Source organism: Bifidobacterium panos (genome assembly GCF_012932445.1).
GTDB classification, from domain to species: domain Bacteria; phylum Actinomycetota; class Actinomycetes; order Actinomycetales; family Bifidobacteriaceae; genus Bifidobacterium; species Bifidobacterium panos.
Genome location: NZ_JAAIIJ010000026.1, coordinates 1 through 57671 on the forward strand (window position 1 = coordinate 1; position 57671 = coordinate 57671).

Consider the following 57671-nt stretch of genomic DNA (forward strand, 5'->3'; position numbering starts at 1 on the left):
CCATCCAACCCGCCGAACACCAACACAATTCCCCCCAGAAAACCCCGGAATTACAGGGCAGCCCGCTCCACCCAAAACGCAACGCCCACAACAAACCAAGGGGGAAATCATTCCCCCGACCCAACGAATCAACCGAAATAACAAGGGACCAGCTTAGGGCTCCCGCGGGCGGGAGCTGTCAGCCGTCAGGCTGACTGAGGGTGGTCGAACAGACACGTGCCTGGTGAAACCACCCCCAGTCGCGCATCCGCGCGACAGCCCCCGACGTCTTGTGCGACGCTCGCGACGCTATCGCTGCTCGCTGCTGCGAAGAGCCCACTGGGCTCTTCGCCCAGCGGGGGCCCGCCAAGGCGGAACACCGGTTAAGGCCAAAATGACTTAGGCGGATGTTGCCGTGTGAGACGTAAGACTTGGCCTACCGGCCCGGAGGGTGTCGAACACGGCAACATCCGCCGCCAAACACCGGAATCGCAAACAACACGCAAACCTAACGGAACAGCGAAACGCACACTAAAAACAAAATGGCGGGACGCACACTGAGAACGGGAAAACGGGCACTGTAATCCGAGACAAACTGAGAACAGGAACGATGGACGCTGCGACTCAAGCACGCAGGGAACGACTTGCTGTGTCGGCGGAATGACACGGAAGACACGGGATGGACTATTAACGCAAAATGACGCACCTTTTGAAGGCAAAACGAAGAATCTCACCGAGCTCTTCGCTGAATAGATAAAGGTTATAAATAGGGCTTAAAGGCGCGCTCGAGCAGGGGCACATGGCACATCAGCATCGTGCCGTAACCCAAAACAACCAGCAGAAACAGCCCTTGCGGGAAATAGAACCAGCATGCCACCAGCAACCCAATCCACACCGCGTCAATCGCCACCATGCCCAGCGTGAGCACGATATTGCCCACCCCGAATACGAACGCATTGACCAGCGTGCGCCCCACGGAGTTCTCGAATCTGGCCTGCAGCGCGAACACCCATTCAAAGCCGATGAGCCACACGATGCTCAACCCGAACTTCGGCACCAGCAGCGGCGTGATCTGCAACGCCACCCAAGACCATGTTAGCCCCGCGCCGACCACCCCGAACACCGCCCACAGCGCTGTCGCCTTGGCGAAATTGGCGCGGAACGCCTTGAAATAATTGGCTGTCACGCCTCCGCCCTCGCCCTGCACCACGCGGCGCGAGGCGTCACAGCCAGCCGCGAGCGCCGCGCCGATGGTCACCACCGGAATCGAAGTGAGCACCATGAGAATGTTGATCCACACCGCGTCGGTGAGGTTGCGCAGCTCCTGCATGAACCTGGAGTCCGGCGAAAGAAATCTCATTCAGCGCTCCATTCATCCCGCATCGCTTTCGGCCCCGCCTCGGCCCTCTTATAGCCACTATATAGCCACAAGGGTAGGCTGATGTTGCTGACGGGGCATGTTATCGTTGTCATGGTTGTTTCATGGTGTGTTCGGAACGCTGTATTTTGCAATAAATGAATTGCATGATACCGTTGTCATTAATAATGCAGACAATACAATATGCGTCAAATCAAGAAAGGACACCCGATGACAGCCAATAACCTCAACGACGACTGGTGGAAGCAGGCCGTCGTCTATCAGATCTATCCGCGCAGCTTCAAGGATGTCAACGGCGACGGCCTGGGCGACATCGCCGGCGTCACCGAAAAGATGGACTACATCGCGAGCCTCGGCGTGGACGCCATCTGGCTCAGCCCCTTCTACCCTTCCGACCTTGCGGACGGCGGTTACGACGTCATCGACTACCGCAACGTCGACCCGCGCTTGGGCACCATGGCCGATTTCGACGCGATGGCCCAAGCCGCGCACGCCGCCGGCATCAAGGTCATCGTCGACATCGTGCCGAACCACACCTCCGACAAGCACGTCTTCTTCCAGGAGGCCCTCGCCTCCGCCCCCGGCTCGCCCGCCCGCGAGCGCTACATCTTCCGCGAGGGGCGCGGGGAACATGGCGAACTGCCGCCGAACGACTGGCAATCGTTCTTCGGCGGGCCGGCCTGGCATCGCGTCGAGGACGGCCAGTGGTATCTGCACCTGTTCGACAAGGCGCAGCCCGATCTCAACTGGGAGCACCCCGACGTGCACGAGGAGTTCAAGAAGACCCTGCGCTTCTGGTCCGACCACGGCACCGACGGCTTCCGCATCGACGTGGCGCACGGCCTGGCCAAGGATCTCGAATCCGAGCCGCTGGAAGTGCTGGGGGAGAAGTATTCCGTGCTCGACGGCCTGTGCCATGATTTCACGCACCCGCTGTTCGACCGCCGCGAAGTGCACGACATCTACCGCGAATGGCGTCAGGTGTTCAACGAGTACGCCCCGCCCCGCTTCGCCGTGGCCGAGGCGTGGGTGGTGCCGGAGCACCAGCACCTGTACGCCTCGGTGGACGAGCTCGGCCAGTCGTTCAACTTCGATTTCGCCGAGGCCAACTGGTTCGCCGACGAGTTCCGCGTGGCCATCGAGGGAGGCCTCAAAGCCGCGGCGGAAACCGGCGGCTCCACCACCACATGGGTGATGAACAACCATGACGTGCCGCGCAGCCCCTCGCGTTACGGCCTGCCGCAGATCAAAACCCCGGTGTATCACCAGTTGGTGCACGACTGGTTGGTGCATAATGGCCGCGCCTACCCCGAGAACCGCGAGCTCGGCACCCGTCGCGCCCGCGCCGCCGCGTTGATGGAACTCGGCCTGCCCGGCTCCGCTTACATCTACCAGGGCGAGGAACTGGGGCTGTTCGAGGTGGCTGATATTCCGTGGGAGCGTTTGGAGGACCCGACCTCGCTGCACACCAAGTGGGACACGACGGACAAGGGCCGCGACGGTTGCCGCGTGCCGTTGCCGTGGAGCAGCGCGGACGCGCCGGCTGCCGCTGACTGGAGTGCCGATGGCCGCTTCGGTTCGGGTGCCTCGTTCGGCTTCTCGCCGGCCACGCGCGCCGATGGCTCTGCTGCGGCCGACCCGCACCTGCCACAGCCGTTGTGGTTTAAGGAGTATTGCGTCGATGTGGAGGAGGGCGATTCGCGCTCGATGCTGAACCTCTATCGTGCGGCGCTTGCGATTCGCCAGGCGGACTTGGTTGCCACCGGCGATACGTCCGCCAAGCTGCTCGATATGGGCGAAGAGGTGGTGGCTTATAGCCGTCCGGCCACAAATGGGCGCACGTTCGCCTCGGTGACTAATTTCGGTGCCGAGCCGGTTGAGTTGCCGCACGGCGAAGTGGTGCTCGCTTCGGCCGAGCTCGTTGAGGGTAAACTTCCCGCCGATGTCACTGCTTGGGTGATGGGTTAGTTTTTATTTACGTGCATAAGCAAAGACCCGGTTCTCGTGTTTTATGAGAGCCGGGTCTTTGGTTTTCGCTAGACGAAGAGCTCTGTTGGGCTCTTCGTAGCAGCGAGCAGATAGCGTCGCATAAGACGTCGGGAGCTGTCAGTTGAGTGCGGATGGCTGGGGCTCGTTACGCATGGACGGAAAAGTCTTCGGCCCGTTGTTTGACCGCCTCAGCCTTTCACCGCCCCGCCTCCGGCCCTGCAATTAAGGAGCGCACTTCCGTGCGCGCTCAATGTTACCTTCGCTCGGCTATCGCCTCGCTCAGGCGGGAGCTAAAGGCAGCCCACCGGGCTGCCTTTGTCAAGGGCTTCAGCCCTTGACCGCCCCCGCCATTACCCCCTTCACAATGTACTTTTGGCAGACTAGGTAGAAGATGATGATCGGGATGATCGCCAGCACCAGGCAGGCCATCATCGCACCCATGTCCACCGAACCGTAGCCGCCCTTCAGGTACTGCACAGCCACCGAAATGGTCTTGTACTTGCCCAAATCGAGCGTCAGGTACGGCAGCAGGTAGTCGTTCCAAATCCACATGGCCTCAAGAATCGCCACCGACACAATGGACGGCTTCATAATCGGCACCACAATCTGGAAGAAGATGCGCGGCACCGACGCGCCGTCGATCATCGCGGACTCCTCAAGCTCCTGCGGAATGCCCTTGATCACGCCGGTGAAGATGAACACCGCCAGGCCGGCGCCGAAGCCGAGGTAGATGATGCACAGGCCCCACGGGGTGTTGAGCTTCAACATGTCGGCCAGCTTGGACAGCGTGAACATCACCATCTGGAACGGCACGATCATATTGAACAGGAACAGCGTGTACAGCAGCTTCGCCGCCCAGTTGTTGGCGCGCACAATCCACCACGCGCACATCGAGGTGCACAGCAGGATCAGCAACACGGAACCGACGGTGATGAGCAGCGTCCAGCCGAAGCTGGCGAAGAAGTGCGTGGTTTCGATGCCGCGCGTGTAGTTCTCCAGCCCGACGAACGCCTTGCCGGTCGGCAGCGAGAACGCATTCTTGGAGATATAGGCCTTCTGCTTGAAGGAGTTGATCAGCACCAGCACGATGGGGAACACCCAGGCCAGCGACACCACGGAAAACAGCACCGTCCACAGGGCGGGATGCTTGGTCTTATTCTCGTTCATCAGGCCGCCACCTCCTTGCTTGTCGTAAGTTTGTTCTGAATCAGCGCGATCACCGCCACCAGGATGAAGAACAGCACGGCCTTCGCCTGGCCGACGCCTTCCCAGCCCATGCGCCCGTAGAACGTGCGGGTGATGTTCATCGCCAAGCCTTCGGACATGTTGCTCGGCGCGCCGTTGGTCAGGGCGAGATTCTGGTCATACAGCTTGAAGCCGTTGGTGACAGTCAGGAAGGAACACACGGTGATGGAGGGCATCATCAGCGGGATGATGACGCGGAACATCGTCTGCGTGCCGTTGGCGCCGTCCACCTGCGCGGCTTCGAGCACGTCGGTGGGCAGGGATTGCATGCCGGCGATGTAGATGATCATCATGTAGCCGATCTGCTGCCAGCACACGAGAATGACCAAGCCCCAGAAGCCGTAGGTCGCCGAATAGGTCAGCGCCTTGCCCCAGTGGGCGAGGATGCCGTTGAGCAGCAGCAGCCAGATGTAGCCCAGGATGATGCCGCCGATGAGGTTCGGCATGAAGAACACCGAACGGAACAGATTCGAGCCTTTGATCGCCTTGGTGAGCATATAGGCGATGAAGAACGCCACCACGTTGATGACGATGGTCGTCACGATGGTGAAGGCTGTCGAGAAGCCCAGCGCGTGCAGGAACTCCGGGTCCTTGAGCGCTTTGCCGTAGTTCTTCAAGCCCACCCATTCGCCGTCGGTGACGGTGGTGAACTCGCAGAAACTTAAGTAGACGCCCATGATGAAGGGCACCACGAATCCAATGATGAACGCGGCAAACGTGGGCAGGGCGAACAGCGCCCACCACTTGCGTATTGCCTTTCCAGCCATGCTAACCATGAAGCATCACTTCCTCCTCCTTGAGCCCGCCACACTACTTTGTGCGTATCGCGGATATCGGTTCACAATCAATGAGCCAAACACCATCTGCCGGTGGACGCGCACGCCGCGTGGCAGAACTTATCTGTCATGATATCCGTCGTTCGCTGTTATGTCAAACGTTGTCATTTATGTGGTTCACATTCGCCTCACTGGGGAAGATGGCGGCAAACTTGCAGTGTTGGAAAATAAGGGTTTCTCAGTTATCATGCTACTTTTTGCGTCTTTTGCAAACGTTTGTATTCCAATCGTTATCATTGGATATATCGCATTGAAACAGCGTGTAAGCTGGAATGAGTTTCCCAAAACCCGCACGCAACAACAGAAAGTGGCGCATGAGCAGCAGTATCCAAGACGTGGCCGAGGAGGCGGGCGTCTCGATCTCCACAGTCTCCCGTTCCTTCACCCGCCCGAACCTCGTGTCGGCCAAAACCCGCGAGCGCGTGCTTGCCGTGGCCGACAAGCTCAATTTCTCGCTGTCGCGCTCCGCAGTGGCGCTGAAGTCCGGCCGCTCGTTGCGCATCGCGGTGCTGATGAGCGGGCATATCAGCCTGTGGTTCACCGCCTCCGTCATCGAGGGGCTCAACGAGGTGTTCCATGCCGAGGGCTACGACATCTCGATTTTCCAGATTTCCAGCATCGAGGAGCGCCAGGAGTTTTTCGACACCCTGCCCGTGCGCCGCAACGCCGATGCCGTGATCGTCGTCTCCTTCGACATCGATGCCAAGGAGAGCGCCCAGCTCGCCTCCGTCGGCGTGCCAATCATCGGCATCAACGCCGTCAAGCCCGAACAGCGCGGATTCGCCGCGGCGGTCAACATCGACGACACCCAAGGTTCCAGGCTCGCCGCGCGGCATCTGACAGTCCTCGGCCACCGCAATATCGCCTATATCAGCACCGATCGCGGCGTTTCGCTGTCGTTCTCGGTGAAGAACCGCTTTGATGTGTTCTGCGATTGCTGCCGCAAAGAGGGCATCGAGCCGCAGGTGGTGGTGTGCAAGGTCGACGGCAATGGGCATTACCAAATCGGCGATGTGATCACCCAGTTGATGAGCTTGCATGAGATGCCGACCGCCATCGCCTGTCAGGAAGACGGCATCGCGCTGCCGTTGCTGTTCCAGCTGGAGCGCAATGGGTTCTGTGTGCCCGGCGATGTGTCGGTCATCGGATACGACGACAGCACCTACACCCACGATATCGGCCTGACCACGATCCGTCAGGATCCGGTTGAAATGGCGCGCGAGGCCGCGCACATGACGCTCGATCTCATTGAGGAACGCGAACTGGAAACGGCATTCCGCAATGTCGCCGCGCAACTGATCGTGCGTTCCAGCACCGCCCGCGTGCGGCGCTAACGGGCGCGGCTCGCGGCATATCGCGTCTGAAAGAGCGGCCGCGGCCCACATCAAACTTGCGATAAACCCAAAAAGGCGGCGACCGGAACGAATCCCGATCGCCGCCTTACTTTCTTTACTTATCTTGCTTCTTGCTCTAGCGCCTATGCGCTCAGTCTATGCGCTCAGTGCGAAGCCTCGTACTCCGTGGCCCAGTTGTCCACGAACGCGGACTTCACGGCATCCCAGCTGCCGGTGCCCTGAGCGTACTCAAGCAGGGCGTTGCCGAGCTTGTTCTTCCACTCTTCGGACGGCATCATGGTGAAGTTCCACGTCACCTGGGTCTTGCCGGAGGTCTGATCCTCGGTGGCGGCCTGGGTCAGCGGGTTGTCGGACTTGATGTCGGAGAAGGTCTTGAACGGGGTGGTGAAGCCCATCTCCGTGCTCAGCGCGTTCTTGCCGGCGTCGGAGGTGATGACCCACTTCAGGAATTCCTCGGTGGCCTTCTTGTCGGCGTCGGAGGCCTTGTCGTTGATGCACCAGTAGTTCTCGGAGCCGGTGGCCAAGCCCTGGTTCTCCTCGCCCTTGACACCGATGTAGATCGGCATCATACCCACGGAATCGGCACTCATGCCGGCCTTCTGCAGGTCGCTCCACGCCCAGGTGCCGTTCTGATAGAAGACGGCCTCGCCAAGCGCGAATTCGGAGTTGGCGTCATCGCCGGTCTTCGAGCTCAGCTGGGTGGGCTCGGTGGTGGAGTCCTTCAGGTACAGGTCGAAGATCTGCTTGTATTGCGCCAGATATGTGCCCTTGATCTTGGCCGGCTGCTCGGTGACCTTGTCGATTGTGAACTCGTAGAAGAGCGGCAGGTTCGCCAAGTGGGTCTTAAAGCGCCAGTCGGAGCTGGAGTCAAAGCCGGCGGAGGTGAACGCGCCCTTGACGCCAAGCTCGTCCTTGTGCTGCTGGATGCCGTCAGCGACGGCCTTGAGCTTGTCGAAGGAGTTGATTTCATCCACGGACTTCACGGCCGCGTCGTCAAGCGCAAAGTATTTGTTGAGGATGTCCTTGTTGTAGATCAGGCCGTAGGTTTCCATCACATACGGCACGCCGACGACCTTATCGCCGTCCGTCAGCGCCACGTCCTTGTTCACGAGCTGATTGTAGACTTCGGTATCCTTCATGTCGGCGGTGTAGCGCTTCCAGTTCTGATATCCCACCGGGCCGTTGACCTGGAACAGCGTGGGGGCCTCGGTCTTGGCGATCTCGGACTTCAGCGTCTGCTCATAGGTGCCGGAGGCGGCGGTCTGCACCTTGACCTCCACGCCGGTTTCCTCGGTGTACTTCTTGGCCAGCGCAGTCCACTGATCGGCCGCTTCCGGCTTGAAGTTCAGGTAATAAACCTTGCCCTTGGCGTCAGACGAGCTGCCGCAGCCAGCCAGCGCGCCCACGGACATGGCGGCAATCGCAACCAGGCTGAGGGCCTTTTTCACTGAACGATTCATCATCGAACCTTCCTTCCTTGTTTCTTCCCCTGAGCACTCATCTCAAGGAGGCGTCGACTTTGGCGCCGCCGAAATTTCTCGACAGTGACCATCATGACACATTTTGCCCATTATTGCAAACGATGGCAGTATCAGTGTTGCAGAATCGACACATTACTGCTTCTCATTGCCTGTTTTTCTTGTGTTTCCAACGTTTGTTGAGCCTTTTAGCAGTGCAAGCGTTGTCATTATTGGGGTTCTTTCGAGGCGCAAAAAGGCAAGCAAGGCTCTGCCTTGGAAGTCGATTATGTTCTCTTCACAAGGGAAACTAGCGCGCACATGCGCGACTTAAGGGCCGGCACAGCGCCAAGCCCTTGGCAACTCGAAGCGTTTCAGCAGTCAGCAGTTCCAGCGTTCGATCACCTGATCGCCTTTGTATTGGCCGAGCACGGAATAATGCGCCGTGTCCAAGCGAAGCAGACGCGCGAACCGCGGCTCGACACCGAGCCATTGCGACGTCAGGATGCGCAGAATGTGCGCATGCGCCACGAACAGAACGTTGTGCCCTTCGTCCAAGAGAGGAATTGCCGCCGCAATGGCAGCCCTGGCGCGCGCCGCCGCCTCTTCGACGGTTTCGCCGGCGCCGGCGTGCACAGGCACCTGTTCGCCGCCGGGCAACGCTTCCACCCAGTCGGCTTGCATCCGCTGCGGCAAAGCCTGCGGGCCGTCGCGCCACACGTCCCACTCAAAGCCGCAGGCCTGACGCACCTGCTGGCGGGTGCGCCCCTCAGCCGCGCCATAATCCCATTCCGCGATGTCGTCCAGCGTGGCGACCTGCTCGAAACCGGCCAGCGTGGCGGTCTGCTGCGCGCGTTTCAGCGGGCTGGCGAACACGCAACCGGGTTCAAATCCCTGGGGGAACGCCGCCTGCAATCGTTCGCCGGCATCGCGAGCCTGTTGCTCGCCCACGGCCGTCAGCGGGATATTCGTGCGGCCCGTGTGCTGGCCGGATTCGCTCCAAGCCGTCTGCCCGTGGCGCAACAGCACCAGAAGTCCTGCATTCTCGACGGCGCCCTTGCCGTCGCGCTTGTTTTCGCTCATGGTCTTAACATTACCCCGTCTTCCCCCTTCCCCACCACTGGGGTTTCATATTTCTCTTCTCATCCCCATTCCGTCCCCCTGACCTCATCACAATGCCCTATTGTTTCAGCTCGTGCCGTCTTGCCTTTGCCCTCAGGGCGGAACCAACGCTAGACTGGTGGCTATGAGTGACGAAATGCACAACACCGATTCCGGCTCCGATTCCGCCTCCGGCGCGGACAAGGCCATCGAGAGTCTGCAGCGCATCGACGGCAAAGTCGATGAGCTGCGCAGTCAAATGATGAGCGACCCCGACTCCTTGGGCGACAAGCTGCTCAAGATGGCGATTCCCGCCGTCACCGGCTTGGTGGCTGGCCATCTGTTCCAAATGGTGTGGGACAAGGGCACCAATCGCTTGGATGCTGAGGAAGAAGCGCAGCAAGGCCTGTTGATGAGCATCGCGTTCGCCGCGGCTTCGGCGGCGTTCGGCGCGGTCGTGTCCACACTGTCCGGCCGCGGTTCGCAAGCGCTGGTCGACCGTCGTCACCGCAAGCGTTCCTGAAATCATCGCAAACATGCGCGGCATGTGCGAGAATACTCGCATGACTAATAGCACTATTGAAACCCTGCTCAACCGTCGTTCCATTCGCGCCTTCGTGGAGGAACCGATCAGCGACGACATCCGCAACGTGTTGGAAGATGCCGCGCAACATGCCGCGTCCAGCCAATACCTCAACGATTGGTCGGCCATCCGCGTGCAGGATCCGGCGCTCAAGCAGCTTATGGCCGAATTCGGCAACCAGGCATATATCGCCACCGCGCCGTTGCTGTATGTGTTCGTGGTCGACGAGCATCGCAACGCGCTGATCGCCGCCGGCAAGGGCGTGCCGACCGACCCCGAACACTATGGACTGAGCGGCAGCTACCGTTTCACGCAAGCGCACAACGACGCCGTGCTTGCTCTGCACGCCATGGAGACCGCCGCCGAGTCGCTGGGGCTTGGCTGCGTGATTCTCGGTTCGCTGCTTAACAACGTGTCGGGTCTTGTCGAGGCGCTGCATCTGCCGCAATACACCTATCCCGTGCTGGGGTTGGCCATCGGCAAGCCCGCCCAGGAGCCGGCGGTCAAGCCGCGCATGCCCCGCACCTTGCAGTTCTTCGACAACACCTATCCCAGCGACGAGCAGTCCGAAGCCGCGATCCAGGCGGATCTCGCGTCGTTCGACGCCACCGTGCACGAGTATTACGATTTGCGCAACACCGACCGACCCGTGGATGCATTCAGTGAGCAAATCGCCAAGCTCGCCGCCCAAGAGATGGGCGACAATCACAAGATGCAGCCCTTGGCGCACGGCCAGGGCTTCCGTTTGGAGAAGTAAGACTTTCCGACCTTCCGCGGGGGCACAGCACAGTGTGTTGTGCCCCCGCGGCAATATCGTCACAAGACGCCAGAGGCGGCACAGTGCAGTCGTGGCGACAGGGCGGCCGGCCCGCAAAACTGCCCAGACTCCGCCCTCGCGCTCCCTCCGGTCGTTTCTCGCCTGGAACCCCGCTCAGCGCCGCCTCGGCTTGTAGCCTTTCTTGCGGCTGTGTGGTTTGAGTTGCTGGTTCAGCGGCGCATATCGATAGCTGGACTTTGGATCGCGATGCGTCAGATGCCAGGTGCCGCAATACTCGCATCGATACACCCACAGCTCGGCACCGCGCTCGGCCCAGCTCTGTTCCACGGCCCTCTGCGCCTGTGCCTTATCGTGATACATGATTTTGTCCGTTTCGGCGCAGCGCTTAGGGGTGAAGTAATGCATACCCCCAGTCTATCGGCTGAACCAATAACTCCGTTGCTATCCGCCACCGTACGTTCGTGCACGAACCAATCCGGAAGCGAAATGACAATAAACGAAAACCCCGGGAGCTTAGCTCAACCGGGGTTTCCAACGTATAAGCGGCAACTCGCTACTCTCCCACACCCTATCGAGTGCAGTACCATCGCCGTATAAGGCCTTAGCTTCCGGGTTCGGAATGGGACCGGGCGTTTCACCTTAGCTATGGTCGCCGCAAATCTTTAATTATCAACTGGGTGGAACCCAGTTGGCATGTGGCAACTTGGGAACCGGATAATGGACGCTTAGTCGTTTTGTGCACTCCGATGCTCATTGCTATCGGGTGATTTGCAGAAGATGCTTGTGCGATTCCAACTCCGAAGAGTTGAAAATGTATGATTGCCTTTTCTCCGTTAGTACCGGTCAGCTCCACCCCTCGCAGGGCTTCCACATCCGGCCTATCAACCACGTGTTCTACATGGGGAGTTCAGAGGCTCAAGGCCTCACGGAATCCTAATCTTGGAGCAGGCTTCCCGCTTAGATGCTTTCAGCGGTTATCCCTTCCGAACGTAGCTAACCAGCCGTGCCACTGGCGTGACAACTGGCATACCAGAGGTTCGTCCACCCAGGTCCTCTCGTACTATGGGCAGGTCTCCTCAAGATTCCAACGAGCGCAGAGGATAGAGACCAAACTGTCTCACGACGTTCTGAACCCAGCTCGCGTGCCGCTTTAATCGGCGAACAGCCGAACCCTTGGGACCTGCTCCAGCCCCAGGATGCGACGAGCCGACATCGAGGTGCCAAACCATCCCGTCGATATGGACTCTTGGGAATGATCAGCCTGTTATCCCCGGGGTACCTTTTATCCGTTGAGCGATGCCGCGTCCGTACACCGGCACCGGATCACTAGTTCCGACTTTCGTCCCTGCTCGACCCGTCAGTCTCACAGTCAAGCTCCCTTGTGCACTTACACTCAACACCCGATTGCCAACCGGGCTGAGGGAACCTTTGAGCGCCTCCGTTACTCTTTGGGAGGCAACCGCCCCAGTTAAACTACCCGCCAGGCACTGTCCCTGAACAGGATGACTGTTCGAGGTTAGACATCCAATGCGAACAGAGCGGTATTTCAATGATGGCTCCACACGAGCTAGCGCCCATGCTTCAAAGCCTCCCGCCTATGCTACACAATCCACACCGAATGCCAATACCAAGGTATAGTAAAGGTCCCGGGGTCTTTTCGTCCTTCTGCGCTTAACGAGCATCTTTACTCGTACTGCAATTTCGCCGAGCTCCTGGTCGAGACAGTGGGGAAGTCGTTACGCCATTCGTGCAGGTCGGAACTTACCCGACAAGGAATTTCGCTACCTTAGGATGGTTATAGTTACCACCGCCGTTTACCGGGGCTTAAATTCACCGCTTCGGCCGAAGCCTGACGGATCCTCTTAACCTTCCGGCACCGGGCAGGCGTCAGTGCATATACAGCGACTTTCGTCTTCGCATGCACCTGTGTTTTTGGTAAACAGTCGCTACCCCCTAGTTTGTGCCACCCCCTTCCGCTGCCGACCGCGAGGGTCTTGACGGACAGGGGTCTCCCTTAAACCGAAGGAACGGGAGTAATTTGCCGAGTTCCTTGACCAGGATTCGCTCGATCGCTTTGGTATTCTCTACCTGACCACCAGTGTCGGTTTAGGGTACGGGCGGCTAGCAGCCTAACACCGAAGCTTTTCTTGACGGCTAGGATCACCGGATTCGGCCAAAACGGCCCCATCATCACACCTCGGACATTGCCATGCGGATTTGCCTACATGACGCCCTGCGTGCTTAACTACGGAAAACCACCTCCGCAGCCGGCTACCTTTCCGTGTCACTCCTGTGCTGTCCTACTACAAGGATCGGTCCCAACGGCTATTCGCATCCCCCTCCCGAAGGAGAAGTAAGCCAATAGACGGAGGTTAGTACTCCAAGCCTCGGATTGGGCGGCTGAAAGCCGGTACGGGAATATCAACCCGTTCATCCATTCGACTACGCCTGTCGGCCTCGCCTTAGGACCCGACTAACCCAGGGACGATGAACGTGGCCCTGGAACCCTTAGTCATCCAGCGGCGGGGATCTTCACCCCGCTTTCGCTACTCATGTCTGCATTCTCACTTCTGTACAGTCCACGGCTGGTTTACACCGCCGCTTCGCCCCGTACAGAACGCTCTCCTACCCAGTACAAAGTACTGCCGCGTCTTCGGTGGTGTGCTTGAGCCCCGCTACATTGTCGGCGCGGAACCACTAGACCAGTGAGCTGTTACGCACTCTTTCAAGGGTGGCTGCTTCTGAGCCAACCTCCTGGCTGTCTATGCGACTCCACATCCTTTCCCACTTAGCACACGCTTAGGGACCTTAGACGACGATCTGGGCTGTCTCCCTTTCCACAACGGAGCTTATCCCCCGCTGAGTCACTGCCGTGGTACGCATCACAGGTATTCGGAGTTTGGTTGCTATTGGTACCCGGTATGGGCCCGCAAGCATCCAGTAGCTCTACCCCCTGGATGTAATGGCACGACGCTGCACCTAAATGCATTTCGGAGAGAACCAGCTATCACGGAATTTGATTGGCCTTTCACCCCTAACCCCAAGTCATCCCCTCAGTTTTCAACCTAAGTGGGTTCGGTCCTCCACGCGGTCTTACCCGCGCTTCAACCTGCTCAGGGCTAGATCATCCCGCTTCGGGTCCAGGACATGCGACTCAAACGCCTTTTAAGACTCGCTTTCGCTACGGATCCCCCACTCGGGTTAACCTCGCCACATATCACTGACTCGCAGACTCATTTTTCGATAGGCACGCCGTCACCCCTTAAGGCTCCGACGGTTTGTAAGTGCACGGTTTCAGAGACTATTTCACTCCCCTCCCGGGGTACTTTTCACCTTTCCCTCACGGTACTCGTTCACTATCGGTCAGACAGGAATATTTAGGCTTATGCAACGGTCTGCACAGATTCGCACGGGGTTCCACGGGACCCGTACTACTTGGGAGAACTTATCGACAGACCATGCTTGTTCGGTTACGGGGCCATCACCCTCTGTGGCCAGGTTTTCAATCCTGTTCACCTAAAACATGGTTTTGTGACTGTCGCTCGACTCGTCGGTATCGAGACAAAATTTCCCACAACACCCTGAACGCAACCCCCGACGGGTATCACACGCTCAAGGTTTGGCCTGATCCGCTTTCGCTCGCCACTACTCACGGAATATCTTTTCCTGCAGGTACTGAGATGTTTCACTTCCCTGCGTACCCTCCGCATAAAGCGGTGCCAACCCATGACGGTTGGCGGGTTTCCCCATTCGGAAATCCTCGGATCAAAGCCTAGTTGGCGGCTCCCCGAGGCTTATCGCAGCCTCTAACGTCCTTCATCGGTCCTGTCTGCCAAGGCATCCACCATACACCCTTGCAAGCAACCCATACACACGTATGTGCGCCGCAAGTATCTTCTAGCAAATTCCCAGACAACAAATCATCACATCTGAAATGATCACAAAACGATCGACGAACAATCCTATAAAAGAGAGTTCGTTGAAATTTACAGCAAAGAAAAATTCTTTGCTCGCGTCCACTATCCAGTTCTCAAGCCACCACGCACCACCAACGACCACCGGAACTTCAATAAGCTCAACGGCGTCACTGATGGGCAGCGAATCGCACCGTGGAAAACCACGGGGTGGCGATTCGGGAGCCCAAGGGCATGCCTGCACTGCAAGTCAATAATCTTTTCCACACCAGCATCCACATTGAAAGTTCCGACTGTCGGAATTCATGTGGTTCACACCGTCTGGCAAACACCAGACTGAATTCTCCGTAGAAAGGAGGTGATCCAGCCGCACCTTCCGGTACGGCTACCTTGTTACGACTTAGTCCCAATCACGAGTCTCACCTTAGACGGCTCCCTCCAAAAGGTTAGGCCACCGGCTTCGGGTGCTACCCACTTTCATGACTTGACGGGCGGTGTGTACAAGGCCCGGGAACGCATTCACCGCGACGTTGCTGATTCGCGATTACTAGCGACTCCGCCTTCGTGGAGTCGGGTTGCAGACTCCAGTCCGAACTGAGACCGGTTTTAAGGGATCCGCTTCATGTCGCCATGTTGCATCCCGTTGTACCGGCCATTGTAGCATGCGTGAAGCCCTGGACGTAAGGGGCATGATGATCTGACGTCATCCCCACCTTCCTCCGAGTTAACCCCGGCGGTCCCTCGTGAGTTCCCGGCATAATCCGCTGGCAACACGAGGCGAGGGTTGCGCTCGTTGCGGGACTTAACCCAACATCTCACGACACGAGCTGACGACGACCATGCACCACCTGTGAATCGGCCCCGAAGGGAGACCCCATCTCTGGGGCTGTCCGAAACATGTCAAGCCCAGGTAAGGTTCTTCGCGTTGCATCGAATTAATCCGCATGCTCCGCCGCTTGTGCGGGCCCCCGTCAATTTCTTTGAGTTTTAGCCTTGCGGCCGTACTCCCCAGGCGGGATGCTTAACGCGTTAGCTCCGACACGGAACCCGTGGAATGGGCCCCACATCCAGCATCCACCGTTTACGGCGTGGACTACCAGGGTATCTAATCCTGTTCGCTCCCCACGCTTTCGCTCCTCAGCGTCAGTAATGGCCCAGAGACCTGCCTTCGCCATTGGTGTTCTTCCCGATATCTACACATTCCACCGTTACACCGGGAATTCCAGTCTCCCCTACCACACTCTAGCCTGCCCGTACCCGGCGCAGATCCACCGTTAAGCGATGGACTTTCACACCAGACGCGACAAACCGCCTACGAGCTCTTTACGCCCAATAATTCCGGATAACGCTTGCACCCTACGTATTACCGCGGCTGCTGGCACGTAGTTAGCCGGTGCTTATTCGAAAGGTACACTCACTTGCGCTTGCTCCCTAACAAAAGCGGTTTACAACCCGAAGGCCGTCATCCCGCACGCGGCGTCGCTGCATCAGGCTTGCGCCCATTGTGCAATATTCCCCACTGCTGCCTCCCGTAGGAGTCTGGGCCGTATCTCAGTCCCAATGTGGCCGGTCGCCCTCTCAGGCCGGCTACCCGTCGTAGGCTTGGTAGGCCATTACCCCACCAACTACCTGATAGGACGCGACCCCATCCCATACCGATAAATCTTTCCCACAATCACATGTGATCATGTGGAGCATCCGGCATTACCACCCGTTTCCAGGAGCTATTCCGGTGTATGGGGCAGGTTGGTCACGCATTACTCACCCGTTCGCCACTCTCACAACCGGTGCAAGCACCAGTTGATCCCGTTCGACTTGCATGTGTAAAGCACGCCGCCAGCGTTCATCCTGAGCCAGAATCGAACCCTCCATAAAAAATTTCATGAAGAGAACCATTAAATGACTCTCATATATTTCATTGACGGAACGTCCTATAAGGAAGGACGTTCGCACAAAAACCTCACCGATCTTTAACCGCGCTAGCGGACCTGCCGAAGCAGGCGACCAATGAACTGGCAATTATTGACTATAAAAAGTAGTACAAACACGCTCTTGAGTTCTCAAACCACCACCGCACCAACTCGAAGGAGTTTTCTCAGGAGGAGAAGTCCTCCGTGCTGAGCAGCAAGAGATAAACTTACACAGGGTTGCCGACTTGCGCAAATCGGAGGGCACAGAAGAGCCAGAAACCGTTGAAATGAAGCGGTTCCTTCGGCGTGTCGCAAAAGGGCGTTTTAGGCCGTTTTAATCAGGATACTCCTGATTTTTGCAGGTCGCGATAATCAAAAAATCCCCCTTCATCGGCGTGTCGCATGAGGAAGACCAGGGTGGGAACCTGCCGGACAGGGCGTAGGCTGGGAGCATGAGCAAGAAAAAAATCGCAGTACTGACAGGCGCGGGCATCTCCACCTCCGCGGGCATCCCCGACTTTCGCGGGCCGGAAGGCGTGTGGACGAAGCACCCCGAGCAGATGAGTGTCTATGACATCGACGCATTCATGGCCAACAAGGAGGAGCGCGAATACTCCTGGCGCTGGCAGAAGGAGTCGCCGGTGTGGAACGCCGAGCCGGGCGCGGCGCATCGGGCGCTGGTCAAACTGGAGCAGGCGGGCATGCTGACGCTCCTGGCCACGCAGAACTTCGACGCGCTGCACGAGAAGGCCGGCAACAGCCCCGAGGTGATCGTGAACCTGCACGGCACCATCGGCACCTCGCACTGTATGAAATGCCACCAGCAATACAGCACGGCCGAAATCATGGCGCGGCTGGACGACGAGCCGGACCCGCGCTGCCATCGCGCGCTGCCTTATAGCGGCGATATGCCATGCGGCGGCATGATCAAGACGGATGTGGTGTATTTCGGCGAGGCGCTGCCGGACGGGGCGATTGAGAAATCGTATCGGCTGGCGAGCACCGCCGATGAGCTGTGGGTGGTCGGCTCGACTTTGGAGGTGATGCCGGCGGCCAGCATCGTGCCGGTGGCCGCGCAGGCCGGGGTGCCGATCACCATTATGAATATGGGGCGCACGCAATACGACCGCTTGGCTACGCGGCTCATCCGCGAGGACATCGCCGCCGCACTGCCGGCGCTGGTTGAGGAGACGATTGCGGGTGGTGAATCGGGTGGTGAATAGGCAGAGTCGCGATAGACAGAAACAGAATAGGCAGAATAGACGATTGCAGAATAGACAATTGGGACTGTCTAATAGAGAAATGTTCTGATCGAACTGCCTGATAGATAGGTGACTATATATAGACAGCAGATAAGCACGCCTATATATGGCGACTATATGACTATATATAAGTGCGTCGGCGGCCGAGCGGATTCGACGATCGCCCCGCACGGCCCGCCCCCTTACTTTTACTTACGCTTCGCGCGGCTCTCCGCCGGAAAGATAGTGCTGCGCGGGCAGAAAGACGGCGTCACGCGAGGCAAACTCCTCCCCGCCGCGATACACGACATATCGACGTTGCGGCGCGACGCCAAGCTCGTTGCCAACAGTGGACAGATGCCTCGCGAACGTGCCGCGAGCGGTCTGACCGGACTTGATTTCGATAAGCGTCGTCTTTTGCGGATCGGACATATCAACCAAGTCCACCTCCACGCCGTTGCTGTCGCGATAGAAACACAGCTGCGGCTCCACCCCCGCATTCAAGTGCCGCTTCAGCGTCTCCTCAATAATCAGGTTCTCGAACACGTCACCGCGCCTGTCGCTTTCCAGCAGACGCTCCACGCTGGTCAGGCCCAGCAGATAGCTCAACAGCCCGGTGTCATGGAAATACAGCTTCGGGGTTTTCGTCAGTCGCTTGCGCGCGTTTGAAGCATAGGGCGGCAAAAGAAAGAGGATATAGCTTGATTCCAGAAGCGACAGCCAGGCTTTCGCCGTTTTGTAGGTGATGCCCGCTTCGGCGGCCAGATGGGCGATATTGAGCAGCTGCCCCGCACTGTGCGCGCACAGGCGCAGAAACGTGCGGAAAGCCGTCAGGTTCTCGGGGCTGACCAAGCCGGACACGTCGCGCTGAACGTATGTGGTGATGTAACTGCGGAAATACAGGTTCGGCGGCATATCCACCTCGTAGAGATGCGGGTAGCCGCCACGGAACATGAAATCGTCCAGGTTGATGTTGGTCTCGGCGGTGCTTGCCTCAGCGTAACTGAGCGGAAGAAGCTGCACGACGCCGACCCGCCCGGCCAGCGATTCGTCGATGCGATGCAGCAACAGGAAGTTCTGCGAGCCGGAAAGCACATACTGCCCCATGCTTCCGCGCTCGTCCGAGGCGGCCTGTATCTCGGCGAATATTTCGGGTGCGTACTGCGCCTCGTCGATGAAGAGGTGCTCCCCGCGCCCATGAATGAAGCCGACCGGATCCTCTTGGGCGCTTATGCGCAGGTTGCGGGTTTCCAGATTGAGATATTCGTAGTCCGGGAATTGATCTTTCAATATGGTCGATTTGCCGCTTTGCCTCGGGCCGGTGACGGAGAGCACCGGGAACCACCGGCTCATGTTCCGCAACAGCGGCGAGACTTCGCGAGGGATCATTTCGTCTTCCATCCTGTATGACAATCGTGGAGTGAAACTTATGATAATCGTGGAGTCAGACTTATGATAATCGTGGAGTGAAACTTATGATAATCGTGGAGTGGATGGTGAGAAAAGGCAATAATTGCAAGGCATGAGAGCGTATTGTATAGAGGCGGATATTATTGCGTTCAGCACCCTCACCAATCAGCGCTAGACTATGCGTCGGCCTTGCGCACCTCGATGGTTTCGATGCGGCGGCCGTCGATCTTGGTGGCGGTCATGTCGTAGCCTTCGTCCGAATGCAGCACGTCGCCGACCTCGCCCATCTTGCCGGTGTGCGCCAGGAAATAGCCGGCCACCGTCTCGTAAGGGCCGTCCTCCAGCTCGATGCCCGTCAGATCCTCGAAGTCCTCAAGCGTGGTGCCGCCTTCGATGGAGGCCACGCCGTTGACGAAGACGCTGTTGCGTTGCGTGCGCTCGCCGCCCTTCTCCTCGGGCAAGTCGTATTCGTCGCGGATGTCGCCCACCAGCTCTTCGGTCATGTCTTCGAGCGTGACAATGCCATCCGTGCCGCCGTATTCGTCGATGACGACGGCCAGGTGGATGCCGCGCTTGCGCAACAGCTCCAGGCTCGGCAGTAGTTTGGACGTGCCGGGCAGCGAGATGCCCTCACGCACCACATCGGCCACGGTTTTCGCGTTCGGATCGCGCACGTCCAGCAGGTCGCGCACATGCACGAAACCGAGTACGTCATCGAAATCCTTGCCGGTCACCGGGTAGCGCGAATACGGCTGATCGCGCACGAACGCCGCGGCTTCTTCAAGCGACAGGTTGCCGTCGATGAACACCACGTCGGCGCGCGGGCGCATCACCTCGGCCACAATCGTCTCGGAAGCGTCGAACACATCGTCGAGAATCGTGCGCTCGTCCTTGCTCAGGTTGGAGTTGGAGTTGACCAGCACGCGCAACTCGTCGTCGGAGACCTCGGATTCGGTTTCGTTCGGGTCGAAGCCGAGCAGACGAACAATACCGTTGGTGTTCTTGCCAATCAGCCAAATCAGCGGACGGCATACCTTGGAGAACACATCGATGGCCGGCACCACCGCGCGGGCGATGGCCTCGTTGCGCTGCATGGCGATGCGCTTGGGCACCAGCTCCGAAATCACGATGGAGCAATAGGAGATCACGAGCGTCACGACGATGGTGGTGATCGGCGCGGCCACGTTCTGCGGCACGCCCCAGCCCACCACCACGGGCACGATGAAGGGCGAAATCGAGGATTCACCGAACGAGGCGGACAGGAAGCCGGACAGCGTCACGCCGATTTGCACGCTGGACAGGAAGGTGTTCGGGTCGCGCGCGATTTTCGCCACGCGCGCGCCGCGGGCGTCCTCCAGTTCCATCCGGTCGATCTGCGAACCGCGCAGGCTCACCAGCGCCAGCTCGGTTCCGGCGAATACGGAACCGAGAAGCAGGAAGATAAAAATCAACAGGATGTTCAAGCCAAATGACATATTCCCACTGTATCGTTTTGGCATGTCATTGGCGCGTCATTGGCACACTATTGGCACGCCATTAGCGCACTATTGGCGCACTATTGGCACGCCAAACGCAGCTTGTTCAACGTTGGGGAGAAAATGGCGCCATGAACGTCGACGGCCTTGAGGTGCAGGTGGTGCGCAAGCCCATCAAGAATATGTACTTGCGCGTCAAGCCGCCGAGCGGAAGCGTGGTGATTTCCGCGCCGAAGCGCGTGCGCGATGGGGACATCGCCGCGTTCGTGCGCGCCAGACGCGCGTGGATCGAGGCCAACCAAAGCAAAATCAGGGCAAACGGACCCCAAGACCCCACTCAGGCAACAGTCTGGACCGACGAGTTGCGCCGGCAAGCCGCCGCCAACATCAACGCCGCCCTGCCCTCGTTGCTGGCGCGATGGGAGCCGATAGTCGGCAAGTCACCCACGCACATCACCTTGCGCGCCATGACTTCGCGCTGGGGTTCGTGCACGCCGCGCACGGGCCGCATTCGGCTGAATCTGCAACTGGGGTTGATGGATGAGCGGTTTTTGGAATATGTGTTGGTGCATGAGCTGACCCACCTGTGGGAACGCGGCCACGGCGCGGGATTCCAGCGGCGCATGAGCGTCTATCTGCCGAACTGGAAGCAGTTGCGGCGCGAACTCAGCCGGCAGAACGTGCGTTATACCAACGATTGACATGATGCCAACAATGGGTCTAGAGTGAGTTGTGCTAAATAGACATGCTGTCGAAAAGCATGCCAAACCAACGTGTCGAGTCACGATCCAACGGCGAATCATTTCTCGCGCGGAAGAGACTCGGCCACACATTGAGAAAGAAGAAAGCTCATGCTGTTTCAGGTCTACGGCGACAACGCCGTCTACCAGTGGATCGGATGGATCCTCGTATTCTGCTGTCTGATCGGTGCCAACGAACTGGCGCGCCGCACCCGAACCGGCGGCATCGTCGCGTTCATCGTGGTGCCGGCCATCCTGACCGTCTATTTCATCACCATCTACGTGGCGGCGGCCAGCGGCGCGAGCTGGGCGATCAACAACCCCACCTACGTGCACATGACCAGCTGGTTCCACTACGCCAAACTCTATGCCGCCACCGCCGGGTGCATCGGCTTCATGGCGCTCAAATACAAGTGGGGCTCCATCGGCAAATCCGAATGGTTCAAGTGCTTCCCGTTCGTGATCGTGGCCATCAACATTCTGATCGCCGTCGTCTCCGACTTTGAATCCGCCGTGCGCGCGTGGGGCACCACGTGGGTCTCCACCGAAGGCGTGACGCTGATGGGCGGCTGGCACAACGTGTTCAACGGCGTGGCGGGCCTGATCAACATCGCCTGCATGACCGGCTGGTTCGGCATCTACGTGTCGAAGAAGAAGCAGGATATGCTCTGGCCCGACATGACCTGGGTGTTCATCGTGGCTTACGACATTTGGAATTTCTGCTACACCTACAACTGCCTGCCCACCCACTCCTGGTATTGCGGCCTGGCGCTGCTGCTCGCACCCACCGTGGCGAACTTCTTCTGGAACAAGGGCGGCTGGATTCAGAACCGCGCCAACACGCTCGCGATGTGGTGCATGTTCGCGCAGGTGTTCCCGATGTTCCAGGACTACTCGAAGTTCTCAGTTCAGTCGGTGAACAATCCGAACGTGAACCTCACGGTTTCGATTCTGGCGCTCGTGGCCAACGTGCTCGCGTTCGGCTACATCATGTACCGCGCGAAGAAGCAGCATGTGAACCCGTGGCTCAATGAAGTGTTCAAGGGCACGAAGGACTACGAGCAGGCTATGGCTCGCGCTGAGTAGTTGACGCTGCCGAATAGCCAGTGCTGCCGAGCAGCCGGCATTATGGTTCTATGCGACCCCTGTTCGAGCGCAACATGCCGTGGCGGTATGTTTTGCATTTGAACAGGGGTCGTATTAAAGTGGGGCGAGTTGTCCTGCGTAGCAGAACAACATCCACGGGGCTGTAGCTCAGTTGGTAGAGCGCTTCGTTCGCATCGAAGAGGTCGTGGTTTCGACTACCATCAGCTCCACCGGCAGGGTTTTCGGAGAAATCCGAAAGCCCTTTTTTCATGCCGAAAACCCAGGAATCGCAACGTTTAAGGCACTTTGCCGGCAAACTCCCGGTGTCAACCGGTGTCAACCGAAATCAACATTTCGGGTGGTGAAACGGGGGCTTATAGGAACCAAACGTGGTGCTTAAGTTTCGGGTGAGGCCTTGCGGGAGTAGGCGTGTCGGGCTGGTTTTAATGGAGGGCTCCATTAAAACGGGGTTTTTATGGGGGCTTCGCTTTTGCGGTGTGCGACAGCCCGATGAAGAAGAACGGCAAGCCCGACAACCCCTATGACACCGGCATCCAAGCCAACAACCACGACAATCCGACCAACGAACCCGGCTTTTACATCCGCAAAGACCACGTCCGCTAACCCGGTAAAACGAATCCTAAAGCACCACGTTTGGTTCCTATAGGCCTGCAAGCTGCTGTTTTGAGCTGGTGCAGATTACGCACTAACTGGGATTCCTTACCCACTGGATACAAAAACATGCGCAAGTGCGTCGAATACACTTTTAGGTACACAAAAATGGCGTCGTGGAATCATTCTGAAGCGCATCGGCCCCGGCTTTCCCGCGCGTGCGCCGTTCGTTCCTTTTGGAAGCGGCCCTTGCCAAGGCCATCCACTTGGCATCCACCATGTCACGCGGCTTGCCGTCCGCAGGCGGCACATACGAAGGCATCGGCCTGATGCCCATTCCACTGGTGATCATGCCCCGCCCCCCTTTCATGCGCTCTCGCCGAACTTGACCGCAGTCATCTGAGCAAAAGCGACAAGGACATTTGAACAATGCACGTGAACAAAAGGATACGGCTTTCTCTGACGGCTTTCCAATCTGGGTTTGGTAATGTGGCTCTTTAGGGAATCGCCTTTTTCAGTATCGGAGGTGTGATGATGAGCATGGGCACTCAGCAGGTCATGGTCGGGTTCGATTATGACGATTACGTCGCCGCTGATGCGGTTGCGCACCGTGAGGGCAGCTCGATTTATCAGGAGCTCGTCAAGTTCCTGCAAGGCCGCACGAAGCCCGACCATCTGAGTTCCACGCCGCAACCGGACGACACCGTATTGCGCACCGAGAACGATTGGGATGCCTTCCGCACCAACATTCTTGGGGGCGCCGCCGAGTGAGCGTGGCCGTAGGGTTTTCCAGCGAGGCGAAACGCGACCTCAAACGACTGGCGAGATGGCGGCCATCGTATGCCGCCGAGCTTATCGATCTCCTGCACGACGAACTGGCGGCACACGGCCGTGTTCCCGACGGCTACGCGCCGCATGTGCTGGACAATCCGCGCGAACCATACAGCGGGTGCATGGAGTTTCATTTCATGGATGACGTGCTCGTGCTGTATTACCCGCCCAAACCGCAGGATTTCGTGCGCGTGCTCCACGTCTGCACGCATGAGGAACTGCGCGAGGGCAAATGCGGAAACGAATGGCCCCGCTAGCCGACGCCCAGAACCAAGATGCCTCGATTGGCTCCCATGAGCGTGGTTCCGGGTTTGGCGGCGTTTTCGTATTTAGGCGGATTGCGGGATGCGTGCGGATTGCCCGGATGGGTCGGCCAGGTAGGCCGCCAATGCCTTGCGGATCAGGGCGGCTCCGCTGAGATGCTCTTCTTTCGCCTGCTTGTCGGCTTTGTCGGCCATCTCGGGGGTCAGGTAGGTTTTGCGCATGACTGAAGCCTTTGCACGTGGCGCATCAGAGAGCGGCCTTCCGGCGAAAATATCGTCCAAGTCGCCAACTGTGATTGGATGGGTGGGGCGGATGACCTCACCTATAATCTGAGGGGTTTCTCTGGCGTAGGAATCTGAGAGTTCAAACCAGTCGATTTTCTGTGTCATTTTCGTTTCTCCTTACTATGTAAGTCTTATACCTTTATTCGGCCTCATCGAAGTAGTGCAACCATTCCGGGCGGCATTCCATAGCATGAAACGCCTTGCGCGTGCGCTGGGACACCAGCACCTCCACGCGACGCTCCCTGTACTCGTCCGCATAGCCGAGAAACGCCATGGCGCGATCGCCTTTCACTCTGGACTCGACCTCGAAGACGGCCACCGGGTGCCCGATCACGTAATCGATCTGCGGGCGGGTGAACCAGTGTTCATAGGCTGAGTCCTCGCAATCAAACATGAAGAATATAGTACCAGATAATAGGACTAAATAAAAGCCAGCTCATAGGTTGGGACTTTAGCGGAAAGAAAACCAAAGGTCGGTGCATTTATAACTTTTGGGACGAGGGCACCCCCTTCAGCGCACGAATAGGAAAGTCCCTATCAGGACACATAGTGGAGATGCAACCTGCGAAGTGGAAGGAGGGGTCATGGCAAGGAAACCTACTGCCGAAGAAATCAAGAAGATGCGCCAGGTGTACGGTCTTTGGACGGAACGCGATAAGCGAATCTCCAAAATTGCCTTTGATGCCCGCCTCAAGAGGTCTGAGGATTTTCGTAGTGAGCGAACGCGAATTACGATGGCATGATCTAACCGAAGACTATTGGGATGATATATGCTCCATGTCGTGCGTTCATCCTGCGCTTTCCGGCGGTCGGCATAAGGGGTCTTTCCCGTAGGAAGAGGAAATTCAGGCGTTTCTTTCGTATATACCGTTCGTAAGCAATCTGGAGTTTGAGAGGTTTAGGCTTGCGCCGGTTCGATGACCAGTCGCCCTCCCAAGGCCGCGACGACTTTGGCGATGGTGCGGAAGCTGGGGTTGCCGGAACGGTCGAGGCTCTTGTACAGGCTTTCGCGCCCGACCCCGGCTTCTTTGGCGATCTGCCCCATGCCTCGCGCTTTGGCAACGTCGCCGATAGCCGCTTGCAGTAGGGCGGGGTCGTTCAGTTCTGCGGCGGCGTTGAGGTATGCGATTGCGTCCTGTTCGGTGTCGATGTATTCGCTTGCATCCCAGCGGCCGATGTTCACCATTGTTTGTCCTTCCTGAGTTGGTCGAGCATTCTTTGCGCACGTTTGACGTCGCGGCTTTGTCCGCTTTTGTCTCCACCGGCGAGCAGGAGCATGAGCGTATCGCCTTTCTGAGCGAAGTAGACGCGATACCCCGAACCGAAGTGGAAGCGGAGTTCGCTTACGCCACCGCCTACCGGGTGCAGGTCGACAGTGGGTTGCCCGCTGTCTCGCACAGTTTGAGTCTTGCGTTGATTCGGGCTTTGGCGTTGGTGTCGCGCAATCGGCGGAACCATGCATCGTATTCGTCGGTTTTCAGTATCTGCACACCACTTATTGTATCCCACAAGATACAATAAGGCAAGTGGGCCACTAGCCAACTACCCTGTCCCTGCCCGACGCCCAGAACCAAGACGCTTCGGATCAACTCGGTGGCTTGGACACTTGCCGCCAGTTTCCTGCACCTCAATGAAATAAGCGGGCAAGCGATCTCATATCGACATACCGATGCCCACCACCTTATAGGCTTTCAACCGCCCCGCGTTTATCATGTCGCACACGTGCTGACGGGAACAACGCAGGTATGTGGGGGTTCCGGACGATTTTCTGGACACTTTAGGCTGCGTATCCTAAAGATAGTCGGTATTCTTCCGGGCTTTTCCAGCCCAGGGATTTCTTTCTTCGTCGTTTGTTGTGGTAGCGGATGTATTCGTCGAGTCTTTCGTTGAACTCCTCGAACGTCACGCCTTCCCAGATCCTGTGGTGGAAGAACTCGTTTTTGAGCCGCCCGAAGAACCCCTCGCAGGCCGCGTTGTCCGGCGAACATGCCTTCCTCGACATCGACCGGGTGATTCCGTTCTCTCTGCATATCTCGATCCATTCGGGCCGCCGTCAGATGCGCATACCTCCTTCGAACAGGCCCGGCCGACTCGCTCCTCCAACGACGAAGCGTTCTGACGCTGACAACACCCAGCTTTCGCGCGGCCTTACTGCAAGACCCATTGTTTTCCGCAAGGACCCTCAGAGCTTTGGCCTTGAACTCCCCACTGTACATAAACAATCTCCTTTCATGCTTCCCCACATGTCCAGAAAATCGTCCGAAACCCCCACCGGCAGGGGGCAAATACGATGGACGACACGGTGGAAACCCGCGCGCAACGCGTTCGCCGTCACCTTCGCCGACCGCTGGCCGCTGGCCGGGCGAAGAAACACAACAACAATAAAAACACCAATTACACACCCAACGAGACAGCCCCCCTATAACCCGTAAAATAAAATAGGAGTTGACAGTATGATATGAAAGATCAAACTTTGACAGACAAACAGACAGAGTATAACGCTATTGATTTAGCAAAATTTATATGTGCGCTACTTGTTGTATCAATACATGTACCTCCGTTTGGTTTAACAGATAACGAGACGCTACGATTGCTTAATTATGGGATTCGAGCGTGCTTAGCAAGAATAGCGGTACCATTTTTCTTTGTTTCGTCTGGATTTTTATTATACCGAAAATCATCGTTAGAAAAATTTTCGTTGGATCGAACAAAACTGTATGTTGCTAAATTGATAAGGCTATACGTTATCTGGACACTGATTTATTGTCCTCTCAAAATCAAAGCTATAAAAGCGGATGAGGAGGGGATCATTCACGGCGTCCTTGCTTATTGCAGGGAAATTGTGTTTAAAGGCAGTTATACGCAATTATGGTATTTTCCGGCATTGATTTTTTCTGTTGTCGTTATATCATACCTTTTATCAAGAAAAATAAGCCTTAGAAAAATAGTTATAGTAGCATTTTGTTTTTACATGGTAGGACTGCTTGCGCAAAGTTGGTTCGGCATCATTAAACCCTTGCAGTTCAATGCGCCTAAGCTATGGCACTTTTTAGAGGTTATAGAGAAGATAATCTTTACAACGCGTGATGGATTATTTGAAGGGCTTTTATTTGTCGGAATGGGGGCAACTGTTGCGTTTTATGGCTTTAAATTGCCACAAAGAAACGCATTGATTGGTTTTCTTGCTTCATATTTTCTGATGTTTATTGAAGCCTTAGCTCTTAAATACTTTGATTTTGTAAGAGCTATGGACATGTATATTTTTTGGTTCCTCTAACGTGGTTTGCATTTGGCTTGATTGTGAATTATCGAATTCCAAGTAATAGTACTATTTTTAAAACACTTAGAACATTAAGCTCCTTAATATTCTATATTCATTTGTGGATAAAATGGTTTATCATTAAATTTTTTACCATAATTGGTTTTGACATTGAAAAAACGTGTCTTTTATTTATCCTGACAGTTAGCGTAAGCATTGCTGTTGCGTATGCGATTTACAAAGTATCTAACTATGAGCGGTTTAATTGGCTTAAAAAATTGTATTCATAGTAGATGGATTTCATCCAAAGAAAAAGGCAGCTTTGGCATCACATTCCTGAAACAACCGATACTTGCCCTGATTGTGGTATGCGTGAAGTATTCGCCACTTTCGGCTGTGAAAGCAGGAAACAGAAAGGAAGGCATGTGGGCATCTACCGTGATCTGCTCTTCTCGTTTGATTTCGTCGAAGCCTGTCGAGAAGACCCACCCGGTTTCGCAATGCTGAAGCTTGCCGAATCGGGATTCAACAAAAACTACAGAAGTACGGCTTGGTGGGGAAAATAACGTCACGTAAACAAGCTAAAGCGAAATGCTACAATGCACTGACCAATCTATGTGTATATAATGTATACACATCTATGGGAGGAGCCGTCATGGGCACATCGACACTCGTGAAATGGGGTAACGGGCAAGGGGTCCGCATCAGCCGCGACATCATGGAAAGCATGGGCATGAGCATTGGGGACCGGCTCGAGGTGCAAGTGCGCGACGGCAACATCGTCATGACGCCAAAGCGCACGCGCACCATCACCATCCCAGACTTTCAGACAATGTTCGCAAACTACCACGGCCCGCAAGCCTCGGAAGATGGCTTCGCCTCGCCTCAAGGCAGGGAACTGCTATGAACACCTATCATTATGGCGACATCCTGTGGGTCGACCTCGATCCCGCAGCCGGGCATGAGCAGCGCAAACGCAGGCCGGTCATCGTCGTCAGCAACGATGCGTACAACCGCTTCAACAACTTGACCATGACAGTTCCCATTACCAGCAATCGCGAATACCCTCTTCATATTGACGTCGGCACCATCCCCACTGAAACCAGCGGGGAGATTCATGGCTGGGCAGAAGTCGAACAACTCAAATCACTGGACCTCCCCTCGCGGCATGCGCAAGTGGTCGGCGAACTTGATGACGAAACCATGAATCGCATCACGGATATGACATTAGGCTGCCTCCTGCAGCCGACCATGCGCGTCGAAAGCCTCGCGTAGAAAATCGAATATCGCCTCATTGGCATATTGGGCTTCGGCTGATCTGAACGTTAGCTCCGGGTTTTTCTTGAGTTCTTTTGCGGGTTTTGTACTGTCCCTGAACGCGGGGATACTGGGAGCATGAGCGATGAGCATGGGATGATTGAGCGCGCGGGCATGGTGGTGCTGGCGGCCACACCGATCGGGAATGTGGCGGACGCCTCCGAACGGCTCAAGACACTGCTGGCGCACGCCGACATCGTGGCCGCGGAGGACACGCGCCGCCTGTACGACCTGGCGAATCGGCTGGGTGTGCATGTGGGCGGCAAGGTCGTCGCCTATCACGACCATAACGAGCGCGACAAGGCCGACGGGCTGCTCGACCAAGTCGAATCGCAGGACGCCACGGTGCTGGTCGTGTCCGACGCGGGCATGCCCACCATCAACGACCCCGGCTTGGCGATTGTGCGCCGAGCCATCGAGCGGGGGCTCAGCGTCACGTGCGCGCCAGGGCCGAGCGCGGTGCTCGATGCGCTGGCGCTCTCGGGCTTGCCCACCGACCGCTTCTGCTACGAGGGCTTCCTGCCGCGCAAGCATTCCGAACGCACGCAATACCTAAGAACCCTGCAAGGCGAACGCCGCACGATGGTGTTCTACGAAACGCTGCACCGCATCGCCGAATCGATGGAGGATCTGCTCGATGCCTTCGGCCCGAATCGCCCGATGGCTTTGTGCCGCGAACTGACCAAGGATTACGAACAGGTGCGGCGCGGCACCATTGTGGACATCCGCAACAGCGTGCAAGCCGACCCGCCTCGCGGCGAAATGGTGCTGGTGGTCGGCGGCGCATCCGACAAAGAGGCCAGCGAGGCTGCGCCGAACAGCCTGTCCATCGAGGAGCTGGCCGTGCTCGCCATCGACCGCGCGCTGGAAGACGGCTTGCGCATCAAGGAGGCCATCGGTCAGGTGGTGGACGAGCATCCGCTGCCCGACGGTTCGCTGCCCAACCGCAAGAAGGTGTATGCGGCGGTGCTTGACATCAAGGGACAATAAATAGGGGCAATAATAAATAAGGACCGCTTCAACCGGGTCTCAACCGAGCTTCAATCGGCGCGGGACGCATCCAGAGAATCCAGCGAATCAAGCAACACCTTCAACGCACGATGCACACCCGGCCCGCCCGTCTGCGATATGTATTCGAGCAAGTGCGCGTCGGCCTTGGGGTTCACCACCAGCCAGCGCCTCAAGTCGGGCACATAGCGCGCGATATGCCACAACACCTCCATATCGGTGTCAGGGTCGGCGGCCACACAAGGCGTCAGCAGCAGTGGCGGCAAGGGTGGGTCCAGCTCGGGCCGGCGAGATGCCGCCCGCGTCCCGGCGCCAGCACCCGCACCGGCACCAGCCTCGGCGCCAATCCCGCCCAACCGTTCGAGACGGCCAGCCCTAGTGAGCGAGCGCAACCGCCGGGTTTTGCGCTTCATCGACCGGTGTCCTTTCCTCTTTGCATTCGCTGTAATACAGACGAACGGTGTTGAAAAAGGCATGGGCGCGCGGCACCGTGGCCATGCAGGGGTTCTCGTTCAGAATCTGTATGCAATCGTCGGGGCTGAAATGGTACGTCTGCATGAAATCGACCATCTGATCGACGAATGTGGTCGGGCCGGGCCGTCCGCTGAACATCGAAGCGATATCACAAGCCGTGCGTTGCGGGCTGGTGATGCTTAAATCCCCGATTGTCGTCATATGCACCTTGGCGATTTTGCGCGAGAAGACGCGAACGCGCCGACCGTGCCGCATCGTGCGGTAATGCGAATTCGACAGCACATCCAGTGTGGTGGGGAAATCACCACCCATCCACACCCATAGCGCGGTGAGTGCGCACGCGGCGGTGGGGAAGGGGATGAGCGCCTGTACGATAAGCGCGCGGCCATATAAGGTGTTGGCATGCTCGGACCAATATCCGCTGCTGGTATCAAGCACACGAACCGTGCCCATGCGCGCCAGCCGATTGAGGCTTAGGGGCCCGGGAAGGTCGCGCTCGTGCAGCACGGGCGGAATTATGGGAGTCATCATCGTTGAAGTTTCCATGGTCAGACCATATACCTCCTGACGAGCGTGCGCTACGGACTCTTGGGAAAATGTGAGTTTGTGGATAAGCAACGGGCTGCGGCATGGAAAAATGTGCACAAGTCTGTGCGTCATTTTCGTTTTCTGCCGAGCTTTGTGGAGGCCCTCGAGGTTATCCATAGTTATCCACAGGTGTCCCCGCCGCGCCGGATAATCGGGCTTTATGAGTCATATTCTGGTGAATGTCGCATGGCCGTACGCAAATGGCCCCCGTCACATCGGCCATGTGGCCGGCTTTGGCGTGCCGTCGGACGTGTACGCGCGCTACGAGCGCATGAAGGGCAACGACGTGCTGATGGTGTCGGGCACGGATGAACACGGCACCCCCATTCTCGTGGAGGCGGAGAAGGAGGGCCTGAGCGCCCAGGAGCTGGCGAATCGCTACAATCGCGTCATCGCCAAGGATTTGTGCGATTTGGGCTTGAGCTACGATCTGTTCACCCGCACCACCACCGGCAATCACGAGCAGGTGGTGCAGGAGCTGTTCAAGCAGTGCCTCGCCAATGGCTATATTTATAAGGGCACCCAGCAGGTGGCCATCTCACCTTCGACCGGCCGCACATTGCCCGACCGCTATATCGAGGGCGAATGCCCGATCTGCCACACGCAAGGCGCGCGCGGCGACCAGTGCGACGTCTGCGGCAACGAGCTCGACCCGGACGAGCTGATCAACCCCGTCTCCAAAATCAACGGCGAAACCCCACGTTTCGAGCAGACCGAGCATTTCTTCCTCGACCTGCCGGCGCTGGCCGAGGCGAACCTCGCCTGGCTCAATACCCGCGAGGGCTGGCGCACCAACGTCATCAACTTCTCCAAGGGTCTGTTCAAGGAGGTCAAGCCGCGCGCCATCACGCGCGACATCGACTGGGGCATCCCGGTGCCGGTGGACGGCTGGATCGACAACCCGAACAAGAAGCTGTATGTGTGGTTCGACGCGGTGATTGGCTATCTGTCGGCCTCCATCGAATGGGCACGGCGCAAGGGCGAGCCCGAAGCGTGGCGCGAATGGTGGAACAATCCCGAAGCCCCCGCCTACTATTTCATGGGTAAGGACAACATCACCTTCCATTCGCAGATTTGGCCCTCCGAAATGCTCGCCTACAACGGCCAGGGTTCCAAGGGCGGCGAGACGGGCGAATATGGCCCGCTGAACATGCCCGAGCAGGTGGTGGCAAGCGAGTTCATGACAATGGAGGGCAAGAAGTTCTCCTCCTCGCGCGGCATCGTGATTTATGTCAAGGACATCCTCGCGCGCTACCCGGTGGACGCCGTGCGCTATTACATCTCCATCGCCGGCCCCGAAAGCTCCGACTCCGACTTCACTTGGGCCGAGTTCGTGCGTCACAACAACGAGGAGCTGGCCGCATCCTGGGGCAATCTGGTCAATCGCGTGGCCAATCTTGTCGCCAAGAACTTCGGTGAGATTCCGCCGTTGGACGAGGCTTCGATGACCGCTGAAGACCGCGCGCTGCTGGCCGAAACGGCGGGTGCTTTCGACACGGTGGGTGGTTATATCGACAGCCACCATCAGAAGGCCGCGCTGCTTGAGGCGATGCGCGTGGTGGGTGAGATCAACAAATACATCTCCGCCACCGAACCTTGGAAAATCAAGGATGATCAGGCGCGGCTGGGCACGGTGCTGCATGTGGCGGCCCAAGCCGTTTCGGACGCGAACCACTTGCTCGCCCCGTTCCTGCCGCACGCTTCGCAGAAGGTGTTCGAAGCGCTGGGCGGCAAAGGCACCTTCTCGCCGTTGCCGCGCTTGGAAGAGGTCGAGGATCTGGACAAGCCGAACTTCTCCTATCCGATCATCACCGGCGATTATGTGTTGGGCGAGACGGTGCACCCTTGGCGGAGCGAACCCATCGAGGTTGGCGCGCCTGTGGCCAAGCCGACGCCGATTTTCGCGAAGATTCCGCCCGAGGCCGTCGAGGAGGAACTGGCTCGTTTCGACGAAGCGCTGGCCGCCCGCCGCGAGGCCGAGGCACAGCGTCTCGCCGCCGAGAAAGCCAAGCTCGAGGGCTGAGGGGCTGACAGGCTGACAGGGCTGGCGAAACCGATAGCATCACAAACTCGTTACAAATTGCCAAGAAGATTTTCAGGAAGGGGTATCATTACGCCAAGGAAATGGCGTTTATATAGAACATGTCAGCGGTTGAGCCGCAGACGAGGTTTCTTAACAGGAACCCCATAACTGAACCCTTCTTCTCTCTTCTCTCTCACCCGGCGGTTCTCCCGCCGGGTTTCTCTTTTTCTCTTTATCTTTTCCGCTCCGTAAACACTGTGAACATGCCACCCAGAGCTTCAAATATCGGAATTTTTGACAAAAACGCCAGTTTGAAATGCGGCATTTTTGACAAATAGCCCGGTTTGAAATGTGGAATTTTTGACAAAAACCATACTTTGAAATGCGGCATTTTTGACATCACCGCCGCTCATAGCTACTGTCATAAGGGATATCGAAGCAGCCATTTTCTATGGTGACTCATGCGGTGTAGGGCGGTTTAACGTCTACACTGGGGAAGCATGAGCGATGTGAGTGCGTTGAATCTTCAGGCTGGCGCGATGGTGGGCGGCTACACGCTGGTTTCGCGCCTCGGCACCGGAGCCATGGGGTCGGTGTGGCGTGTGCGTGATGACGGCGGGCAGATTTACGCGATGAAGATTCTGCGCGATTCGCTGTCCGACGAGGGGGACGGACGGGCGGCCCAGCAGGACCCGAGCCTTAAGGAAAACGTCACGGCTCGCGAGCGCTTGCGCCGTGAGGCCTTGGCGCTGCAGAAAATACACCATCCCGGGGTGTGTGGCATCGTTGATATGGAATTGGACGATGCGCTGGCGTTCATCGTCACCGAACTCATCGAAGGCAAGAACCTCAAAGAGGACGTCGAGACCAACGGCGCGTATGTGGGCAATGATTTGGAACGGCTTGCCAGCAAACTGATCGACGCGGTCAAAGCCGTGCATGCGGCTGGTATTGTGCACCGCGATATCAAGCCGACGAATGTGATGGTGTCGGCAACGGGGCCGGTGCTGGTCGATTTCGGCATTGCCATGGGCGAGGACGAAAGCCATGTGACCCGCACCGGGTTGGTGATGGGCACTCCAGGGTTCATCGCCCCGGAAGTCATCGACGGCGCCGAATCCAGCGAGGAGACGGACTGGTGGTCGACGGCTTCGGTGCTGGCGTTCGCCGCGACCGGCAAACCGGTGTTCGGCACCAAGCCGATGATGGCGGTGCTAGAGCGCGCCGCGGCGGGCAATGCGCATCTGGCCGGCTTGCCGCCGCACACGATCACCGCGTTCCGTAGCGCGTTGAACCCGGATGCGCACCAACGATGCACACCCGATCAGCTCGTTCACGCCATTGCCTTGGACGCGCTGAATCCTCTCGCCTGGCAATCTTCGGACACCGGCTCGAACGCCGACGCGAACACCAGCTCGAACACGAGCGAGACAGAGGTGGTGCGCCCTTTTGACCCATCGTCGCCGGGTCAAGCGGCGCAACCATCCGAGCCATCGCAACAGACGTTGCCGGCCCAAGCGCAGCACAGCGACGACCCGCGCACGATCTGGCTGAGTTCGACCGACGGGAACCGTGAGGGCTCGGCGGCCGCGATGCCCGTGCCCGCCGAACAGTGCACGGTGACGCTTGCCAGCGACCGTCTTGGTCCCAAGGATGTTCCGGGGACAACTGTTTTGCCCGCCGCCTTGCCGGCGCGGTTGGAGCCGGCGCAACCAGTGCAACCGGCGCGGGAAGTGGCGCAACAGCCAATGCCAGTGCAGTCGCCGGTACAGCAATTGCCGGTACAGCCGGTGCAGCAACCGCAACAACCGGTGCAGCCTCCGTCTCCAAACCCCGCCGACATCAAACGCGGCCAATACCTTACGCGCGGCGCGCTGCCGTTGGCGTTGCTGGCAGCCATACCGGCCCTGGCCGCTCTGCTGCATCCGGTGGCGGGCGTATTGGTCGCCACCCTGCTGTTTTGGCTGCTGCTCACAGTCGGGTCGAATATTGAATCACAATTGGAACGCGAAAGCCGGCGTGGGGGCGTACGCAAGGGAACGGATACGGCGCTACGCCTGCTTTCGTTGCCGTGGCATCTGGTTAAGGCCGCGGTATGGGCGTTGGGGCGGGCGCTGTTGTTCGCGTGTGTGGATATTGCTGCCGTGGTCACGGCCGCGTTGATACTGCAGCTTCCCTGGGCGATGACGCCATTGCCGATTGATATCTGGCCGCACGCGATTCCCTGGCTCACCGACGGCCCGCTGTCCATTACGGGCCTGACGCTCGCCTGCATGGCGGCGGTGTCATGGTTGCTCACCGCCTTCTGGCCGCACGCAACAACGTTGCGCCTCGGCGCCGGACGTTTATTTGCCCGTTAACAACACACAGCCCGGTAGGCCGTACGTATCGATGCCAGCCGACCGCCATGTAACGGCATCAGCAATCCCGCGGCCTCCGCGCCCCAATCAGCCGAACTGCCTGATGTAATCGGCGAAGGCGCCATCGGGCACGTCGACGGAATCCATGATTTCACGGACCTAGTCGAGGGATTCGCGACGCTCGTGCTCGCTGCGCTTCCTGTACTCCAGCACATCACTGAGCCTCATATACCGATACGACTGGCTCCCCAGCCTGGTATACGGCATAAGCCCGTCGTCGAGCATGCGCATGACGGTTCTGCGCGACACCCCCAGAATCTTCGCCGCCTCACCCGTCGTAATATGTTCGGCCGCCCGCCCGGCCGTGTCCAGCACAGCCTCGCGGGCACGCTCATATTCCTCGGCCGTCAACTCGATTACATTGCCCCTGCCATCGGACAGTTGCGCGACGCCCGACACGCCTGCTTTCGCGGCTGTGATGTTCATGGCCGTTCCCTTCCTACCGCATCCACTCTACCACGAAATGGTCAGAATGGACACAGTGGACAGAATGGCTCCTGCGTCCTTGCACGCGACCCGACGGTCGGCCCCGGATGCGTCATCTTCACATGGTCCTACCGAACATGAGCGCTCCGCTGACGCGGCGGCTCTGCCCGGTGAACTCCAACACACCCCGAATCACAGTGTCCGCCCATCCGATTGTTAGCACCATACCGAGAACCAAAAACAGCGGGAAAGCACGTTTGCTAAGCAATGGCCCGTGCCTTGGGGGGCGGATGTTGCCGTGTTCGACACCCTCCGGGCCGGTAGGCCAAGTCTTACGTCTCACACGGCAACATCCGCCCCAAAGGGGGCTCTTCGTAACAGCGAGCAGCGATAGCGTCGCGAGCGCGCGAACCCAAACACGGGAGCCAAGAACAAAAAGCCCAGGCCGACGAAAGGCCTGGGCTTTTAATCAATGAGAACGTAATCAACGGGAGCGCTTGCGGCGCAGGATGCCTACTGTTACGCCGGCTGCGGCCAAGGCCAGAGCGGTCACGCCAGCGGCCAGAGCGGTGGCGCCGGTGGAAGCCAGAGTGTTCAGCTTGGTCCACCTGGCGTGCAGCGTCTTACCCTCGGCATCCTTCAGGCTGGTGACCAAGTTGCCCTCGTCGTCATACCAGCCGTCGAACTTGTAGCCCTCACGGGTCGGAGTGGGCAACGTGCCGTCCGCACCGGTCCAACCCTCCGGCATGGCGCCGCCATTCGGATCATACTTGGCACCGTCGTTGTCGCCGGTGGCGTCGGTGTTGCCACCATTGTCAGTGTCGGCGTTCTTAGTCCACTTGGCGGTGATCTTCATATCCTGCGCATTGGCGGGGATGGTGTCGAGCTTGTTACCGGCCTCGTCATACCAACCGTCGAACGTGTAACCGTCACGAGTCGGAGTCGGAAGCTCGGTCTCCTCACCATACGTGTGAGTCTTCGGAGCATCGGCCGGCAGGGTACCGCCGTCCAGGTCGTACGTAATGCCGTACTCGTCCGCGGTCCACTTGGCCGTGATCTTCAGATCCTGCGCATCGGCGGGAATGGTATCGATCTTATTGCCGTTCTCGTCATACCAGCCGTCGAAGGTGTAACCGTCACGAGTCGGAGTCGGCAGCTTCGTCTCCTGGCCATACGTGTGGGTCTTCGGAGCGTCCGTCGGCAGGGTGCCGCCGTCCGGGTCGTACGTGATGTCGTACTCGTTGCCCTTCCACTTCGCGGTGATCTTCATGTCCTGCGCGCCGGCGGGGATAGTGTCGACCTTGTTACCGGCCTCGTCATACCAGCCGTCGAACGTGTAGCCGTCACGAGTCGGAGTCGGCAGCTTCGTCTCCTGGCCATACGTGTGGGTCTTCGGAGCGTCCGTCGGCAGCGTGCCGCCGTCCGGGTCGTACGTGATGCCGTACTCGTCCGCGGTCCACTTCGCGGTGACCTTCATGTCCTTGGCGTCAGTGGGAATGGTATCGAGCTTCTTGCCGGCCTCGTCATACCAACCGTCGAACGTGTAACCGTCCTTCGCCGGGGTGGGCAGCTTCGTCTCCTGGCCATACGTGTGGGTCTTCGGCGCGTCCTCGGGCAGGGTACCGCCATTGGGGTCGTACGTGATGTCGTACTCGTCCGCGGTCCACTTGGCCGTGATCTTCATGTCCTTGGCATCGGTGGGAATGGCGTCGACCTTGTTGCCGGCCTCGTCGTACCAGCCGTCGAACGTATAACCGTCCTTCGTCGGGGTGGGCAGCTTCGTCTCCTCACCGTACGTGTGAGTCTTCGGCGCGTCCGTCGGCAGCGCGCCGCCGTCCGGGTTGTACGTGATGTCGTACTTGTTGCCCGCCCACTGGGCGTACAGGGTCACCGTCCCGCCGTTCTCGGCGGTCAGGTCGCTCACCCGCTGGCCGTCCGCATAGGACACGCCCGCGCCATCGACCTGGGTGTTCCACCCGGCAAACCCGTAACCGTCACGCTCGAACGCGTTCGCCGACAACTCACGCGCCTCGCCATACACAAACGACTGGTCGGACATGTCACCCGCACCACCATTCGCATCGAACCTCACCACATACGGATTACCGGTCCACTTCGCATACAGCGTCAGGTTCTCCGCCGGCATCTTGGACGTGGCGAAATCCCACTCGTCCTTATCGGCACACGCCGCATCCGTATACCAGCCACCGAACGCGTAACCAGCCTCCGACGGATCGGCAGCGGGCTTCGCAACCTGCGCCTCATACTTGACACCCGTCAACCCAGAAGGCGCGGCACCATGCCCGTTCGCGTCGAACGTCACATCATACTTATTACGCGTGTAGTAGATCTTCACGACAGTCTTGCCGTCACCGGCGATCTTCGACTGCGCCACCTCCGCGGGAGCAGTGAAACCCGTATAGGACTTCGCCTTGGCATCGGTATCCTGATCCGTCGTACCGTGCCCCGTCTCCGTATCCTTGGACTGGAGCGTATACTCGTCGTCGTCATCCACGTTCTGCAGATAATGCTCGACCGTGTACTCGGTGTCCGTGTTCGCGGTCCACTTCGCGTACAGGGTCAGGTTCTTGGCCGGCATCTTGGACGTGGCGAAATCCCACTTGTCCTTATCGGCGCACGCCGCATCCGTATACCAGCCACCGAACGTGTACCCGGCCTCCGACGGATCGCCGGGCTTCGCAACCTGCGCCTCATACTTGACACCCGTCAACCCAGAGGGCGCGGTGCCGTGACCGTTCGCGTCGAACGTCACGTCATACTTGTTGCGCGTGTACTGAATCTTCACCACCGTCGAACCATCACCGGCAATCTTCGACTGCGCCACCGTTGTGGGAGCCATGAAACCCGGATAGGACCTCGCCTTGGCATCGGTATCCTGATCCGTCGTACCCTGCTTCGTCTCCGTATCCTCGGACTGGAGCGTGTACTCGTCATCGTCCACGTTCTGCAAGTAATGCTCCACCGTGTACTCGGTGTCCGTATTCGGCGTCCACTTCGCATACAGCGTCAGATTCTTGGCCGGCATCTTGGACGTGGCGAAATCCCACTTCTTCGCATCGGTGCACTTCTGATCCTCGTACCAGCCACCGAACGTGTAACCAGCCTCCGACGGATCACCGGGCTTTGCAACCTGCGCCTCATACTTGACACCCGTCACCTTCTCCGGCGCGGTGCCGTGCCCGTTCGCGTCGAACGTCACATCATACTTGTTACGCGTGTACTGAATCTTCACCACCGTCGAACCATCACCGGCAATCTTCGACTGCGCCACCGTTGTGGGAGCGGTGAAACCCGTATAGGACTTCGCCTTGGCATCGGTGCCCTGATCCGTCGTACCCTGCTTCGTCTCCGTATCCTTGGACTGGAGCGTGTACTCGTCATCGTCCACGTTCTGCAGATAATGCTCCACCGTGTACTTCGTGTTCGTATTCGCGGTCCACTTCGCAAACAGCGTCAGATTCTCGGCCGGCATCGTGCTCTTGGCGAAATCCCACTTGTCCTCATCGGCGCACGCCGCATCCGTATACCAGCCACCGAACGTGTAACCAGCCTCCGACGGATCGGCAGCGGGCTTCGCAACCTGCGCCCCATACTTGACACCCGTCAACCCAGAAGGCGCGGCACCATGCCCGTTCGCGTCGAACGTCACATCATACTTGTTGCGCGTGTACTGAATCTTCACCACCGTCGAACCATCACCGGCGATCTTCTCCTGCGTCACCTCCGTGGGAGCCATGAAACCCGTATAGGTCTTCGCCTTGGCATCGGTATCCTGATCCGTCGTACCCTGCTTCGTCTCCGTATCCTTGGACTGGAGCGTGTACTCATCGTCGTCCACGTTCTGCAGATAATGCTCAACCGTGTACTCGGTATTAGTGTTCGCGTCCCACTGGGCCGTGAACGTCTCATCCGAATCACCATACGTGCCCGACGGCACCGGACTCCAAGCCGAGAACGTGTAACCGTCACGCGACAGGGCCGTCGTCCCATCCGGGATGTCGTATTCCTCGTCCTTCACGCCGGACATCGACACGGAATCCTTGCCGTTCTTGTCCTTGCCGCCGCCGTAATCGAAGGTGACCGTCACCAAATCCTTGTACTGCGCGGTGAACGTCATATCCGACGTCACATCCGCATCACCAACCCCAGAGGGCTGATACATCTGGTCCTCCACGCCATCCACACTCGCCAGCCAAGCGGTAAACCGCTTACCCTCATTCGCCGTGACATCCGGCTGCTTAAAGCTCGCGCCCGAGGAACTCTTGCCAGAAGACACCTTCGCCCCATACGCCACCGACAAGGACAAAGGAGTGGACGCATCCTTCATCGCGCCGTCCGTGCCCACGTTAAACGTCACGTTGCGCATCACCTTCGCCGACACCTTCACATCACCGGTCACCTTCGCAGCCGGAACCGTCAGTTTGCCCGTGGACGACTCAAACGTGTAATCCGCGGTGGCAAGCTCATTGCCACCCACCGTGACCTTCACCGACGACGTATCCAACGTACGACCCGCAGCCGCCGTCAACGTCGTCGAATACTCCACACCCGTCAACACCTTCGTATCAGTCGTACTACTCGTGACCTTATCGTCGTCCAAGTCATACGTCACACTCACACGCTGCGACGCAGCGGAAACCTCGTCAAAATCGAAACCCTCAAACTCAACATAAAAACCCTGATTGTGGGTTGTATTCGTCGTGGCACACGTCAGATCATTCCACGTGCCCGTATCTCCGTAACCATACTGGCCGCAACCTTCCTGCGTGCCATTCCACATGCCGGTGGGTTCTTTGGCGCTCCAGTTGACGTATACGTCACCGTTCTTTTTACCGGCCGAGGTGATACCCTGCCAGAACTTCGTACCGGCGCTCGAGCCCGTCACCCAATACCAATTCGTACCCCAATCATCACCATCATCGGCCTGCTTGGTGATAGCGAACGCCTCAGGATTAGAATTCGCAGTAGCCTCAGACGTAAAACTGCTTGCACCCATCCAACCAGGCTTATTCTTGAACGACTTGTAGATCAGGTTGTGCTCCTCAGCCGACTCAATAGTCAGCAAATGACCCTGCTGACCAAGGAACGTCAGCTTCTTCGCATCGGCATACGCAGCAGTCCAAGCCTCGACCTTGTTGACGAACGTGTAAGCGTGATTGTTATACAGAGTCACGTTGTACGCCGTGTCATTGCCATTCGAGTCCTGGACCTTCAACGCCTTGCTCACGGCGTTGACGGTCACGTTCTGCTTCGTGTCGCCGCTCGTGGTGAACGTCAAACCCTGCAGATACGTCTGCAGGCTCTCCGGGGTTATGCTCGCATTGCCATCCGTCGACTTGAACGTGATATACGAATACTGCCCACCGGCAGCCACAGCCGTACTGGCATTATCCACATACGCGCCCGTACTGCCCAACGCGTCCACCGGCGTCGCACCCGCCGGAGCATTCGCACTCGGCGAGAAATAGCCCGAATCGACCTGCACCACGATATACGAACTGCTGGCGCCCGTGACTGTCGCTTTGTCCAGCTTGTACGAGGCACCCGTGGCCGCGTCGCCTATGCTGACAAGGGTCTTCTGATCCTCGTTGAGCGTCACCACCGGCTTGTCGTCGTCCGCCCGGGCCATCGGCGCCACCATCACCGCAAACATCGTCGCGATCACTGCAATCACCGCGCACACGCACCGCCATACGGGACGCCCAGCAACACGATCCATCATCGCAAAACTCCTTCACAACACTCCCCGCGCAACCACGCAACAGCCGAACCGTCCAGCCAGGCGCGCGAAACTTATTCAGCATCAAAGATTCCCCCCCCCACGACTGCCGAACAACGGGGCAAGTTCCAGCGATCGCAACACCGGAACAACCCAACCGCACCATTCCGGGACAAACACCGGCAAACCCCACAAGAGGGAAACAAAATCACCCGGCGTGTCACAAGAGGAGAAAACGAGAACGGAACGACGGAACACACACTGAAAACGGGATGGATGGGCACCGCGACTTAAGACAAGCCCAGAACGATAGCAGTGGACACTGCGACTCAAGCACGCAGGAAACGACTTCGCTGCGTCGGCATGGGTCTACAGAGGACACGGGAATGATCTACCACCGCAAAATGACACCGCCCGTTGATATCGAAATGGACAGCCCACTGGGCTGTCCATTGCTCGAAATGACAAAGGACGGGGACACGCTGCTCGAAATGACAAGGAATCACAGCCTAGGGCTCCCGCTGGCGGGAGCTGTCGCGCGTCTGCGCGACTGAGGGTGGTTGGACCAGACACGTGCCTAATGTGACCACCCCCAGTCGCGCATCCGCGCGACAGCCCCCGCCAGCGGGGGCCCGCCAAGGCGGGACAAACCGGCTACGCCAGAATGGCTTAGGCGGATGTTGACGTGTGAGACGTAAGACTTGGCCTACCGGCCCGGAGGGTGTCGAACACGGCAACATCCGCCGCAGACACCGGACTAGTCAAACAACCACGAAAACTAAACGTACCTACTAAGAACAAGAGACGAGCGCTGCAACCCAAGACAAACCAAGAACAATAGCGAGCGCACTGCGACTCAAAACAGACCGAGAACAATAGCAATGGACACTGTGGCTCAAACACGCAGGGAACGACTTCGCAACGTCGGCATGGGTCTACAGAGAACACGGGACGGACTATTACCGCCAAACGACGTCGCCCGTTGATATCGACACGAACAGCCCACTGGGCTGTTCGTCCGGGTTGTTCGTCCGGGCTGTTCGTCCGGGCTGTCCGTTGGTTACACTGAGGGAGGTTGTTGAGTTATAGCTGAGTTATAGCGAAGGATTACGTATGGCCTCTAAGGAAACACGCCGCAAACTGCATGCCGAGCGTATCGCCGCCGAACAGGCGAGAGTCGAGCAGCTTGCCAAGGAGCATCGGCAGCAAACCATCATCAGCGGCATTGTGGTGGCCATCATCGCCATTCTCACCATCACCATCTGCCTGCTCGTCTGGCAGCCCTGGAACAAATCCGACGAGAGCAGCGAACTCACCGTCGATCAGGCGTATGAACAGCTTCAGCAGGTCGAGACCAAACCGGAAACCGCCGACAGCAAGGGCGGCATTCTGCTGTCGAAGAACGGCGTGAACGAGCCCGTCGAGGACGTGCCCACGGTGAGCGTCTATATGGATTTTATGTGCTCCGGTTGCGGCAAGTTCAACCGCACCGTCGATCCTACGCTGAAAAAGATGCTCGACGCCGGCCAAGTCAACATCGAGCTGCACCCCATGTCGTTCGGTGATCGCTGGAGTTCCGACAGCTACTCTACGCGAGCGGCGAACATGTTGCTCTACATCATCGATCATGACAAGAACCCCGACCATATTCTCGATTTCATCACGAATATGTACGACAAGGACTTCCAGCCCGAGGAAGGTTCGGGCGTCAAGACCTCCGACAGCCAGATGCAGGAGCAGGCGCTGAAAGCCGGCGTGTCGCAAAGTGTGGTGGACGCCTCCGTCACCGACCAATACACCACATGGCTGAAGGCCATCGACGCGTACACGCCCAAGCGCAGCGAGCTGTGGAACACCTCCGGCGACTACAAAGGCCAGATGACCACGCCCACCACCACCATCAACGGCTACTACTGGGATATGAATAAGGCGCAGTCGACCGGTGATGATGCCAAGGAAGCCTTGCTCGCCTCGCTGGGCATCAGCGAGGACAAGGTGGGGGTTGAAGGTGAGCTGCCGTCGATCGGCAGCGAGGGCAAACCGCTGTACGACAATCTGTGAGCGTTTCGTCCCGCCGTAACTGATATGCTTCTTCAGTAACTTATACACACGCCTCTTTAGCTCAGATGGCCAGAGCGGCCGCCTTGTAAGCGGCAGGTCGTCGGTTCGATCCCGACAAGAGGCTCACTTTTCCTGTGTATAGGGTACAATTAAAAATTGTTGCTACAAGCATAAGATCTTTATCTTGAGTAAGATCGGGGAAGTCACCCCCCATTGACTCCCCGATAGGGTAGGAGCGCACCCCCATTGGCTCCGCCCAATCCAGGGGGCGGGCTTCCCCCCTTCACGCCCGCCCCCTTTTACTTTCTTTATTTTCGGCTTCCGCTTCGAGGCTGGGGGCTTGGCATTTGTGGGGAAATAGGGAGCGCTTGGCGACATCGCGCCGTCAAACCATTCGCGGTTATTACGATGAGTGCGGATGGTTAGCCCGTTGAGGCTTGTGGAGCTTTGTGGAGCTTTGTGGAGCCTTATGGAGGCGGACGGAAAGAGGTTGCAATATGGCGCGCAGATGGACACCGCGGCGTTTTGTGACGCTGCGTCGCGTTCGCGTCGTCGTGTGCGTGGTGGCTACGGCGGCCGTCTGTGCGGCGATGTTCGCTGTGAGCTCCAACAAGGCCGTCGCGCTGAATATCAACGGCGAGACCACCACGGTGCGAACCTGTGCGCTGAGTGTCGAGCGCTTGCTTGAGGAGCAGGGTGTGACCATCAGGAGCCACGATCTGGTCGAGTCTTCTTCGGGCAATATGCTGGCGGATCGCGCGGTCGTCACGGTGCGCAGTGCCTATCAGATCACCATGACTGTCAATGGTGAGGAGATTCCGTTCTGGACGGTGGCCGACAGTGCGGATCAGCTCATCGGCTTCTTCAAGGCCAACGAGAGCAAGGCCGCCGAAGTCAGCGTGAATATTGGCAATATTTACAACCAGCTCACCGGCGGCTTGGTAATCAACAAGGACGGCCCGGTGACGGTGATCGCCGACGGGAAAACCTCCGAGGCACCGAACGGCAAACTGCCGGCGGCGTCCATTCTCGATTCCAAGGGCATCAGCGTCGGCAAGGAGGACCGCATCAGCGTCGAGCAGGACGCGGGCAAGACGATTCTGCGCGTCAAGCGAGTGACCCACGGTCAGGAAACGCGCAGCAAGACGGTGGCGTTCGACACGCGAACTGTCACCGATTCTTCGTTGCAACCCGGCGAAACCAAAGTTGTGCAGCAGGGCCAGAATGGTGAAACCCGGCAGGTTTACAACGTCACTTATGTCGACGGCGTGGCTGAAAGCGAGACGCTGGAGAGCGAGACCACCGTCACGGCGGTGCTCGACCAGATCGTGGCCGTCGGGCCCGAGCGGGCCGAAAGTTCGGATGAGGGCAATGGCCAGGCCGATGCGGACACGTCGGACGGCAATAAGGACGATACGGGCAATACGAACAATACGGGCAAAGACAGCGATAAGGCCGATAAGAACGACAGCGATACAGCCGACAAGAACACAGCCGACAAGAACACAGCCGATAAGAAGCAGGACGACTCCAAAACCGACAATGGATCCGACGGATCGAAAACCGATGCGGACAATGCCAACTCCGATAAGACCGATTCCAATAACACCAACTCAGGCAATACCGACTCAGGCAACACAGGCAACACCGATTCAGGCAACACCAACACCGACAAGACCGACTCCGGCAACACCGACTCAAGTGATTCTGGCACCGGCGGGCTCTGGCACCCCAGCGTGGCTCAAGCCCAGACGTATGCCGCCGCAGCGTCGGCCCAACGCGGCTGGACGGACGCGGATTGGGATGCGCTGGTGTGGCTTTGGAACCACGAGTCCGGCTGGCGCTGGAATGCGGAAAATCCGAGTTCAGGCGCCTACGGCATCCCGCAGGCATTGCCACCAGAGAAAATGGGGGCGAACTACCGCGACGATGCGGCTGTGCAAATCGACTGGGGCTTGAACTACATCGCCAACCGATATGGCAGCCCAAGCAAAGCCAAGGAATTCTGGCTGGAAAAGCACTGGTACTGATTCGAAAGACTGCCCCCCACTATGAGTGATATCGATATCATCGCATCTGCGCCATCCGGCCGTCTGCTCGGCGCGGCCGACATTCGCCGCATCGCCGACGAAGCCGGCATCAGCCCGACCAAGAAGTTCGGGCAGAATTTCGTCATCGACCCGGGCACCGTGCGCCGCATCGTGCGGCAGGCCGACGTCACCGCCGACACGCATGTGCTGGAAGTCGGCCCCGGGCTGGGCTCCCTCACGCTGGCGATTCTCGAAACGGGCGCGACGATGACGGCTGTGGAAATAGACCCGCCGCTGGCCGAGCGCTTGGGCCAAACCGTGGCCGAATTCATGCCCGAGGCGGCCAAGCGCCTCACCGTCGTCAACCGTGACGCCCTTGACGTCGGCCCCGAGCAGTTGCCTGAGTTCGCCGATGGCAAGCCGTTCACGCTGGTGGCGAATCTGCCGTACAACGTGGCGACGCCGATCATTCTGACGCTGTTGGAGCGTTTCAACCATCTCGATTCGTTTGTGGTGATGGTTCAGAAGGAAGTGGCCGACCGTCTGGCTGCTGAGCCCGGCAATAAGATCTATGGCACGCCGAGCGTGAAACTCGCGTGGTACGGGCAGGCGAAACGGGTGGGAACCATCGGGCGCAATGTGTTCTGGCCGGCGCCGAATGTGGATTCCGCACTGGTGCGGTTCACCAAGTCGACGGCACCGCGGCCGCGAGAATTGCGCAAACCCACGTTTGCGCTTATCGACATGGCGTTCGCCGCGCGACGCAAGACCCTGCACGCGGCACTGAAGAAACACGTTGATCCGCGGGTGTTCGAGCGGGCGCATATCGACCCGACGCGGCGCGGGGAAACGTTGAGTGTCGATGATTTCATGGCGCTGGCCGAAGCGGTCGAAGCTGTCGAAGCAACCGAAGCGACTGAATCGGTCGAATCGGCTGGAACCCCCACGTCACCCAACGCGATGGAGGAGCAAGAGTGAGCACCGCACCTGTCTGTGTCAGCGTGGATTGCCCCGCGAAAACGAATCTCACGCTTCATGTGGGCGACCCCCGCGAACAGTGGGGCGGGCGGCACGAACTCGACACCATCTATTGCGCGATCAGTCTCGCCGACACGCTCACCGCCACGTTGAAGCCGCCCGGCACCGGGTTCTCGCTGGAACTTGAAGGGGACCATCTCGGCGATCTGTCTTCGGCGGACATGCGGCGCAACCACGCGGTGCTCGCCCTGTTCGCCATGGCCGAAGAGGCCGGGCGCGAACCGGATGTCGCCCTGTCCATCGACAAACGCATTCCGGTGGGCGCGGGCCTGGCCGGCGGCTCCACCGATGCGGCCGGAACGATTCTCGCCTTGAACGAGCTGTGGGAACTCGACTGGCCGCTTGAGCGCCTGAAGCGAGTGGCGGCCACGTTGGGTTCGGACATGCCGTTTTGCATTGCGGGCGGCTATGCGCACGGCACCGGGTGCGGTGAACGAACCGAAGCGATCGCACCTGATTGCGATGAAGCCGCGGTTTTGAGACGGCAAGGCTACTGCGGCTCCCTGGTGGTGGGGGCCTATCGCTCACAGCTGAGCACGCCGCAAGTGTACGCCGCGTTCGACCGTCTGGGCGCCGGTGAGGGCGACGACAACCATCTGCAACGGGCGGCCATCAGCTTGCACCCGCGCAGCGGCGAGGCGATTGCCGCGGCATTGGGTGCGGGGGCGCGGCACGCCTTCGTCTCCGGTTCCGGCCCATCAGTGGTGGCATTCACCCCGACGCCGGCCATCCGTCAGGCTGTGGTTGCGGCTTGGCAGCACAGCGGAAGCGTGGATCGCATCATCGCGGCCGAAGCGCCGGCCGAACCCATGTTGAAGCGTCACGGTTGCACGATAAGCTAAAACGAGTAGAGAAAGGCAGAGCATGAGCGAAGTGTATGACGAGCGTGCAGCCCGTAAAGCGTATATTCGCAATCGTCAGAAGAGAGTGTTTTCCATCACCGCCGCGATTTTGGTTGTGGCGCTTGTAGTGGCCTCCCTGTTCTACTTCAAGGTGATCAACATCAGCACCGGCGCCAAAACCGCCGATGAGCCGAATTACGGGCAAGCCGTTCCCTGCTCCGCGAAGAACGAGGACGGCACCGCCATGAACTGGTCGGAGCCCAACACCGTTCCCGTGCGCGTGCGCAACGGCACCGAGTTCGCGGGTCTTGCCAAGGCCGTCGGCGAGGCGTTGCAGGATTATCAGTTCAATGTGACCGGTGTCGATGACTACACCAGCCACAATGTGGAGCGCACCACGATCTACTTCGGCGAAAACGCCATCAACCCCGCTTACACTCTCAATGCCTATTTCACCGATGCGGTGATGGTGATGGACGATCGCAGCGACCGCTTGGTCGATGTGGTGGTCGGCGCCACGTTCAACAACCTGGAAAAGGGGAAAAAGGGCGGTACCATCAAGGATTTCCAGGGTTGCAAAACCGTGGATGAGATGAAGGCAACCGGTCTGCCCAAGGCCAGCGAGCATACTGAGGTTAACTAATAAGGTCAACTAAAATCTTGCGCTTGGCTGCTGCGGCTAGGTCAGGTGTGAGACCAACCGCAAACCGCAGCCAAAGCAAAACAGCCAAAGCAAAATCCGCAATCAGCCGGAGGTTCAGTCAATCTGCGCGTACCAGCGCTTCAACTCCTCGATGGCCACCTCGCGCTCGACAGGGCCGTTGTCAAGGCGATATTCAAGCATGTGCTTGTAGGCTCGCCCGACCATCGGCCCGGGTTCAAGCCCGAGAAGCTGCATGATTTCGTTGCCGTCGATATCAGGGCGGATCGCGTCGAAGTCCTCTTTCTTCTTCAATTCGCGCACGCGCTCCTCCATCTCGTCCATCGCGGACGAGAACACCATCGCCTTGCGCCGGTTCTGCGTGGTGGCATCGGCGCGGGTCAGCCGGTTCAAGCGCTCATAGAGCGGCCCGGCATCCTTGACATAGCGCCGCACGGCGGAATCGGTCCACGGTTCGTCGACATATCCGTGGAAACGCAAGTGAAGGTTGACCAGCTCACTGACGTCCTCGATCAGATGATGGTCGAAACGCAACGCGCGCAAACGTTTGCGCGTCAGCTTCGCGCCCACCGCATCATGATGATGGAAACTCACCTTGCCACCCGGCTCGAATCTGCGGGTTTTCGGCTTGCCGATATCGTGCATCAGCGCGGCCAGGCGCAACGTCAGGTCAGGGCGCGGCACCGGGCCGTCATCGTCGGTTTCCAACGCCACGGCGCGGTCGAGCACGATCATGGTGTGTTCGAACACGTCCTTGTGGCGGTGATGTTCGTCGATCTGCAGTTGCAACGCCACGATTTCCGGGAATACGATATCCGCCAACCCCGATTCGACAAGCGCCTCGACTCCGGCGCGCGGGCGGTCGGACAGCAGCAGTTTGGTCAATTCATCCCGCACGCGCTCGGCCGAAACGATGCGGATGCGCTCGGTCATATCGGCGAGCGCCTCGGCGGTGCCCGGCTCGATGCCAAACCCCAGCTGAGCCACGAACCGCACGGCACGCATCATGCGCAACGGGTCGTCATCGAATGACTGACGGGGATCGACAGGCGTGCGCAACACCCCCTTGGCCAAATCGTTGGCACCGCCGAAGGGATCGACGAATTGCAGATCCGGCACGCGCAAGGCCATGGCGTTGATGGTGAAATCGCGGCGCGACAGGTCGCCTTCCAATGTGTCGCCATAGGCGACTTCAGGCTTGCGCGAATCCGGATCATAGGTGTCGGCGCGATATGTGGTGACCTCCACCTGCACGGCGGTGCCGTCGTCGCGCCGGCGCATCGCACCCAGCGTGCCGAACTTGCGGCCCATATCCCAAAAACCATCGCGGCCGAACCTGCGCAGAATCGGCTCGAATTGCTCAGGGCGCGCGGAAGTGCAGAAATCAAGGTCATGACTGGGCCGATGCAACAAGAGATCACGCACCGGACCGCCCACCAACGACAGTTCATACCCCTCGTCGGCGAACATGCGCCCCAGTTCCATGGCTTCCGGCCACACTTCAACGTTCACTTGCGAAGCCCTTTCACATCGTTTCTTTTACGACCACCAGCATACCGTTACCCTATATCGACATGGCTTTGGGTAAGGTGGGAATTATGATTACTCCCGCAGATCTTGCGCGCATGCTCAGACGCGCCAACGATGCTGCGGCAAAGCGTACCCTAAAGCCCTCCGATCCCAGCCAGCCGTTCTATACTTGCGAATCCGACGAAGCGCGTGAATACGGCGCGGATTTCGCCTCCGTGACGATATCGGAGGCGCTGCCCGACTCATCGGCATCACACAATCCCACCCCCGCCATGATGCCCCCCAAACGCACGACGGACGGCCCCACCACCTTCGCTTCGTTGGACGCGCAGGAGTTGCCGGTGGTGCGCGAGTATTCCGCCGGCGGGCTGGTGTTCGACAGCCGCAATCGCGTGGCGATCATCGCGCGACATTCGCGCAGCGGGCATCTGGAATGGTGCCTGCCCAAGGGACATATCGAAAAAGGGGAGACACCGCAGCAGACGGCGGTGCGCGAGGTGCATGAGGAAACCGGCATCCTGGGCGAGGTCGTCGATTCCATCGCCACCATCGACTATTGGTTCACCGGCACCTCACAGCGCGTGCATAAGCTCGTGCATCATTTCGCCTTGAAGCAGATTGGCGGGATCTTAAGCGTCGATGGGGATCCGGATCACGAGGCGGAAGACGCAATTTGGGTGGATTTCGAGGATTTGGACGACGTGCTCAGCTATCCCAACGAACGTAGAATCGCATGGATGTATGCGCGCAAGATGAACAGGCAGGCGGGCGAGTGAGGCGTTTTGTGCGAATGTCGCGGCGCGTCGTGTCGTGCATGTTGAGCTTGATGATGGTCGTGGCTTGCGCGGTGGCTGCCGTGCCGGGTGCGCAGGCCGCGACCGACGAGCAAACCTTAAGCGTCGACGAGTCGACCGCCGTGGTCAGCGATACGTCGGGATATCATTTCAAAGCCACAATCACCAACAATGGCGATACCCCATGGTCGGAAGGCAATCTCGCGTTATATCTCAACGCGATGTACACCTTCACCTCGCGCACCGATATGCAGGAATGGGCGCAAGAGGAAAACGCCATTCCCGCAACCGACGAACTCGGCAGCGCCCATGTGCCGGCGATCGCCGCGGGGCAAAGCGCCACGGTGACCATCGATGCGCCGGCCGACAACGCCGCGCTCAAACGCATATCGTCATGGGGGCCGAAGCCTTTGCTGGCCGCCTATACGCATGACGACGAGACGGTGCACCTGCGCTCCTTCCTCACCCGTTCGCGCGACGGGCTGGACAATGCCGCCACGCCCGCCATGCAAATCACCATGGTCATGCCCCTGGCAAGCAGCCATTGGCAAGCGAACAACGAGACCTTGGATTCGCTGGTTAAAGGCAAAACGGCAACGCGCAACCAGAACGAGCAGACTGACGAACGCGACGATAATGCCGTCACGCTCGACGCGGACCACACACGACTTGACCGCACGTTCAGCGACACGCTGTCAAAGCATTCCCAACTGCAAACCGTCGCCGACCCCACGTATCTCAACGCCCTCGCCGTGCCGCCGCAAGTGACGGCGGTGATGCAACCCGCCGCGTTCGACATCACTGCCTACGCCGCGGGCGGCGACGCGCAAAGCTACACCGACGCCGGCCTGGCGGCAACGGCGTGGAACAGCGACGCCGCATTGGCGCAATATCGCAAGGCGCTGGGCGACGACAAAGCGACAACCGCCACCATCGCATGGCAAGGCGAGGGGCGTTGGACAAGCAAAGCACTTGCCGAGGCGCGTCGCCAAGGGTATACGACGGTGATCTCCACTTATGATTTTGAATCCTCGGACACCGGCACCGTGCATACCGGAACCAATGTGGTGTCCACCGAGGCCGGGGATGTCACCGTGCTGGTGGAGCAGCGCGAACTGAGCAATTTGGCCAAGGGCAAAGCCACCGACGAGCACGCGCAGGCTGAATCCACCGAGGCCGGACGTCTCGCCCGGTTCGTCGCGCAAAGCGCGTTCTACCAGATGGAGCAGCCATACACCCAGCGCAATCTTCTGGTCTGTTTCGACACCAATGCAAACGCAATCACCATCGATCGTTTCATGAGCGCCGTCGAAGCCTCTTCCTGGCTGGAAATCACGGATCTGAACACACTCGCTGCAACCACGCCATACGCCACCGGCGAGCAGGCGCAGGCCAATATCCCCCAAGAAACCGGCCTGAGCGACAAGCAAACCAAAGCCGTTGCCGATGCGCTTTCCACCCTGTCGGCGGCGCGCGCGAGCATCATCCGTTTCCGCGACAGCATCATCAGCAACGACGACAAACAGTCGGACGACGCCCAGGCGTTGGCTCGCCAGGATGCCAACAAAACCAGCGAATATCCACGCGACGCATGGATCGAGCAGATGCTGAACGTGCACGACACGCTCGCGCTGCACGCCATGGCCGGCAATGATGCGGACGGCGCAATCGCAAGTGCCATGCTCGCCGGCGCGAACCATCTTTCCAGCACCTTGCTGAACGGCATCGCGCTCACCCCCTCCGAAACGGTGACCATGCTCTCCGAAACCGCTTCCATGCCGGTGACCGTCAGCAACGGCACCCCATATCCGGTGGAAGTGTGCGTCTCCTCAATCAGCGATTCGCCCGAAATCGCCACCTCGCGCCGCACTACGGTCACCGTCCCCGCGCACGCCGAAGCCCAAGTGACGTTCAGCTTGCGGGCGGCCACCTCCGGCAAGGCGACGGCGACCATCACACTGGAAGACCACGACGGCAATCAGTTCGGGCAGCCGCAGAAAACAACCATCAATTGCGTGCTGAAAATCAGCGATATGACCGGATTCGCCATCGTCGCCATCGCCGTCGCGTTTGGTCTGCTTGGCCTGTGGCGCCAGTTCCACCGCAAGAAGGACCCCGACGAATGAGCTCGAATGTCAACCGCAACTCACTGATCATGGCCTCGGGCACGATGGCCTCGCGCATCACCGGCCAGATCCGCACCATCCTGCTCGCCGCATGTCTGGGCACCACCGGCATCGCCGCGAATGCCTACCAAACCGGCGCGATGATTCCCCAAGTGCTGTTCACGGTGATTTCCGGTGGTATTTTCAACGCCGTGCTGGTGCCGCAAATCGTGCGCACCTTGAAGGACCGCGACGCCGAAACGCAGCTGAACAAGCTCGTCACGCTGGCAATGATCATGCTGCTCGCGCTGACGTTGCTCATGATGGCCGCCACGCCGCTGCTCACCATGCTCTATCTCGATTCCAGCTGGAACGCGGCGCAGCGCGCCTTGGTCAATTCGTTCACGCTGTGGTGCATGCCGCAGGTTTTCTTTTATGGCTTATATACCGTGCTCGGCCAGATTCTCGCCGCGAAAGACAATTTCGCCACCTATGCGTGGAGTTCGGTGGGTGCAAACGTTATCAGTTGCTTGGGATTCGTACTGTTTCTGATGCTGTTCGGCCCCTCGAGCCAGGCACCGCTCGCGTTCTGGACGACATCGAAGGTGGTGCTCACAGCCGGCACGTGGACGCTGGGCGTGGCGTTCCAGGCGCTGGTGCTGTTCGTGCCGCTGTTGCGTTTGGGCTTCAGATACCGCCCCTGTTTCGGGATACATGGCATCGGGCTGAGATCCATGGGGCCGGTGGCCGCGTGGAGTTTCGGCGTGATGGTGGTGCAGGAGTTGGCGAACATCATCAACACGCGCATCACCAACGGCGCTCCCGCCGCCGGCGGGGATCTGTATGGCATCGCCGGCAACGCCTCCTACCAGTACGCCTTTACGCTGTACATCCTGCCGTATTCCTTGATCGCGGTGTCCATCGCGACGGCGATTTTCCCGAAAATCTCACGCGCCGTTGCCGACGCCAATCTCGATGCGGCACGCGCCGACTTAAGCGCCTCGTTGCGCAACTTAAGCATTATGATGATGTTCTTCGCGGCGGCGATGGCTGTGATGCCGGTGCCGATCACCATTGCGCTGCTGCCCAGCGTCGATGTGGCCAAAGCGGAGCTGATTTCCGGGCCGCTGATCATGCTTGCGCTGGGATTGCCATTCACCAGCGCCTATCTGCTCATTCAGCGCACTTTCTACGCCTTTGAAGACGGCAAGCATCCTTTCCTCTTCCAATGCGCGGTCCATGTCACCCAGGTGGTGCTCGTTTTGGGCTGCACTGTTGTGTTCCCGCCTCGATATTGGGCGATCAGCGTCGCGTTGACATCGACTCTTGGCTATACGCTATGTTTCCCCGCTTTGGTGTTGATGATGCGCCGCCGATTTGAAGGGTATATGGACGGACGGCGCATCGCCATGACCTATGCCAAAACCTGCGCCGCCGCCGTTGTGGCCGGTTTGGTGGCTTGGCTGCTTACCAACCCGATTATGTCTTTGCTCGGCGCCAGCCCCTCGCACGGCAGGTTGAATTGGTTCCAGGCAATCGGTTTCTGCGTGATATCGACAATCCTTCTTGCTGTTGTGTATGCCGGCGCGCTCGTCGCGTTGCGTTGCGGGGAGTTCACCGCCCTGCTGACCCAACTGACCGCCAAGCTGTCGCGCGGGGCCTCGAATGCTGATCCCGCCGCCGTTCCACCGGCACCGCCGGCCCCGCCGTCGGTGGAAGAATCGACGGAACCGACGGAAGAGCCGGTAGAGAAGCCGATGGAGGAATCGACAGAAAAATCGACAGAAGAGCCAGCGGAGGAAAAGAAAGTCGAAAGGGCGGCCGTGTCGGCCATTCCCGTGACTAAAATGGTGACCGTGCGGGCGCATATATCGGCGCAATCGCCTGCTCGGGACGGAGTTGGAGGAATGATGGAGCCCCAGTTGGCAGATACCTTGTTCAATCGGTACACATTGGTCGCTTCAGTGCGCAACGAACCGGGTATACAGGCTTGGAAAGCGAACGACCGCGTGCTCGACCGCAGCTGCCAGCTGTTCATCATCACCGCGACGGACGCGTTGGAGGAGATATCTTCCGCGGTATCGTCGGTGGGCCGTCGGCCTGGTTTCACCCAGGTGATGCAGTTCCGCAAGGCCGGCGATGCGGCTGTTCTGATCACCGACATGGAAGCCGGATTGTCGTTGACGGAATACTTGTATGGGCGGACGCACGATGTGCTGAGCATGGAGGCGATACGTTCCATAATCGGCGAAACCGCCATGCTGGCCGCTACGGTGCGCGCGCCGCGTCTTTCCACCGACACCATACGCATCTCCAGCAATGGCCTTGAAATCGCCGATGCCGTAATAGCCAACCTGTTGGTCGAACCCACCCACGCCCCTGCCGAGATGGACGGTGAGCCGTTGACGATTCGCCAGCTGGCCGCGGTGCTGTATGCGTTGGTGACGAAAACCCCATCGGATGTGGACACCGTTTTCGACATGCAGCAGGTGGGCGAAGAGGTGCCCAGCGAATTCCGTGTGATTATCAGCCGAGGGCTGGGGTTGAACGATGGAGACGCGCGCATCGAACCCATGATGTCGTTGAGCGAAATCATTGCATTGCTGGGCGAATGGACGCCGCTTCGTGAACTTTCCGATCAGGATCTCGCCTTGCCGAATGACGCCGGCGAAGGTTCCATTGCCACGACGGCGTTGCGGCATGTGGATGATAGGCAATTGATGCAGTTGCCAAGCGACGTTATTTCCAGGCAGAAGCTGCGCGATTTAACCATCGCGCGTACGCCTGAAGAGACGCCCAGCAAACCGGAAGAACAAGAGAAACCGGAGAAACCGGAGCCGATGGAGAAGGGCGAGGAAAATCTCGCCAAATTGGCCAGTGCCGCCAGCAAATCGTCCAATCTGTGGCAGAAGCGCGACTCGAACGGCGATAATGGGCAATCCCAGAAATACCGTAGCGCCGATTTGTTCAACGATTTTTCATTCCAAACCGATCCGGTATCCGTGAATATGATGCCTGGTGAGATGACGACGTATATACCGTCTGCGAGCACCGGCAATCTGCCCACCCAAGCGCTTGACGTCAGCGCTTTCCGCGTAGGCGGCGCGGCTCAATTTGGCACCGCCCAGCCTGGTGTCGCTCAGCCCGGCGCTGACCAGCCTAATGTTGCTCAGCCCGGCACCTCCGAGCCGGCTGGTTGGACGCAACCTCCAAGCTTCGCGCCGCAAACGAAGCATGCGTCGGGTGATGAGGATGATTCGCGTAACGATCTGGCAAATCGCCGCCTGTTCGGCAAAGCCACCACTGCCACTGTGGTGGTCGCCGTCGCCGCGGTGACGGTGGTTGTGGCTTTGGCTTTTGCCATCCATACTTTCATCGGGAATGGCAATTCAGTCAATCCGAAGGATGTGGAAAACAACAACTGGTCGGACACGAATTTCAACAATGTGCCGTTCGGTGACAGCGAGAATGGCACATCGAACGAGAATTCCTCGAGCCAGCAGGCCGCCGGCGAATCCGACGATATCGAAATCATCGATGTCACCGATCTCCTCGTCAAGTGGTAGTGCTCACAGCTTAAGCACGGCACGAAAGCGGCAAGCGTTATAAGCTTATGGATACTATGAGCGAAACCATCCATGAAGCCGTCGTTATCGGTTCCGGCCCGGCCGGCTACACCGCCGCCATCTATCTGGCCCGAGCTGGTCTGCACCCGCTCGTCGTCACCGGTGCCACCGCCCCCGGAGGCCAGCTCGTCAATACGACATTGGTCGAGAATTATCCCGGTTTTCCCGAGGGCATTCTGGGGCCGGAGCTTATGGATGCGATGCAACGCCAGGCCGAGCGTTTCGGCGCCAATCTTGTTGCTGACAATGTCACGGCCGTTGACGATGCCGCCTCGTCGGTGAAAACCGTCGCGCTTGCCTCCGGTTCCCCGCTTAAGGCCCGCACGGTCATCATCGCCACAGGTTCGCGGTATCGCAAGCTTGGCGTTCCCGGCGAGGTTGAATACTCAGGCCATGGTGTTTCCTATTGCGCCACTTGCGACGGTTTCTTTTTCAAAGACAAACCCATCGTCGTCGTCGGAGGCGGCGATTCCGCATTCGAGGAAGCGCTGTATCTGACGCGCTTCGCCTCTTCGGTCACGCTTATTCACCGTCGCGATACATTCCGAGCGTCGGCGATCATGGTCGAGCGCGCCCGGGCGAATGGCAAACTCACACTGCTGACGAACACCGTGGTCACGGCCATCCACGGCTCCAAAGCCGCTCCCTCGCCAGGTAATATCGCCGCTTCGGGTCTGCAACTCATGCTCGGGAACAACCAGCCAGCCGTCGGCAGCGTCAGTCATATTGATATTCGCAATACGTCCACCGGCGAAACCGGCACCCTGAATACAGACGCCGTATTCGTGGCCATCGGGCACGTTCCCGACACCGAGTTCGTGCGGGGTCAGGTCGATACGGACGCCGATGGCTACATTCTCGTCAACGGTGCGTCAACCCGCACCTCCGCTCCCGGCATATTCGCCGCCGGCGACTGCGTCGACCGCACCTATCGCCAAGCCATCAGCGCCGCCGGCATGGGTTGCCGCGCCGCCCTGGACGCCCAGCACTATCTCGCCGCTCGCTAGCCTCTCCCCTTCACCGTCACACAGGGCATCAGGGTATAGCGAGTCGAGCGAAACCAACCTGACATTGCTGAACGCAAGCACGCAGAGACCCGGCGCTTATATCCACTTATCGTTGGTCGAGGCTTGCTCGGGCATAAGCAAACCGAGAATACGCTCCATGTCCTCGGATGACGAAAACACAATTTCGATGCGCCCATGCTTCGGCGTGCCCTTGATGGACACCTTGGTGTCGAAACGATTCTCCAGATTGGCGG

The 57671-nt window shown here is 58.7% G+C and carries 45 protein-coding genes, 2 tRNA genes, 3 rRNA genes and 3 pseudogenes (1 of these 53 running past the window's edge); 28 read left to right on the forward strand and 25 right to left on the reverse strand.

The features are described 5' to 3' along the window. Positions 1–739: 739 nt before the first annotated feature. Positions 740–1339, reverse strand: coding sequence for a YesL family protein (locus G1C94_RS06740; RefSeq protein WP_172146702.1), 600 nt, complete (start codon positions 1337–1339; stop codon positions 740–742). 228 nt (positions 1340–1567) lie between these two features. On the opposite strand from G1C94_RS06740, the gene G1C94_RS06745 reads away from it, so the two are divergent. After that, the gene (locus G1C94_RS06745; RefSeq protein WP_172146705.1) at positions 1568–3325 is read left to right on the forward strand and encodes a glycoside hydrolase family 13 protein; all 1758 of its coding nucleotides are present in this window, start codon (positions 1568–1570) and stop codon (positions 3323–3325) included. A gap of 348 nt (positions 3326–3673) precedes the next feature. Here G1C94_RS06745 and G1C94_RS06750 read toward each other — a convergent pair whose 3' ends face one another. Both G1C94_RS06750 and G1C94_RS06755 read right to left on the reverse strand, forming a co-directional pair. Then, positions 3674–4513: a carbohydrate ABC transporter permease gene (locus G1C94_RS06750; RefSeq protein ID WP_172146708.1), complete on the reverse strand. Its 840-nt coding sequence runs from the start codon at positions 4511–4513 to the stop codon at positions 3674–3676. After that, positions 4513–5367, reverse strand: coding sequence for a carbohydrate ABC transporter permease (locus G1C94_RS06755; RefSeq protein ID WP_172146710.1), 855 nt, complete (start codon positions 5365–5367; stop codon positions 4513–4515). Before G1C94_RS06755 ends, G1C94_RS06750 begins: the two co-directional genes overlap by 1 nt. Before the next feature lie 374 nt (positions 5368–5741). On the opposite strand from G1C94_RS06755, the gene G1C94_RS06760 reads away from it, so the two are divergent. Continuing rightward, a complete protein-coding gene (locus tag G1C94_RS06760; RefSeq protein ID WP_172146712.1) occupies positions 5742–6761 on the forward strand; it encodes a LacI family DNA-binding transcriptional regulator in 1020 nt (339 codons plus the stop codon). A 164-nt stretch (positions 6762–6925) separates the two neighbouring features. Here the strand turns inward: G1C94_RS06760 and G1C94_RS06765 are convergent, their stop codons facing one another. Continuing rightward, positions 6926–8245 (reverse strand): ABC transporter substrate-binding protein, encoded by a 1320-nt coding sequence (locus G1C94_RS06765; RefSeq protein WP_172146714.1) that lies wholly within the window; start codon positions 8243–8245, stop codon positions 6926–6928. Between the two features lie 375 nt (positions 8246–8620). Further along, positions 8621–9322: a histidine phosphatase family protein gene (locus tag G1C94_RS06770; RefSeq protein WP_172146716.1), complete on the reverse strand. Its 702-nt coding sequence runs from the start codon at positions 9320–9322 to the stop codon at positions 8621–8623. A 163-nt stretch (positions 9323–9485) separates the two neighbouring features. On the opposite strand from G1C94_RS06770, the gene G1C94_RS06775 reads away from it, so the two are divergent. Further along, positions 9486–9863 carry a DUF4235 domain-containing protein gene (locus G1C94_RS06775; RefSeq protein WP_172146718.1) on the forward strand — a complete coding sequence of 126 codons (378 nt, stop codon included), beginning with the start codon at positions 9486–9488 and terminating at the stop codon, positions 9861–9863. A gap of 40 nt (positions 9864–9903) precedes the next feature. After that, the gene (locus G1C94_RS06780) at positions 9904–10680 is read left to right on the forward strand and encodes a nitroreductase family protein (protein WP_172146726.1); all 777 of its coding nucleotides are present in this window, start codon (positions 9904–9906) and stop codon (positions 10678–10680) included. Positions 10681–10854: 174 nt separating this feature from the next. On the opposite strand, the gene G1C94_RS06785 is transcribed toward G1C94_RS06780, so the two are convergent. From G1C94_RS06785 to G1C94_RS06800, 4 genes are all read right to left on the reverse strand, one after another. Continuing rightward, positions 10855–11106 (reverse strand): hypothetical protein, encoded by a 252-nt coding sequence (locus G1C94_RS06785; protein ID WP_172146727.1) that lies wholly within the window; start codon positions 11104–11106, stop codon positions 10855–10857. 135 nt (positions 11107–11241) lie between these two features. Beyond that, a 5S ribosomal RNA gene (gene rrf, locus G1C94_RS06790) occupies positions 11242–11358 on the reverse strand. A 156-nt stretch (positions 11359–11514) separates the two neighbouring features. After that, positions 11515–14569 (reverse strand): 23S ribosomal RNA (locus G1C94_RS06795). A gap of 397 nt (positions 14570–14966) precedes the next feature. Beyond that, a 16S ribosomal RNA gene (locus G1C94_RS06800) occupies positions 14967–16490 on the reverse strand. Together the 16S, 23S and 5S rRNA genes form the textbook arrangement of a ribosomal RNA operon. Positions 16491–16977: 487 nt before the next feature. Between G1C94_RS06800 and G1C94_RS06805 the strand changes: the two genes are divergently transcribed. Continuing rightward, on the forward strand, positions 16978–17748 hold the full coding sequence (locus G1C94_RS06805; protein WP_172146728.1) for a Sir2 family NAD-dependent protein deacetylase: 771 nt from the start codon (positions 16978–16980) through the stop codon (positions 17746–17748). Between the two features lie 231 nt (positions 17749–17979). Here G1C94_RS06805 and G1C94_RS06810 read toward each other — a convergent pair whose 3' ends face one another. Then, positions 17980–19155, reverse strand: a complete 1176-nt coding sequence (locus G1C94_RS06810; protein WP_172146730.1) for an ATP-binding protein — start codon at positions 19153–19155, stop codon at positions 17980–17982. 197 nt (positions 19156–19352) lie between these two features. Further along, entirely contained in the window at positions 19353–20651 is a 1299-nt protein-coding gene (locus G1C94_RS06815; protein WP_172146732.1) for a hemolysin family protein, read from the reverse strand. Between the two features lie 131 nt (positions 20652–20782). Between G1C94_RS06815 and G1C94_RS06820 the strand changes: the two genes are divergently transcribed. From G1C94_RS06820 to G1C94_RS06830, 3 genes are all read left to right on the forward strand, one after another. Then, the gene (locus tag G1C94_RS06820) at positions 20783–21352 is read left to right on the forward strand and encodes a M48 family metallopeptidase (protein ID WP_172146733.1); all 570 of its coding nucleotides are present in this window, start codon (positions 20783–20785) and stop codon (positions 21350–21352) included. A 150-nt stretch (positions 21353–21502) separates the two neighbouring features. Beyond that, a complete protein-coding gene (locus tag G1C94_RS06825) occupies positions 21503–22477 on the forward strand; it encodes a DUF5692 family protein (protein WP_172146734.1) in 975 nt (324 codons plus the stop codon). Between the two features lie 157 nt (positions 22478–22634). After that, positions 22635–22707: transfer RNA gene (locus G1C94_RS06830), tRNA-Ala, on the forward strand. Positions 22708–23243: 536 nt separating this feature from the next. Here the strand turns inward: G1C94_RS06830 and G1C94_RS06835 are convergent. Further along, a complete protein-coding gene (locus G1C94_RS06835; RefSeq protein WP_172146735.1) occupies positions 23244–23441 on the reverse strand; it encodes a hypothetical protein in 198 nt (65 codons plus the stop codon). A 182-nt stretch (positions 23442–23623) separates the two neighbouring features. Here G1C94_RS06835 and G1C94_RS06840 point away from each other — a divergent pair, with 182 nt between their 5' ends. Together G1C94_RS06840 and G1C94_RS06845 are read left to right on the forward strand one after the other, a co-directional pair. Further along, positions 23624–23860 (forward strand): hypothetical protein, encoded by a 237-nt coding sequence (locus G1C94_RS06840; RefSeq protein ID WP_172146737.1) that lies wholly within the window; start codon positions 23624–23626, stop codon positions 23858–23860. Beyond that, complete coding sequence (locus tag G1C94_RS06845; protein ID WP_172146745.1) at positions 23857–24177, forward strand: type II toxin-antitoxin system YafQ family toxin; 321 nt, start codon at positions 23857–23859, stop codon at positions 24175–24177. Before G1C94_RS06840 ends, G1C94_RS06845 begins: the two co-directional genes overlap by 4 nt. A gap of 72 nt (positions 24178–24249) precedes the next feature. On the opposite strand, the gene G1C94_RS06850 is transcribed toward G1C94_RS06845, so the two are convergent. Both G1C94_RS06850 and G1C94_RS06855 read right to left on the reverse strand, forming a co-directional pair. Further along, positions 24250–24573, reverse strand: a complete 324-nt coding sequence (locus G1C94_RS06850) for a hypothetical protein (protein WP_172146747.1) — start codon at positions 24571–24573, stop codon at positions 24250–24252. 34 nt (positions 24574–24607) lie between these two features. Continuing rightward, the gene (locus G1C94_RS06855; protein WP_172146749.1) at positions 24608–24862 is read right to left on the reverse strand and encodes a hypothetical protein; all 255 of its coding nucleotides are present in this window, start codon (positions 24860–24862) and stop codon (positions 24608–24610) included. A gap of 190 nt (positions 24863–25052) precedes the next feature. Here G1C94_RS06855 and G1C94_RS06860 point away from each other — a divergent pair, with 190 nt between their 5' ends. Next, positions 25053–25211 carry a hypothetical protein gene (locus G1C94_RS06860; protein WP_172146751.1) on the forward strand — a complete coding sequence of 53 codons (159 nt, stop codon included), beginning with the start codon at positions 25053–25055 and terminating at the stop codon, positions 25209–25211. A 155-nt stretch (positions 25212–25366) separates the two neighbouring features. On the opposite strand, the gene G1C94_RS06865 is transcribed toward G1C94_RS06860, so the two are convergent. The 4 genes and pseudogenes from G1C94_RS06865 to G1C94_RS07990 form a co-directional block, all read right to left on the reverse strand. Beyond that, positions 25367–25654: an addiction module antidote protein gene (locus G1C94_RS06865; protein ID WP_172146754.1), complete on the reverse strand. Its 288-nt coding sequence runs from the start codon at positions 25652–25654 to the stop codon at positions 25367–25369. Beyond that, positions 25648–25926, reverse strand: coding sequence for a type II toxin-antitoxin system RelE/ParE family toxin (locus tag G1C94_RS06870; protein ID WP_301538554.1), 279 nt, complete (start codon positions 25924–25926; stop codon positions 25648–25650). Before G1C94_RS06870 ends, G1C94_RS06865 begins: the two co-directional genes overlap by 7 nt. Positions 25927–26245: 319 nt before the next feature. After that, a pseudogene (locus tag G1C94_RS06875) lies at positions 26246–26521 on the reverse strand (IS3 family transposase); the annotation flags it as partial. Positions 26522–26567: 46 nt separating this feature from the next. Further along, positions 26568–26684 (reverse strand): annotated as a pseudogene (locus G1C94_RS07990) (helix-turn-helix domain-containing protein); the annotation flags it as partial. Between the two features lie 242 nt (positions 26685–26926). Between G1C94_RS07990 and G1C94_RS06880 the strand changes: the two are divergent. From G1C94_RS06880 to rsmI, 5 genes and pseudogenes are all read left to right on the forward strand, one after another. Beyond that, the gene (locus tag G1C94_RS06880; protein ID WP_172146760.1) at positions 26927–27745 is read left to right on the forward strand and encodes an acyltransferase family protein; all 819 of its coding nucleotides are present in this window, start codon (positions 26927–26929) and stop codon (positions 27743–27745) included. Positions 27746–28020: 275 nt separating this feature from the next. After that, a complete protein-coding gene (locus tag G1C94_RS06885; protein WP_172146763.1) occupies positions 28021–28293 on the forward strand; it encodes a hypothetical protein in 273 nt (90 codons plus the stop codon). Positions 28294–28382: 89 nt separating this feature from the next. Then, the gene (locus tag G1C94_RS06890) at positions 28383–28634 is read left to right on the forward strand and encodes an AbrB/MazE/SpoVT family DNA-binding domain-containing protein (protein ID WP_172146766.1); all 252 of its coding nucleotides are present in this window, start codon (positions 28383–28385) and stop codon (positions 28632–28634) included. Continuing rightward, positions 28631–29002 (forward strand): type II toxin-antitoxin system PemK/MazF family toxin, encoded by a 372-nt coding sequence (locus tag G1C94_RS06895; RefSeq protein ID WP_172146769.1) that lies wholly within the window; start codon positions 28631–28633, stop codon positions 29000–29002. The genes G1C94_RS06890 and G1C94_RS06895 overlap by 4 nt, the downstream gene beginning before the upstream one ends. Before the next feature lie 93 nt (positions 29003–29095). Continuing rightward, positions 29096–30034: pseudogene (rsmI, locus tag G1C94_RS06900) on the forward strand (16S rRNA (cytidine(1402)-2'-O)-methyltransferase); the annotation flags it as partial. 50 nt (positions 30035–30084) lie between these two features. Here the strand turns inward: rsmI and G1C94_RS07855 are convergent. Next, positions 30085–30465 (reverse strand): variant leucine-rich repeat-containing protein, encoded by a 381-nt coding sequence (locus G1C94_RS07855; RefSeq protein ID WP_253902369.1) that lies wholly within the window; start codon positions 30463–30465, stop codon positions 30085–30087. Continuing rightward, positions 30428–31057, reverse strand: coding sequence for a hypothetical protein (locus G1C94_RS06910; RefSeq protein WP_172146775.1), 630 nt, complete (start codon positions 31055–31057; stop codon positions 30428–30430). Before G1C94_RS06910 ends, G1C94_RS07855 begins: the two co-directional genes overlap by 38 nt. A 217-nt stretch (positions 31058–31274) precedes the next feature. Here G1C94_RS06910 and metG point away from each other — a divergent pair, with 217 nt between their 5' ends. Continuing rightward, positions 31275–33137, forward strand: coding sequence for a methionine--tRNA ligase (metG, locus tag G1C94_RS06915; RefSeq protein ID WP_172146777.1), 1863 nt, complete (start codon positions 31275–31277; stop codon positions 33135–33137). Positions 33138–33415: 278 nt separating this feature from the next. Here metG and G1C94_RS06920 read toward each other — a convergent pair whose 3' ends face one another. Continuing rightward, positions 33416–33562, reverse strand: a complete 147-nt coding sequence (locus G1C94_RS06920) for a hypothetical protein (RefSeq protein WP_172146779.1) — start codon at positions 33560–33562, stop codon at positions 33416–33418. Positions 33563–33637: 75 nt separating this feature from the next. Here G1C94_RS06920 and G1C94_RS06925 point away from each other — a divergent pair, with 75 nt between their 5' ends. Next, positions 33638–35497: a serine/threonine-protein kinase gene (locus G1C94_RS06925; protein ID WP_172146781.1), complete on the forward strand. Its 1860-nt coding sequence runs from the start codon at positions 33638–33640 to the stop codon at positions 35495–35497. Positions 35498–35656: 159 nt separating this feature from the next. On the opposite strand, the gene G1C94_RS06930 is transcribed toward G1C94_RS06925, so the two are convergent. Then, entirely contained in the window at positions 35657–35983 is a 327-nt protein-coding gene (locus G1C94_RS06930) for a helix-turn-helix domain-containing protein (protein WP_172146783.1), read from the reverse strand. Positions 35984–36467: 484 nt separating this feature from the next. Then, a complete protein-coding gene (locus G1C94_RS06935) occupies positions 36468–41726 on the reverse strand; it encodes an InlB B-repeat-containing protein (RefSeq protein ID WP_172146785.1) in 5259 nt (1752 codons plus the stop codon). A gap of 1110 nt (positions 41727–42836) precedes the next feature. Here G1C94_RS06935 and G1C94_RS06940 point away from each other — a divergent pair. From G1C94_RS06940 to G1C94_RS06965, 6 genes are all read left to right on the forward strand, one after another. After that, complete coding sequence (locus G1C94_RS06940) at positions 42837–43784, forward strand: DsbA family protein (RefSeq protein WP_172146787.1); 948 nt, start codon at positions 42837–42839, stop codon at positions 43782–43784. Between the two features lie 50 nt (positions 43785–43834). After that, a tRNA-Thr gene (locus G1C94_RS06945) sits at positions 43835–43908 on the forward strand. A 373-nt stretch (positions 43909–44281) separates the two neighbouring features. Beyond that, positions 44282–45814 carry an aggregation-promoting factor C-terminal-like domain-containing protein gene (locus G1C94_RS06950; RefSeq protein ID WP_172146807.1) on the forward strand — a complete coding sequence of 511 codons (1533 nt, stop codon included), beginning with the start codon at positions 44282–44284 and terminating at the stop codon, positions 45812–45814. Between the two features lie 21 nt (positions 45815–45835). Further along, positions 45836–46792 (forward strand): 16S rRNA (adenine(1518)-N(6)/adenine(1519)-N(6))-dimethyltransferase RsmA, encoded by a 957-nt coding sequence (gene rsmA / locus G1C94_RS06955; RefSeq protein ID WP_172146810.1) that lies wholly within the window; start codon positions 45836–45838, stop codon positions 46790–46792. Continuing rightward, a complete protein-coding gene (locus G1C94_RS06960; RefSeq protein WP_335341222.1) occupies positions 46789–47694 on the forward strand; it encodes a 4-(cytidine 5'-diphospho)-2-C-methyl-D-erythritol kinase in 906 nt (301 codons plus the stop codon). Before rsmA ends, G1C94_RS06960 begins: the two co-directional genes overlap by 4 nt. A gap of 22 nt (positions 47695–47716) precedes the next feature. Further along, a complete protein-coding gene (locus tag G1C94_RS06965) occupies positions 47717–48337 on the forward strand; it encodes a LytR C-terminal domain-containing protein (RefSeq protein WP_172146813.1) in 621 nt (206 codons plus the stop codon). A gap of 114 nt (positions 48338–48451) precedes the next feature. On the opposite strand, the gene G1C94_RS06970 is transcribed toward G1C94_RS06965, so the two are convergent. Continuing rightward, the gene (locus G1C94_RS06970) at positions 48452–49867 is read right to left on the reverse strand and encodes a CCA tRNA nucleotidyltransferase (RefSeq protein WP_172146816.1); all 1416 of its coding nucleotides are present in this window, start codon (positions 49865–49867) and stop codon (positions 48452–48454) included. A gap of 86 nt (positions 49868–49953) precedes the next feature. On the opposite strand from G1C94_RS06970, the gene G1C94_RS06975 reads away from it, so the two are divergent. Genes G1C94_RS06975 through G1C94_RS06990 form a run of 4 tightly spaced genes read left to right on the forward strand, consistent with a single transcriptional unit; the run spans position 49954 to position 57417 of the window. After that, positions 49954–50661, forward strand: coding sequence for an NUDIX hydrolase (locus G1C94_RS06975; RefSeq protein WP_172146829.1), 708 nt, complete (start codon positions 49954–49956; stop codon positions 50659–50661). Between the two features lie 14 nt (positions 50662–50675). Then, the gene (locus tag G1C94_RS06980; protein ID WP_172146830.1) at positions 50676–52805 is read left to right on the forward strand and encodes a DUF6049 family protein; all 2130 of its coding nucleotides are present in this window, start codon (positions 50676–50678) and stop codon (positions 52803–52805) included. Beyond that, the gene (locus G1C94_RS06985; protein ID WP_172146831.1) at positions 52802–56350 is read left to right on the forward strand and encodes a murein biosynthesis integral membrane protein MurJ; all 3549 of its coding nucleotides are present in this window, start codon (positions 52802–52804) and stop codon (positions 56348–56350) included. Before G1C94_RS06980 ends, G1C94_RS06985 begins: the two co-directional genes overlap by 4 nt. Before the next feature lie 56 nt (positions 56351–56406). Continuing rightward, positions 56407–57417 (forward strand): NAD(P)/FAD-dependent oxidoreductase, encoded by a 1011-nt coding sequence (locus G1C94_RS06990; RefSeq protein WP_172146832.1) that lies wholly within the window; start codon positions 56407–56409, stop codon positions 57415–57417. 96 nt (positions 57418–57513) lie between these two features. Here the strand turns inward: G1C94_RS06990 and G1C94_RS06995 are convergent, their stop codons facing one another. After that, on the reverse strand, positions 57514–57671 hold the end of the coding sequence (locus G1C94_RS06995; RefSeq protein ID WP_172146834.1) for a ParB/RepB/Spo0J family partition protein. 1003 nt of this gene lie beyond the right edge of the window; the window shows 158 of its 1161 coding nt (coding positions 1004–1161); its start codon lies beyond the right edge, outside the window; its stop codon occupies positions 57514–57516.

Bases quoted from the DNA above. Each gene is read 5' to 3' on its own strand.
- G1C94_RS06740 (WP_172146702.1), bottom strand. From the start codon at position 1,339: ATGAGATTTCTTTCGCCGGACTCCAGGTTCATGCAGGAGCTGCGCAAC.
- G1C94_RS06745 (WP_172146705.1), top strand. From the start codon at position 1,568: ATGACAGCCAATAACCTCAACGACGACTGGTGGAAGCAGGCCGTCGTC.
- G1C94_RS06750 (WP_172146708.1), bottom strand. From the start codon at position 4,513: ATGAACGAGAATAAGACCAAGCATCCCGCCCTGTGGACGGTGCTGTTT.
- G1C94_RS06755 (WP_172146710.1), bottom strand. From the start codon at position 5,367: ATGGTTAGCATGGCTGGAAAGGCAATACGCAAGTGGTGGGCGCTGTTC.
- G1C94_RS06760 (WP_172146712.1), top strand. From the start codon at position 5,742: ATGAGCAGCAGTATCCAAGACGTGGCCGAGGAGGCGGGCGTCTCGATC.
- G1C94_RS06765 (WP_172146714.1), bottom strand. From the start codon at position 8,245: ATGATGAATCGTTCAGTGAAAAAGGCCCTCAGCCTGGTTGCGATTGCC.
- G1C94_RS06770 (WP_172146716.1), bottom strand. From the start codon at position 9,322: ATGAGCGAAAACAAGCGCGACGGCAAGGGCGCCGTCGAGAATGCAGGA.
- G1C94_RS06775 (WP_172146718.1), top strand. From the start codon at position 9,486: ATGAGTGACGAAATGCACAACACCGATTCCGGCTCCGATTCCGCCTCC.
- G1C94_RS06780 (WP_172146726.1), top strand. From the start codon at position 9,904: ATGACTAATAGCACTATTGAAACCCTGCTCAACCGTCGTTCCATTCGC.
- G1C94_RS06785 (WP_172146727.1), bottom strand. From the start codon at position 11,106: ATGCATTACTTCACCCCTAAGCGCTGCGCCGAAACGGACAAAATCATG.
- G1C94_RS06805 (WP_172146728.1), top strand. From the start codon at position 16,978: ATGAGCAAGAAAAAAATCGCAGTACTGACAGGCGCGGGCATCTCCACC.
- G1C94_RS06810 (WP_172146730.1), bottom strand. From the start codon at position 19,155: ATGATCCCTCGCGAAGTCTCGCCGCTGTTGCGGAACATGAGCCGGTGG.
- G1C94_RS06815 (WP_172146732.1), bottom strand. From the start codon at position 20,651: ATGTCATTTGGCTTGAACATCCTGTTGATTTTTATCTTCCTGCTTCTC.
- G1C94_RS06820 (WP_172146733.1), top strand. From the start codon at position 20,783: ATGAACGTCGACGGCCTTGAGGTGCAGGTGGTGCGCAAGCCCATCAAG.
- G1C94_RS06825 (WP_172146734.1), top strand. From the start codon at position 21,503: ATGCTGTTTCAGGTCTACGGCGACAACGCCGTCTACCAGTGGATCGGA.
- G1C94_RS06835 (WP_172146735.1), bottom strand. From the start codon at position 23,441: ATGATCACCAGTGGAATGGGCATCAGGCCGATGCCTTCGTATGTGCCG.
- G1C94_RS06840 (WP_172146737.1), top strand. From the start codon at position 23,624: ATGAGCATGGGCACTCAGCAGGTCATGGTCGGGTTCGATTATGACGAT.
- G1C94_RS06850 (WP_172146747.1), bottom strand. From the start codon at position 24,573: ATGACACAGAAAATCGACTGGTTTGAACTCTCAGATTCCTACGCCAGA.
- G1C94_RS06855 (WP_172146749.1), bottom strand. From the start codon at position 24,862: ATGTTTGATTGCGAGGACTCAGCCTATGAACACTGGTTCACCCGCCCG.
- G1C94_RS06860 (WP_172146751.1), top strand. From the start codon at position 25,053: ATGGCAAGGAAACCTACTGCCGAAGAAATCAAGAAGATGCGCCAGGTG.
- G1C94_RS06865 (WP_172146754.1), bottom strand. From the start codon at position 25,654: ATGGTGAACATCGGCCGCTGGGATGCAAGCGAATACATCGACACCGAA.
- G1C94_RS06870 (WP_301538554.1), bottom strand. From the start codon at position 25,926: ATGGTTCCGCCGATTGCGCGACACCAACGCCAAAGCCCGAATCAACGC.
- G1C94_RS06880 (WP_172146760.1), top strand. From the start codon at position 26,927: ATGAAAGATCAAACTTTGACAGACAAACAGACAGAGTATAACGCTATT.
- G1C94_RS06885 (WP_172146763.1), top strand. From the start codon at position 28,021: ATGGATTTCATCCAAAGAAAAAGGCAGCTTTGGCATCACATTCCTGAA.
- G1C94_RS06890 (WP_172146766.1), top strand. From the start codon at position 28,383: ATGGGCACATCGACACTCGTGAAATGGGGTAACGGGCAAGGGGTCCGC.
- G1C94_RS06895 (WP_172146769.1), top strand. From the start codon at position 28,631: ATGAACACCTATCATTATGGCGACATCCTGTGGGTCGACCTCGATCCC.
- G1C94_RS07855 (WP_253902369.1), bottom strand. From the start codon at position 30,465: ATGAAGCGCAAAACCCGGCGGTTGCGCTCGCTCACTAGGGCTGGCCGT.
- G1C94_RS06910 (WP_172146775.1), bottom strand. From the start codon at position 31,057: ATGATGACTCCCATAATTCCGCCCGTGCTGCACGAGCGCGACCTTCCC.
- metG (WP_172146777.1), top strand. From the start codon at position 31,275: ATGAGTCATATTCTGGTGAATGTCGCATGGCCGTACGCAAATGGCCCC.
- G1C94_RS06920 (WP_172146779.1), bottom strand. From the start codon at position 33,562: ATGACAGTAGCTATGAGCGGCGGTGATGTCAAAAATGCCGCATTTCAA.
- G1C94_RS06925 (WP_172146781.1), top strand. From the start codon at position 33,638: ATGAGCGATGTGAGTGCGTTGAATCTTCAGGCTGGCGCGATGGTGGGC.
- G1C94_RS06930 (WP_172146783.1), bottom strand. From the start codon at position 35,983: ATGAACATCACAGCCGCGAAAGCAGGCGTGTCGGGCGTCGCGCAACTG.
- G1C94_RS06935 (WP_172146785.1), bottom strand. From the start codon at position 41,726: ATGATGGATCGTGTTGCTGGGCGTCCCGTATGGCGGTGCGTGTGCGCG.
- G1C94_RS06940 (WP_172146787.1), top strand. From the start codon at position 42,837: ATGGCCTCTAAGGAAACACGCCGCAAACTGCATGCCGAGCGTATCGCC.
- G1C94_RS06950 (WP_172146807.1), top strand. From the start codon at position 44,282: ATGGCGCGCAGATGGACACCGCGGCGTTTTGTGACGCTGCGTCGCGTT.
- rsmA (WP_172146810.1), top strand. From the start codon at position 45,836: ATGAGTGATATCGATATCATCGCATCTGCGCCATCCGGCCGTCTGCTC.
- G1C94_RS06965 (WP_172146813.1), top strand. From the start codon at position 47,717: ATGAGCGAAGTGTATGACGAGCGTGCAGCCCGTAAAGCGTATATTCGC.
- G1C94_RS06975 (WP_172146829.1), top strand. From the start codon at position 49,954: ATGATTACTCCCGCAGATCTTGCGCGCATGCTCAGACGCGCCAACGAT.
- G1C94_RS06980 (WP_172146830.1), top strand. From the start codon at position 50,676: ATGTCGCGGCGCGTCGTGTCGTGCATGTTGAGCTTGATGATGGTCGTG.
- G1C94_RS06985 (WP_172146831.1), top strand. From the start codon at position 52,802: ATGAGCTCGAATGTCAACCGCAACTCACTGATCATGGCCTCGGGCACG.
- G1C94_RS06990 (WP_172146832.1), top strand. From the start codon at position 56,407: ATGAGCGAAACCATCCATGAAGCCGTCGTTATCGGTTCCGGCCCGGCC.